Source organism: Streptomyces albidus (ex Kaewkla and Franco 2022) (assembly GCF_013870515.1).
Taxonomy (GTDB): domain Bacteria; phylum Actinomycetota; class Actinomycetes; order Streptomycetales; family Streptomycetaceae; genus Streptomyces; species Streptomyces albidus.
Window position 1 is genome coordinate 1 of sequence record NZ_JACBXA010000025.1, and the last position, 43,334, is coordinate 43,334.

A 43,334-nucleotide genomic window follows, 5' to 3' on the forward strand; every position below is an offset into this window, starting at 1 on the left:
GGGCCCCTCACGTGCGGAGTGGGCCCAGCGTTTCGGTACGGACGAGGCCACCGCACAGGCCATCGTGTGCGCCGCTGTCCGCGAGACGTTCGAGGAGGCTGGCGTCCTGCTGGCCGGCCCGGACCCGTCCAGCGTCGTGGACGACACCACGGGCGAGGACTGGGAGCGCGACCGGGCGGCGCTCGCCGCGCACGAACTGCCCTTCGCCGACTTCCTGGAGCGCCGCGGCCTGGTGCTCCGCAGCGATCTGCTGGGCGGCTGGGCGCACTGGATCACGCCCGAGTTCGAAGAGCGCCGCTACGACACCTGGTTCTTCGTCGCGTCACTGCCCGAGGGCCAGCGCACGCGCAACGCCTCGACGGAGGCCGACCGTACGGTCTGGACGCGTCCCGCCGACGCCGCCGCAGGCTACGACCGGGGCGAGCTGCTGATGATGCCGCCCACCATCGCCATGCTGCGCCAGCTGGAGCCTTACGCCACTGCCGCGGAGGTGCTGCGCGCGAGCTCGCAGCGCGATCTGTCGCCGGTGCTGGCCGAGGCGTGGCTGGAGGGCGAGCAGGTGGTGCTCACCTGGCCGGGACACGACGAGTTCACCAAGCGCGTGGACACCGTCGTCGGCGACCCAGCCGGAGCCGAGACGGGGACCGACGGCAACGCTGGGAACGGGAGCGCGAGCACATGACCGACGCCGCCTCCCTGCCCGGTCAGCCGCGCGGCGGGGTGATCGGCGGCCAGGCCACCGCACGTGCCCACTGCGTCCTGGCTCCCAATCCCTCCCCCATGACCCTCGACGGCACCAACACCTGGATCCTCGCCGAGCCGGACTCCGAACTCGCCGTCGTCGTGGACCCCGGCCCTCTCGACGAGGACCATCTGCGGCATGTCATCGGCACCGCCGAGCGCGCGGGCAAGCGCGTGGGCCTCACGCTCCTCACCCACGGCCATCCCGATCACGCGGAGGGTGCGGCGCGCTTCGCCGAGCTGTCGGGCACTCGCGTACGGGCGCTCGATCCGGCCTTTCGCCTGGGCGAGGAGGGCCTGGCGGCGGGCGACGTCGTCAGCATGGGCGGTCTGGAGGTCCGTGTGGTTCCCACACCGGGCCACACCGCCGACTCGCTCTCCTTCCACCTGCCCGCCGACGGTGCGGTGCTGACGGGCGACACGGTGCTGGGGCGCGGCACCACGATGGTCGCGCACCCGGACGGACGGCTCGGCGACTACCTGGACTCGCTGCGCCTGCTGCGCTCGCTCACGGTCGACGACGGGGTGGGCACGGTGCTCCCGGGGCACGGGCCGGTGCTGGAGGACGCGCAGGGGGCGCTCGATTTCTACCTGGTGCACCGCGCGAAGCGTCTCGCCCAGGTCGAGACGGCCGTGGAGAACGGCTTCCGTACCCCTTCGGGGGTGGTCGAGCACGTCTACGCGGACGTCGACCGCTCCCTGTGGCCGGCAGCCGAGCTGTCCGTACGGGCACAGCTGGAGTATCTGCGGGAGCGCGGAGCGGTCTAGGCCGCACACCGGGCACGTGTAAGGGGCGCCCTCTCTTGAGGACGCCCCTTACACGTGTGTGCTGTACGTCAGCGGCTGCGCTTCGCCAGCCGCTCGATGTCGAGCAGGATCACCGCGCGGGCCTCCAGCCGCAGCCAGCCGCGGCCTGCGAAGTCGGCGAGGGCCTTGTTCACGGTCTCGCGGGAGGCGCCGACCAGCTGGGCCAGCTCTTCCTGCGTGAGGTCGTGAACGACGTGGATGCCCTCTTCCGACTGCACGCCGAAGCGGCGCGAGAGGTCGAGCAGCTGCTTCGCCACCCGGCCGGGGACGTCCGAGAAGACGAGGTCTGACATCGAGTCGTTGGTACGGCGCAGCCTGCGCGCGATGGCCCGCAGCAACGCGGAGGCCACCTCGGGGCGTGCGTTCAGCCAGGGCTGCAGGTCACCGTGTCCGAGACCGAGCAGCTTGACCTCGGTCAGGGCCGAGGCGGTGGCCGTACGCGGACCCGGGTCGAAGAGCGAGAGCTCGCCGATGAGCTCTCCGGGACCCAGCACGGCCAGCATGTTCTCCCGGCCGTCGGGGGAGGTGCGGTGGAGCTTCACCTTTCCCTCGGTCACCACATAGAGACGGTCGCCCGGGTCGCCCTCGTGGAAGAGGGCCTCACTGCGCGCGAGCGTGGTCTCAGACATGGAGGCGCGCAGCTCAGCGGCTTGCTCCTCATCGAGCGCCGCGAAGAGCGGGGCGCGCCGCAGAACGTCGTCCACGAGTTCTCTCCTTGTCGACCTGCCCATTATGGGGGGCTCACCCAGGCCCGCCGGGACCGAGGAGCGGGGCCTCCCCAGCCCGCCGAGGCCGGGGAGTGGGTCTCCGCGACCACGTGGCCGAAGGGACCGTCGAACCCCATGATGCCGGACGGTGAAACAGTGCGATCAGTCACAAGTTTGACGCACGCACCCCGCACTCCCGAAGGCAGGGGGCCGATTGGGCTGTGAATTGCCTTCGTGCGGGGCGGATGTCATCGGCCCCCTCTACTCTGGCCGGGTGTCCATTTCCCCGGTGAGCGCACGCAGAGCGGGGCCGGACGGGTGACCGCGATGGGAGATTCCGCTGTGGGCGAACATGAGCCCGCCACTGGGGCGAGCGAGACAAAGGAGACGAAAGGTGCTGCCGGTGGGAGCGGTGCGAGTGGGGCTGCGAAGTCTGTGAAGCAGGTGAAACCGGCGAAGAAGGCGGCGGCGAAGAAGACGCCCGTGAAGAAGGCCGCCCAGAAGGCCGCCACGGGGAAGGCCGCCACCGGTAAGAAGACTGCAGGCCGGGCCCCCGCCGCGAAGAAGGCGGCCTCCGGGAAGCCCGAGTCCCACCTGGCCAAGGTCCGCCGTGCCCGCCGCATCAACCGTGAGCTCAGCGAGGTGTACTACTACGCCCACCCCGAGCTCGACTTCGAGAACCCCTTCCAGCTCCTCGTCGCGACGGTGCTCTCCGCCCAGACGACGGACCTGCGCGTCAACCAGACCACCCCTGCGGTCTTCGCGGCCTACCCCACACCTGAGGACATGGCGGCGGCCGACCCGGAGAAGCTGGAGGAGATGCTCCGTCCCACGGGCTTCTTCCGGGCCAAGACGAAGTCCGTGCTCGGCCTGTCCGCCGCGCTGCGCGACCGGTTCGACGGCGAGGTGCCCGGCAATATCAAGGACCTGGTGTCGCTGCCCGGCGTCGGCCGCAAGACCGCCTTCGTCGTCCTCGGCAACGCCTTCGGCGTCCCCGGGCTCACGGTCGACACGCACTTCGGCCGTCTCGTGCGCCGCTGGAAGCTCACCGAGCAGACCGACGCGGACAAGGTCGAGGCGGAGATCGCCGAGATCATCCCCAAGAGCGAGTGGACGATGTTCTCGCACCGGACGATCTTCCACGGGCGCCGCATCTGCCACTCCCGCAAGCCCGCCTGCGGCGCCTGCCCCATCGCGGAGCTGTGCCCCTCGTACGGTGAGGGCGAGCTCGACCCGGAGAAGGCGAAGAAGCTGCTGAAGTACGAGATGGGCGGCATGCCCGGCCAGCGGCTCAAGCCGCCGTCGGACTATCCCGGCCGGCCCGCGCCCCCGCTGGGCGGCAACGGGGCGGCCCAGTGAGCAACTCCCGTACAGGCGCGGCCGGTGACGGATCGGTCGACGGCCTGTCCACCCGCCCCGTCGAATTCGACGACCGCGGGCTGCCGGGCTGGCTCGCGCCGGTCGTGCACGCCGCCGGCACGGTCGAGCCGAGGCAGCTGAGCAGATTCCTGCCGCCGGCCGACGGCGGGGGGCGGCCCTCTGCCGTCCTCGTGCTGTTCGGTGAGGGCGCAGACGGGCCCGAACTGCTGCTCATAGAGCGGGCGTCCAGCCTCCGTTCGCACGCGGGTCAGCCTTCCTTCCCCGGCGGTGCCCTCGACCCGGAGGACGGCGACCCCGAGGGCGACGGGCCGCTGCGCGCCGCGCTGCGCGAGGCGGAGGAGGAGACCGGGCTCGACCCGTCCGGGGTCCAGGTCTTCGCGACGCTGCCCGCGCTCTACATCCCGGTGAGCGGCTTCGTCGTCACGCCCGTCCTGGGGTGGTGGCGGCGCCCCACGCCCGTGTCGCCCGTGGACCCCGCGGAGACGGCACGGGTGTTCACGGTCCCGGTCTCCGAGCTTGCCGACCCGGAGAACCGGTCGATGGCTGTGCATCCGTCAGGTCACACGGGAGCGGCCTTCGATGTGGGTTCCGCCCTGGTGTGGGGCTTCACGGCCGGAGTGATCGACCGGATCCTGCACTTCGCGGGCTGGGAGCAGCCCTGGGACCGCGAACGGCGGGTTCCGCTCGACCGGCACGCATGACACCCGGCACGGCACGGCACTCTCCCCATGGCCCGGAGAGACGATGACTGGCTGAACGGACGTGGTGATCCGGTCCCGCGCATGCCACTGCCTGCTCCTGAGAGCAGTGGCATGCCTCTCATGCATCACCCGCCCCGAACGTCCCTCGAGACACTCATGAGACGGTGGCTCCCGTGAACCTGCTGGACTTCGTGCTCCTGCTCGCCGCCGTGTGGTTCGCCGTCATCGGCTACAGGCAGGGCTTCGTCGTCGGGATCCTGTCGGTGACCGGCTTTCTCGGCGGCGGCCTCGTCGCCGTTCTCGTGCTGCCCCCGTTGTGGAACCAACTGACGGACGGAGCTGCACCGGGGCCCTTCGGCGTGGTGGCGGCGGTGATCATCGTCATCGTCTGCGCGTCCGTCGGCCAGGCGTTCACCACTCATCTCGGCAACAAGCTCCGGCAGCACATCACTTGGTCGCCCGCACGGGCCGTGGACGCCACCGGCGGTGCGCTGGTGAACGTCGTGGCGATGCTGCTCGTCGCGTGGCTGATCGGCTCCGCCCTCGCCGGCGCCGCCCTGCCGACGCTGAGCAAGGAGGTACGCAACTCCAGCGTCCTGCTGGGAGTTTCGCGTGTCCTGCCGCCACAGGCCGACAACTGGTTCAACGGTTTCTCCTCGACGCTCGCGCAGAACGGACTTCCGCAGGTCTTCTCGCCGTTCTCCAACGAGCCGATCACCGCGGTGCCCGCGCCCGACCCGAAGCTGGCGCGTAGCCCCGCGGCGGCCAAGGCGCAGCGCAGCATCGTCAAGGTCCTGGGCAACGCCAACGAGTGCGGCAAGGTGCTGGAGGGCACCGGCTTCGTCTACGGCCGCCAGCGGGTGATGACCAACGCCCACGTGGTCGGTGGCGTGGACGAACCCACGGTGCAGGTCGGCGGCGTGGGCAGGGTCTTCAACGCGAAGGTCGTCGTCTACGACTGGAAGCGCGACATCGCCGTCCTGGAGGTGCCCGGTCTCGACGCCCCCGCCCTGGAGTTCGCGAAGAAGGACGCCGGCCGCGGGGACGGTGCGATCGTCGCCGGCTTCCCGGAGAACGGCGCGTTCGACGTCCGCTCCGCGCGTGTACGGGACCGCGTCGACGCGGACGGCCCCGACATCTACCGCCGCGACGAGACCCGCCGCGACATCTACTCTCTCTACACGACGATCCGTCAGGGCAACTCGGGCGGGCCGCTGCTCACCCCCGACGGCCGTGTCTACGGCGTCATCTTCGCCAAGTCGGTGGACAGCCCCAGGACCGGCTACGCGCTCACCGCGGACGAAGTGCAGGGCGACGCCCGTAAGGGACGCGGCGCCGCACGGCAGGTCGACACGCAGGGTTGCGCGATGTGAGGACGCGAGCTGCGGCCCGGCACGGCGGCAGAGCGCGGACAGGCCGCCACCGGCGGCCCGTTGTCTCTCTTGCTGCGCTCCCGGCGTACGCCGGGTCAGTCGCGTGAGTGGCGCAGGCGCGCACCGACCCACCGCGCGCGACGGCGTAGCAAGTGAGGAATTCCCGGTTCGGCGTCCTCGCCGAATCGGTCGGCGCGGAAGCGCCCCATGCGTTGCACAGGGACCAGCCCCCTCAGTGCGCTGCGGTTACGTGCCACGTCACGGTAGTCGTGCGTCCAGCCCATACAGCGCACTCTGCCCCTGGTGCATGGTCAGTAATCGTCTGACGACCCATCAAACAATTATGCGCCCGGCACGTGTTGGGGGAGTGGGGAAAGAGTGCCGACGGGTCAGCGGTCCGGCTCGGGATCCTTGAGCCAGCCGATGAGTTCGGAGGAGAAGGCGGCGGGGTCCTCCTCGTGCGGCCAGTGCCCGAGCCCGTCGAACAGCCGCCAGCGGTACGGAGCTTCCACGTACTGCCCGGAGCCCGCCGAACTCCTCGTCCGCAGCACCGGATCGAGCGAGCCGTGCAGTTGCAGCGTCGGCGTGCGCACCGGCCGCTTCATCCGGCGGTTGAACTGGAAGCCGTCGGGCCGGGCCATCGAGCGGACGAGCCAGCGGTAGGGCTCAACCGAGCAGTGGGCCGTGGAGGGAACGCACATGGCCTGCTGGTAGTTGGCGACGGCCTCATCGACGTCCGGCTGCTCGGAAAGGCGCGGGCCGGCCCAGTCCCGTACGAGCTTGCCGACCAATTCGCCGCCGTTCGCCGTCAGTTGGCGCTCAGGAACCCACGGCCGCTGGAAGCCCCAGATGTACGAACCGGCTGCCGTCTGCCGTACGTCCCCCAGCATCGCCGCCCGCCAGCGGCGCGGATGCGGCATCGAGGAGACGGCCAGACGCCGGATCAGCTTCGGGCGCATCACCGCGGCCGTCCAGGCCAGATAGCCGCCCAGATCGTGTCCGACCAGGGCCGCGTCCGGCTCTCCGAGCGAGCGGATGACGCCGGTGACGTCCAGCGCGAGGTTGGCCGGGTCGTAGCCGCGAGGCGTACGGTCGCTGCCGCCCACCCCGCGCAGGTCCATCGCCACCGCGCGGAAGCCCGCGTCGGCCAGTGCCGTCAACTGGTGCCGCCACGTCCACCAGTACTGCGGGAATCCGTGCAGCAGGAGGACGAGGGGCCCGTCACCGGCCTCCGCGATGTGAAAACGCGCCCCGTTCGCGGCGACATCCCGGTGTGTCCAGGGGCCTTCTGGCCGGATCACGTTGGCTGGGCCTGCGGGGCGGGTCATACCGATGAGCCTGTCACACTTCGGACGGGCCGCACGCCGCGCTCGGTCTGGACCCACCCGCCCCAGCCAGGACCCTTTGCGCTGCGGCAGCCCTCAGCGCACTCGCGCGCCCTGCGGAGAGCCCTCTTCGAGGCTCTTGTGTCCGGCCTGGTCCCCCAGCTGTGCCTGCGACTTGGCGGACACTGCGGCCGGACGCGGATGCGGCTTGGCGCGTGAGAGCACCGCCGCGGTCTCCTTGGCGGAGGCCATCGACTTCTCCGGCGGCTTGATCCGCTTGAACTTCACCATCGCCAGCAGCAGCAGGATCAGCGCCAGCACGATGAACGCGCCGCCCACGATCAAGAACGACCAGGCAAGTCCCAGGCCGAGGTTGTGGATGCCGTAGGCCGCGGCGAAGCTCAACGTGGGCAGCGAGAAGAGCAGCAGCACGCCGGCGGCCGTCGCGGCACCGCCGCCCACGATCCCCCGCTTCACGTCCTGCCGGATCTCGGCCTTGGCCAGCGCGATCTCGTCGTGCACCAGTCCGGACAGCTCAGCGGTGGCCGAGGCGACCAACTGGCCCAGGCTGCGGCCGTCGTCGGCAGAACTCATCAGGTGTCTCCCTCTCTCCATCGAATCGGGCCTACTCGTCGGTCAGATCATGCCGGACCATCGTGCGGCACGTGTGCCCAGGAGGGCACAACGACAAGCGCGCCCGGTTGCGGCGGTGTTGACGAAGCGTACGGCCGGCAGCGCACAGCGGCCGGAACGCGGAGAGGGACACCCGGCCGCGCCGGGTGCCCCTCCCTGAAAAACGGCCGTCCCGGTCAGTCCTCGCTGGCCGCGCTCGGCAGCTTGTTCTGGATCAACTCCATGACGGAGGAGTCGGTCAGGGTGCTCACGTCACCGAGGTCGCGGTTCTCCGCGACGTCACGCAGCAGCCGCCGCATGATCTTGCCGGAACGGGTCTTGGGCAGCTCCGCGACCGGCAGGACCTTCCTGGGCTTGGCGATCGGGCCGAGTTGCTTCGAGACGTGCTGGCGAAGCTCCTCCACGAGCCCCTCGTCCTCCGAGGCCGTGCCGCGCAGGATGACGAAGGCGCAGATGGCCTGTGTCGTCTGCGGGTCCGTCGCACCGACGACCGCCGCCTCGGCGACCTTCGGGTGGGACACGAGCGCCGACTCGACCTCCGTGGTGGAGATGTTGTGGCCCGAGACGAGCATGACGTCGTCGACCCGGCCCAGCAGCCAGATGTCACCGTCGTCGTCCTTCTTCGCACCGTCACCGGCGAAGTACTTGTCCTGGAAGCGCGACCAGTAGGTGTCGATGAACCGCTTGTCGTCGCCCCAGATGGTGCGGAGCATCGACGGCCACGGCTCGGTCAGCACCAGGTAGCCGCCCCCGCCGTCGGGCACCTCGTTGGCCTCGTCGTCCACGACGGTGGCGGAGATGCCCGGCAGCGGCCGCTGCGCCGAGCCCGGCTTGGTCTCGGTGACGCCGGGCAGCGGGCTGACCATGACGCCGCCGGTCTCCGTCTGCCACCAGGTGTCCACGACGGGCGTGCGGTCCCCGCCGATGTGGTGCCGGTACCAGACCCACGCCTCGGGGTTGATGGGTTCGCCGACGGAGCCCAGTACGCGAAGCGAGGACAGGTCGAACTTGGCCGGGATGTCGTCGCCCCACTTCATGCAGGCGCGGATCGCGGTCGGTGCCGTGTAGAGGAGGGTGACGCCGTACTTCTGGACGATCTCCCACCAGCGGCCCTTGTGCGGGGTGTCCGGCGTGCCCTCGTACATGACCTCGGTGGCGCCGTTCGCCAGCGGCCCGTAGACGATGTAGGAGTGGCCGGTCACCCACCCGACGTCGGCCGTGCACCAGTAGACGTCCCGCTCCGGCTTGAGGTCGAAGACGGCGTGGTGGGTGTAGGCGACCTGCGTCAGGTAGCCGCCAGTGGTGTGCAGGATGCCCTTGGGCTTACCGGTGGTGCCCGAGGTGTAGAGGATGAAGAGCGGGTGCTCGGCGTCGAAGTCCTGCGGTGTGTGCTGGTCGCTCTGGCGGTCGACCACGTCGTGCCACCACACGTCGCGCCCGTCGGTCCAGTCGATGTCGTCCTGGCCGGTGCGCCGGACGACGAGGACGTTGCGGACGTTCTCCGTGCCGGGCCTCGTCAGCGCCTCGTCGACGGCCGGCTTGAGCGCGCTCGCTCCGCCCTTGCGGTAGCCGCCGTCGGCGGTGATGACCACGCGTGCGTCGGCGTCCTGGATGCGTGTGGCCAGGGCGTCGGCGGAGAAGCCGCCGAAGACCACCGAGTGCGGGGCGCCGATACGGGCGCACGCCAGCATCGCCACCACCGTCTCCGGGATCATCGGCAGGTAGACGGCGACGCGGTCGCCGGCCTGGACGCCCAGTTCGGTCAGGGCGTTGGCGGCCTTGGAGACCTCGCGCTGGAGTTCGGCGTAGGTGAGGCTGCGGGAGTCGCCCGGCTCGCCCTCGAAGTGGACGGCGACGCGGTCGCCGTTGCCGGCTTCGACGTGCCGGTCCACGCAGTTGTAGGCGACGTTGAGCTTGCCGTCCTTGAACCACTTGGCGAACGGCGGGTTGGACCAGTCGAGCGTCTCGGTCGGCTCCTTGCCCCACGTCAGGCGGCGTGCCTGCTCGGCCCAGAAGCCCAGCCGGTCAGCCTTCGCCTGCTCGTACGCCGCGGCGGTGACGTTGGCTTCGGCAGCCAGTTCGGCGGGCGGCGCGAACCTCCGCTCTTCCTTGAGCAGATTGGCCAGGCTTTCGTTGCTCACGACATCTCCCTTTCCCAGGGTGTCTTCTGCGTCCGTCCCGGTCCGAAGGCCCTGGACCTCGGACCCTTGGCCTAGCTCATCAGCCGTTGCGCCCTTGTGACAAGGGTTCTCGACGAAATTGGTTTAGACCTGTCATGCACGCGTACGCGCTGAGCTCGCAGTCGTACGGCGTCCGGGTGCCGGTGAACAGTGCACTCTTCAACGGGTTTCAAGCACCCGTGTGCCCAAGGCTGTTGCGGCTACGCGCTCTCCCGGCTCTCCGGGTGGACGGGAGAGAAGACCGTCTCGTCCGCTTCGGGCGTCGTCAGCACGTACGCCTGTGCGCGCCCCACGTCGAAATACATGCCGTGCAGTTCGAGAGATCCCTGCCGCATGCGTCGTTCCACGCACTCGTGGGCCCGAAGGTGTTCGAGCTGCTGGAGCACGTTGTTCAGGCTGAGCGCCTCTACGTCGTCGGTCGTGCCGCGGTCGGCAAGCCTGGGTGCACCCGCGCGGCCACGCCTCGCTGCGCGCTCCATGGTCGGCCGCCCATGGCGCAGCCAGCGGGCGAGCGGTGAGTCCTCGCCGGGCGGGCCGGCAGTTGTGGCGGTCGAATGCAGGGCCTGCATCGCGCCGCAACCCGAGTGCCCGCACACCGTGACGGACTCGACCCGGAGCACTTCGACCGCGTACTCGATGGCCGCCGCCACGGACTCGTCGCCTCTCTCCTCCCCCTCGCCGGGGAGTGGGACGAGGTTGCCGACGTTGCGGACGACGAAGAGATCGCCGGGGCCGCTCGAAGTGATCATGCTGGTGACCAGGCGGGAGTCGGCGCAGGCGAGGAAGAGCTGCGAGGGGCGCTGCCCGTCCCTGGCGAGCCTGGCCAGGTCCTCGCGCACGAGCGGGGCGGTGACCTGCTGGAAGCGCCTCACTCCGCCGATGAGTTGACCAAGACCGCTGCCCGGGCCGTCCAACTTCGCCACTCCCCTTCACCTGCGCTGTCGCGTCGGTCCCCGGCGCCCGTCGCGAACACGACACGTGTTCGTCTGGACACTCTCAATGACTGGTAAACGGATCGTAATGCCGAGCAAAGGCTTCGCGAACTGCGGCGTGGCCTGCACGGCGGCCGTTCCTCCCAAGGGGTGAAGAAGTCACCCCAACCCCTCGCCCGAGTTGCCCGATCTGTCGGAGATGTCAGCTTGGAGTCACGTACCGGAGTTGTTCCGTTACGGAGCGACAAGGACGAGGATGAGGTGATCCGATGACAGCCGCTCGACAGTGGCTCGTGGGCATATCAGCGGGAATGGCTCTCGTTGTCATGAGTGGCTGCTCCGGCAGCACCACGGGAACCCCCGAACGCCAGGGCAAGTCCGCACCCGAGGAGAAGGCGGAGCAGCAGACCCGCGTGATCGGGGACGGCTCCACAGCGCTCACCGGCCGGCAGCCGAACCAGCCGGCATCCAGGAAGCTCGCCCATGGCGAGAAGCCCCCGCAGTTCGTGGTCTTCTCCTGGGACGGCGCCGGCGAGGACGGCAAGAAGCTGTTCTCCCGCTTCCGTAAGGCAGGAAAGCGGTACGGCGCCGCGCAGTCGTTCTTCCTGAGCGGCGTCTACGCCCTCCCGGAGAGCGAGTCGAAGCGCTACAAGCCCCCGGGCCACGCGACAGGCGCCTCCGACATCGGCTACCTCAAGGACCGGAACATACGTGCCACGCTGAAGGAGATACGCAAGGCGTGGCTCGACGGAAACGAGATAGGCACCCACTTCAACGGGCACTTCTGCGGTCCGAACGGTGTCGACAGTTGGTCGACCGACCAGTGGAAGAGCGAGATAAACCAGGCCAAGTGGTTCGTGGAGAACTGGAAGACGACCACTGGCTGGAAGGGCGACGCCCCCCTTCCCTTCGACTACGACAGGGAACTGATCGGCGGGCGCACCCCTTGTCTCCAGGGCCAGGAGAACCTGCTGCGAGCGGCGAAGCAGATGGGCTTCCGCTACGACTCCAGCGGCAACGGGACCCAGGTCTGGCCCAAGAAGAAGAACGGCCTCTGGGACGTCCCCCTGCAGGAAGTCCCCATGCCCGGCCGGAAGTTCGAGACCCTCTCGATGGACTACAACTTCCTGGCGAACCAGTCGGGAACCGTCCACGGCCCCGTCGCGAAGCACGCCTCCTACGGTCGGCAGATGCGCGACGGTCTGATGAAGGGCTTCGACCGCGCCTACAACGGCAACCGCGCACCGATGGTCGTCGGCAACCACTTCGAGGACTGGAACGGCGGGGTGTACATGGACGCCGTCGAGGACGTCATGAAGACGGTGTGCAAGAAGCGCGAGGTCCGCTGCGTCTCCTTCAAGCAGCTGGTCGACTGGCTCGACGAGCAGGACCCCGCGGCGCTCGACAAGTTCCGCGCGCTCTCCGTGGGTGAGAAGCCCAAGGGCGGCTGGAACAAGTATCTGGGCGGGCCGCGGACGAGGCTCCTCTCCCGCTGACGCCCCTGCTCCGAAGGCCCCGGCTGCGGGTCGCCGATCCGGCGGCGTCGCGGCCGGGGCCCTGGGGTGCTCGGTCCCCGCGCTGAGAAGGCGGGGCCGGCGTCATCCTCTCCGCCGGTTCACGCGGGCTGCGGCGAGGGCTGTTCCCGGAGTACGAACCCGGGGTCGACCTGGGTGGTCAGGTCGGTGCCCGTCTTGTCGTTGCCCCAGCTCTCGGCGTTGCGCAGGTGGAAGTGCACCATCTGGCGTGTGTAGCGCTCCCAGTCGCGCTGCTCGTACGCGCTGTCCGCGGTCCGGTGAAGTACGTGCAGGGCCTCGCGGTTGGCCGTCTCCAACTCGGCGAACGCACGCGGGCGGCCCTTCTCCATGGCGCGCACCCAGTCCGAGTGGCCGAACGTGACGAGGAGGTCGTCGCCGGCCTCCTCGCGCAGGAAGTCCAGATCGTCCTCGCCGTGGACCTTGTTGCCCACGACGCGCAGCGGAACGCCGAAGTCCCGCGCGTACTCCTTGTACTGCCGGTACACGGAGACACCCTTCCTGGTGGGCTCCACGACGAGGAATGTCATGTCGAAGCGCGTGAACATCCCGGAGGCGAAGGAATCGCTGCCCGCGGTCATGTCGACGACCGCGAACTCCTCGCGCCCGTCGACGAGATGGTTCAGGCAGAGCTCCACCGCGCCGGTCTTGGAGTGGTAGCAGGCCACGCCCAGATCGGCTTCGGTGAAGGGGCCCGTGGCCAGAAGCCGCACGTCGCCGCCCTCGAGCGGCACCGTGCGGGCGCAGGCGTCGAAGACGGGGTTGTCCTCGGTGATCCGCAGCAGATGCGAACCCTCGCCCGGCGGGGTCGTCTTGATCATCGTCTCGGCGGAGTCGATCCGCGGGTTCGAGCCGCGCAGATAGTCCTTGATGAGAGGGAGTTGCGCGCCCATGGCGGGGAGCGCCGCAGCCTCCGACTCGTCCATGCCCAGCGCGACGCCCAGGTGCTGATTGATGTCCGCGTCCACGGCCACCACCGGGTGACGGCCGACGGCGAGATGACGGATGAACAGGGAGGACAGCGTCGTCTTGCCGCTGCCGCCCTTGCCAACGAAAGCGATTTTCATGAACAAGAGCGTAGATCTGCGGCGAGAGCTGATACCCCGAGGCTGTCAGGAAGACCACTCGATCGTGGGGTGTGAGTTGCAACGAGGCCTGCGCGTAAGGTCGTACGCATGAGTAGCTCCGCTGATCCCCTGTCGGCTCTGGTCGCGTTGCCGGGCGTACAGGACGCCGTGGACTCGGTACGGAAGTCCGTCGACCGGATCTACGGCCACCGCGTCATGCGCCGCCGCAGCAGTGAGGTCACCGCGGAGGCCGCTCTGCGCGGCGCCCGGGGTTCGGCTGCGCTCGAGGATGCCGACTGGGCGCTGGAGGAGATGCGGCGGCGCACCGACTTCGGAGCCGACGGTGAGCCCCGGACGGTCGGCGCCGCCCTCCGGGCGACCGCCGAATCCGGCCAACTCCTCGACGTATGGCGGCAGTCACCCCTTCGAGTGCTGGCACGCCTGCACCTCGTGGTCGCCGGAGGAGGAGCATCGGACGAGACGGTGGGGCGCCCGCGGCTCGACGGCGAGCCGGTCACCGGACCCGGCTTGCGGCCCGAGCCGTCGGCGGAGGCGAGCGAGGTCGCCGTACGACTGGACGGGCTCGCTCAGATCGTGGTCGAGGGAACCGGGGCGCCCGCGCTGGTCCTGGCCTCAGTGGTGCACGGAGAGCTGGCCACGCTGCAGCCCTTCGGCTCGTACAACGGGCTCGTGGCGCGCGCCGCCGAGCGCATCGTCCTGGTCGGCAGCGGTCTCGACCCCAAGTCCATCTGCCCCGCTGAGGCCGGGCACGCGGAACTGGGGCGCGAAGCCTACGAGCTGGCGCTGGCCGGCTACGCCACCGGAACGCCCGAGGGTGTGGCGGCCTGGATCGCACACTGCGGAAGCGCCGTCGGGCTGGGAGCACGCGAGACGACGGCGGTGTGTGAAGCGCTTCAGCGCGGGGCGGCCTAGAACTCGGGCAGTCCCGGCAGACGGCCCCCGGGATGTGGCGGTCCCTGGAAACGGAATTGCGGCGGCACCGCCTGGGCGGTGCCGCCGCTGGCATGGAAACCGGGTTACCAGTGCGTGCTCTTCTCGTGCCCGTCAGGTCGGGACTTTCCCCGTCACCTGGTGAGCGAGCCCGTTACGCGGGCTTGGCGTCGCGTGGGTGCCCGATATTCATGCATACGGTCCGTGGGGCCTTCATGCGTGAAACGGAATCCTCTCGGATGCCGCTGGTCTCGCGGGCCGTCAATTCCTTTGTACTGCGCGCCACCTAGATGTGGAAGCCCTGGCCACTGATCTTTACCTTTGTACTCAAAGCCGTTCGAACCGGGCACGCCGCTGACTCGTGTACCAGACCAGCCCCGCCGTGGCCGCCGCCGCCCCCACAGCCGCCGCCGTGATGGCGAGCGCCGGCCGCGAAGGCATGGACAGGCTGGGGATGCGCTGCTTGAGGCGGACCGGTCGGGAGAAGGAGAGCACCGGCCACTCACGGGCCAGGGCCTCCCTGCGCAGCGCGCGGTCCGGGTTGACCGCGTAGGGGTTGCCGACCGCTTCGAGCATGGGGACGTCGGTGATGGAATCGCTGTAGGCGTAACACCGGCTCAGGTCGTACCCCTCGGACTCGGCGAGACCGGCGATCGCCTCCGCCTTGTTGGGTCCGTAGGCGTAGTACTCGATCTCGCCCGAGTAGCAGCCGTCTTCGACGACCATGCGAGTCGCCACGACGCGGTCCGCACCGATCAACTCCCCGATGGGCTCGACCACTTCGGCGCCCGATGTCGAGACGATGACGACATCACGACCTGCGAGGTGGTGCTCCTCGATGAGGGAGGCGGCCTCGTCGTAGATGATCGGGTCGATGAGGTCATGGATCGTCTCCGCGACGATCTCCTTCACCTGCTCGACGTTCCAGCCCCGGCACAGGGCGGAGAGATACTCGCGCATCCGCTCCATCTGGTCGTGGTCGGCTCCGCCGAGGAGATATACGAACTGGGCGTAGGCAGTGCGGAGTACGGCACGGCGATTGATCAGGCCACCCTGGTAGAAGGATCTGCCGAAGGTGAGCGTGCTCGACTTCGCAATGACCGTCTTGTCCAGATCGAAGAACGCGGCTGTGCGGCGCATCGCAAGGTTTTCCACGAAGGCGAGCATAGGCGCCAACCATTCGGCGTAAGCTGGGGCGCGTGGGTTTGCCTGAGAAGGCTCTCGGGTACACCATGGAAGTCACGGATCGTTCGCGACCGTGCTAACCCGGCCCGACTCCTCCCCCCCCGAGTCGGCCCTGGGGACGACCCCCGCTCTCCCCCCCGGCGGGGGTCGTCGCATGTCCGGGGGCCTTTCGCTGACACACCGTTGGTTCTCCCCTCCTCGGCTGGGCGTCAGCGAGCCGTGGGCCACCACCTCGACTTCGTCACTTAGTGTAATCGAAGCACTGCTCTCCGGAAGTCGCTGGTTTGGGTGAGGGAGTTATTCACAACTCCAGGCATGTCCACAGTTTTGGACCATGATCACCAACCTTTTCGCGTTCCCAGCACAGTGATTCCCAACGGCCCCCGCAACTGTTTGCGGAAGTGAGGCTGTGAACTGTGAAGGGGGCCTGGAACGTGGCCGAAACCATTCTGATTGTCACCGAGGACGAAGAACTCCTCGATGATCTGCTGCGCCTGTGTGCAGCTGCCGGGGCAGAAGCGGAAGTTGTGCACGGTGCGCCCCGGAGCCGAGTGGGCTGGGTCGGCTGGAGCGGTGCGAAAGCCTGGGAGAAGGCACCTTTGGTGCTCGTCGGCGACGACTGCGCCGGTGCCGCGGGATTCGGCGCTTCAGGCGAAGAGGCCGGAGTGGTGCGCCGGTCCGGTGTGCTGCTCGTCGGCAGGGATCTGGACGACTCAGGTGTCTGGGAGCGCGGTGCGCGCATCGGAGCCGAAGGCGTCGTGATGTTGCCCGACGCCGAGAGCTGGCTTGCGGGGCGCATCGCCGACGCGGCCGAGTGCGTGGGCAGGCCGGCTCTGACTGTCGGCGTGCTCGGCGGTCGGGGCGGTGCGGGTGCTTCGACGCTCGCGTGCGCTCTCGCTGTCACAGCCGCTCGGAACGGTCAGCGCACGATGCTCGTCGACGGCGACGCGCTCGGAGGCGGCCTCGACGTGCTGCTCGGCGGAGAACGGACGGAGGGACTTCGATGGCCGGCTTTCGCGGAGTCGCGGGGGCGGGTCCACGGCGGTGCGCTCGCGGAATCGCTGCCGAAGCTGCACGACTTGAACGTGCTCAGCTGGGACCGGGAGGACTCCGTGCTGATCCCCGCGGACGCGATGAAGTCCGTGCTCTCCGCCGCGCGGCGTCGCGGTGGCGTGGTCGTCGTCGACCTGCCGCGGCGCGTGGACGAGACGGTGGCCGAGGCCCTCGCCCAGACAGACCTCGGGCTCCTGCTCGTCCCGGCCGAGCTGCGGGCCGTGGCGGCGGCCCACCGGGTGGCCTCGCGTACGCAGATGGTGTTGAGGGACCTGAGGGTCGTGGTGCGCACGCCGGGCGGTCCTGGCGGAGGGCGTGGCTATGGCCCGGGGCTCGGCGAGGAAGAGGTCGCACGGCTGTTGCGGCTGCCCCTCGCCGGTGAACTGCCTTGGGAGCCGGGGCTGTTGGAGGCTGCGGAGCGGGGGGTGCCGCCCGGGTCCAGGACGAGCGGGATGCTGGCCCGCTTCTGCCGCGACTTCTGGGCGCAGGCACTCAGCGACGGCGTGAGCGGCGGGGGAGTGGCCGTATGAGCGCCGGAAGCGGGCTGGGCGAGCAGCCGGGCAGGGTGGGACCGCTGAGCGGCGTGAGCCTCGCGGGCCGCCCTTCGGGCCGGGATGCGGGCCGTGACGCTGAGCCCTCGCCCGTGCCTGAGGAGACACTTCTCGACGCCGTGCGCAGGAGGCTCGCGGAGACCGAGGCCGAGCCGACCCCCGCCAGGGTGGCGGCTGCCCTGCGAGCGCAAGGGCGGCTTCTCGGCGACAGCGCCGTGCTGGACGTGGTGGAGGCGCTGCGTTCGGAAATGGTGGGGACGGGCCCTCTGGAGCCGCTGCTGGCCGACCCCGAAGTCACCGACGTGCTGGTCACTCGGCCCGACCAGGTGTGGGTCGACCGTGGCCGGGGTCTGGAGCGTACGGATGTGAGCTTCCGGGACGCTCCTTCTGTACGGCGCCTCGCGCAGCGCCTCGCGACGTCTGCCGGCCGTCGGTTGGACGACGCGAGGCCGTGGGTCGACGCGCGGCTGCCGGACGGCACGAGGCTCCACGCCGTGCTCCCGCCGGTGGCCGTCGGATCGACGTGCCTGTCGCTGCGGGTCGTGCGCCACAGGGCGTTCCGCCTGGACGAGCTCGTGGCAGCCGGCACGGTGCCGCCCGGAGGGGAACGGCTCCTCCGTGCCGTGCTGGACGCGAGACGCTCCTTTCTTATCAGCGGAGGTACGGGCTCCGGGAAGACGACGCTGCTGAGCTCGCTGCTGGGGCTGGTGGGTCCGGAAGAGCGGATCGTCCTCGCAGAGGATTCAGCCGAGTTGCGGCCCGAGCACCCCCATGTCGTTCGTCTTGAGGCGCGGCCCGCGAATCAGGAAGGAGTCGGCCGAGTGGGCCTCGACGACCTGGTGCGGCAGGCCCTCCGGATGCGGCCGGACCGGCTTGTCGTCGGAGAGGTCCGCGGGGCGGAGGTGACCGTTCTGCTGGCCGCCCTGAACACCGGCCACGAGGGCGGCTGCGGCACGGTCCATGCCAACGCCGCAGCAGACGTTCCCGCTCGTCTGGAAGCCCTGGCGACGACGGCCGGGCTGGACAGGGCAGCGCTGCACAGCCAGTTGGCCGCGGCCCTCGACGTGCTCGTGCACCTCGTGCGCGACCGTGCCGGGAAGCGGCGGATCGCAGAGATCCATGTGCTCGACCGGGACCGTGACGGGCTGGTCACGACGGTGCCCGCAGTGGTGTGGGGAGACCGAGGGTTCGTGGAGGAGCGCGGGGCGCGGCAGCTGTGGAGGCTCTGCGGGCGCGGGAAGCGGCGCCCGGGGGACGGGGGCGCTGAGTTGCGCGGGCTCGGACTGGCCGGTGGAGCCGGCGAGTTCGCACGCGAGGGGGGAGCACGCTGATGGGAGGCAGCGGGCATGCAGTCCCGGGCGTGGAGGCAGCTCTCATGTACGCGGCGATGGTGTGTGCGGGGGCGGCGGCCTGGCTGATGGCCGGGCGGGACGACGGGATGAGGCGAGCGCGGCTCCTGCTCGCCGGCACAGGGCGGGCGGCGGAGCCTCGCCCTCAACTGCACCCGAGGATTGCCCAGTTCCTCGCCTTCCTGCGCGACTGGGCAGGAGGCCCGACCGCCGCGCACGCGTGGTGGTGTCTTGCGGGCGGAGCGGTGCTGGGGCTGCTCGGGGAGTCATGGATCCCGGTCCTCGGCGGGGTGGTCGGGATCCCCCTGGCACGGCGCTGGCTGCACAAACGGGAGCGGGGCAAGGCGGCCGAGCGTCGGGCGGCCGCGGTGGTGGAGCTGTGCGGAGCGGTTTCGGGAGAGCTGCGTGCCGGGCGGCAGCCCGACCGGGCGCTGCTTTCGGCAGGCGGCATGGCAGTCCGTGAGTTGGGCGAGGACGGCGCTGCTGTGCTGGCAGCGGCACGCTTCGGAGGAGACGTCCCAGCCGCGCTGAGGGAGGCGTCTCAGAAGTCGGGTGCCGAGGGCCTGCGCGGCGTGGCCGCCTGTTGGCAGGTCGCCGTCGAAGGTGGCGCAGGCCTGGCAGAGGGGCTGGACAGGATCTCGGGTGGATTGAGGGCGGAGCGAAACCAACGCGAGGAACTGCAGGCGCTGTTGGCGGGGCCGCGCTCCACCGCTGTGGTGCTCGCGCTGCTGCCCGCCTTCGGACTGCTCCTGGGAGCGGGGATGGGGGCGGACCCTGCGCGGGTGCTTCTGCACAGTCCGGCCGGGCTCGTCTGCCTCGGCATCGGGGCGGTGTTGGAGTGGGCCGGCCTCACTTGGGTGGCGCGGCTCGTCCGGACAGCGGAAGGGCCCGGAGGCGTTCGGGGTGGTGGCACGCCATGAACGAGTGGGATGCAGGTCTTCTCACCGATGGGCTGGTGTGGGTATCGCTGCTGACCGGAGCCGGGTGCATCACCGGTTCGGTGTGCGGCCTGTGGCGTGACCGGAGAATGCGGCACCGGATTCAGGCGCTGCTCGGCATACATGAGGGCGGGCCCACCACAGGACATCGGCCGGCATCACAGGGCCGAAGTGCCCTGACAGGAGCCCTCGAAGAGCGCAGGAAGCGCCTCGAGCAGTGGGTGGTGCGTCGGTCGATACGGGAAGGCGCGGCGGCGCTGGGTGCGGGGGCGTTCGCGGTGACCCTGATCGGAGGGATCACCGGTTGGATGATCGCCGGAGTGGCGGCTGCCGGGGTCTGGCGGTGGATGCGCGAACGGCAGGCGCGTTCGGGCAGCACGGGTCAGCAGAGCGCGGTCCGTGCCGCGGCGGAACAGCTCCCGCTCGCAGCCGAGTTGATGGCCGCCTGCCTGGCGGCAGGGTCGAGCCCCGCGCAGGCGGCGGACGCAGTCGGCCGGTCTTTGGGCGGGCCGCTTGGGATGCGGTTGATCCGTGTCGCGACAGAGCTGCGGCTTGGAGCGGAGCCTGCCTCTGTATGGGGGCGGTTCAAGTCGCTGCCGGGAGCCGGCGGGTTCGCCCAGTGCATGGAACGTGCTGGGACGACGGGTGTCCCGGCTGTGGAGCCGGTTGCCCGTCTCGCCTCCGAACTCCGTGCTCAGCAGGGGCGAGCGGCCTCCGCCCGCGCTCGTCGGGCGGCAGTTCTGGTGACTGGGCCGCTCGGGCTGTGCTTCTTGCCCGCTTTCCTCGCGGTCGGCGTGGCACCGGTGGTCATGGGCCTGGCGAGGTCGCTGCTGTGAGCCCTGACCTGCTTGTCGCGGCACCCGTGATGAGCAGCAAGGACAAAGAACGAGGAAGAGAAGGACAAGGGGGAACCGTGTTCGGGAAGTTCGATCACACCGTGCGCACCACGAGCCGTCGATGGGGGAGGGCCGGCATCCGCCGACTCCGCCTCATCAAGGGGGAGTTGGGTTCCGACACCGGTATGAGCACCGCGGAGTACGCAGTGGGGACCATTGCGGCCTGCGGCTTCGCAGCCGTGCTCTACAAGATCGTGACGAGTGGCTCGGTCAGCGCGGAGATGCAGCAACTGATCGAGAGGGCCCTCAGTGCCCAGTTCTGACGACGGTTACGTGACGGCGGAGACAGCCGTGGTCGTCCCGGCGCTGGTGCTCCTGTTCGGGATGCTCCTGTGGGGAGTGATGGCCGCCGCACAGCACATCCAGTGTGTGGACGGAGCACGAGCAGGCGCACGGGCAGCGGCGCGCGGCGAGAAGGAGACAGCGGTGCGGAGCGCCGCCCTGTCGGCGGCACCCGGGGGAGCTGCCGTGGAGACGGAAACGGAGGGGAACCTCGTCCGCGTTCGCGTACGGGCACAGTCCACCGGCCCCGGCCCGCTGAGGCTCGGACTGAGTTCCGAGGCGGTGGCCATGTCCGAGGAGGATGTGGGGGTGCCTGCTCGTGCTGAGCGATGACAGGGGTTCCGCGACGGTCTGGGCAGCCCTGAGCGGTGTCGTCCTGTGCGGCGTCGTGGCAGTGCTGCTCGGGCTCGGGCAGGTCGTCTCCGCCCGCCACCGTGCGGGAGGTGCCGCCGACCTCTCGGCGCTGGCTGCTGCCGACCGTGCCCTCGAAGGAGCGGACCGTGCCTGTGCCGCCGCACGTCGGGTGGCCGAGGCCCAGGGGGCCCGGCTGGTTCGTTGCGACGTGACCGGCGAGATCGCCGACGTCTCGGCCCAGGTGCGGCTCGGTCCCTATGCGCCGACGGTGCGGTCCCGCGCAGGCCCTCCCGGGCCGGTGCCGATGCTGGGAAGAGCAGAGCAACTATCCAGCAGAACTGAGCAGTTGGGTCAGCAGCCGGACAGCTCCGCGCTTGTGCAGAGGGTCGTTGCCGTTGCCGCACTTGGGCGACTGGATGCACGAGGGGCAGCCCGCTTCACAGTCGCAGGCGGCGATGGCGTCGCGTGTGGCGGTCAGCCAGTCGGCGGCGGTGCGGAAGGCGCGTTCGGCGAAGCCTGCGCCTCCCGGCTGCCCGTCGTAGACGAAGACGGTGGGCAGGAGCGTGTCCGGGTGCAGCGGGATCGAGACTCCGCCGATGTCCCAGCGGTCGCAGGTGGCGAACAGCGGCAGCAGTCCGATTGCTGCGTGCTCGGCCGCGTGCAGAGCGCCGGGAAGGATCTCGGGGCCGATCCTTGCCGCGTCGAGTTGGTCCTCGGTGACCGTCCACCAGACGGCCCGGGTGCGCAGCGTCCGAGGGGGGAGGTCGAGCTTCGTCTCGCCCATCACCTCACCCGTGATGAGGCGACGGCGGAGATAGGAGACGACCTGATTGGTGACCTCCACGGTGCCGTAGCACAGTCGCGCGTCCCCCCAGGGCACCTCCGCCTCGGTTTCGAGGACGGACACGGCGGTGGTGTCCCGCGCCATCGTGGTCCAGGGAGGGTTGGCCTCCTCGACCAGCGCCGCGGAGTCCTCCAGGTCCAGGTGCCGCACCACATAGGTACGCCCCTGGTGCAGGTGCACAGCTCCGTCGTGAACGGTGCTGTGCGCCGCCCCGGCGTCGACCGTCCCCAGCAGACGGCCGGTGTCCGCCTCGACTACCTGGACGGGCGTGCCTCCCGAGCCACGGATGTCGGCGAGATCGGCGGCCCGCTCCTTCCGCGTCCAGTACCAGGAGCCTCCACGGCGGCGCAGCAGCTTGCTCTCCTCGAGCTGACGCAGGAGGTCGGGATAGCCGGGACCGAAGAGCGGAGCATCGGCCTCGGTGAGCGGGATCTCAGAAGCGGCCGCGCACAGATGTGGCGCGAGGACATACGGGTTGTCCGGATCGAGGACGGTCGACTCGACCGGCGCTCGGAAAAGGGAATCGGGGTGATGAACGAGATAGGTGTCGAGAGGGTCGTCGCGGGCGACGAGGATGGCGAGCGCACCCTCTCCCGTACGCCCGGCGCGTCCGGCCTGCTGCCATACGGAGGCCCGCGTCCCCGGATAGCCGGTGATGAGCACGGCGTCGAGGCCTGAGACGTCGACGCCCAGCTCGAGGGCGTTGGTCGCGGCCAGACCGAGCAGGTCGCCGGTGTGCAGGTTGTGTTCGAGGGCCCGGCGCTCCTCGGGCAGATAGCCGCCTCGGTACGCGGCGACACGGGAGGGAAGCGCGCGGTCCACGGCGGCGAGGCGGTCCTGGGCGATGAGCGAGATGAGTTCGGCACCTCGCCGTGAGCGCACGAAGGCGACGGTTCGTACGCCCTGCACCGCGAGGTCCGTCAGCAGCTCGGCGGACTCGGCCGTTGCGGTCCGCCGGACCGGGGCCCCGCGCTCGCCCTCAAGCTCCGTGAGAGGCGGCTCCCAGAGCGCGAAGACCAATTCACCACGAGGGGAGGTGTCGTCGGTGACCGCGGTGACGGGCACACCGGTGAGGCGGGTGGCCGCCTCGGCGGGATCGGCCGCGGTGGCCGATGCCAGGAGGAAGACGGGGTCGGAGCCGTAGCGGGCGCACACCCTTCGCAGCCGTCGGATGATCTGAGCCACGTGGGAGCCGAAGACTCCGCGGTAGGTGTGGCACTCGTCGATGACGACGTAGCGCAGCGAACGGAGGAAGGAGGCCCAGCGTGCGTGCGCCGGCAGGATGCCGCGGTGCAGCATGTCGGGGTTGGTGAGTACGTAGTTCGAGAACAGGCGTACCCACTCCCGTTCTTCGACCGGGGTGTCCCCGTCGAAGACGGCGGGGCGAATGAACGTGCCGAGGGGAGCGGCGAGTTCGGTGATGGCGCGACGCTGGTCGGCCGCGAGTGCCTTGGTCGGTGCCAGATACAGAGCGGTGCTCCCGCGTCCGCCCTGACGTCCCGCCCCACCCTGCTGTCCCGGCACACCCTGAGGTTTTGCTCCGTCAGCCCGGCTGGCCGCGAGCCCGCGTTCGCTCTCTGCTGAAGGATCCGCGCCGTCGAGGAGCGTGCTCAGTGTCGGTATGAGATAGGAGAGGGACTTGCCGGAAGCGGTCCCTGTGGCAATGATCACTGACTCGCCGCGCAGAGCGAGCTCGGCCGCGTGCGCCTGATGCGTCCAGAGCCGTTCGATTCCCGACTCCCTTACGCAGTCGGCCACTTCGGGCCGGATCCGCTCCGGCCAGGGCGCATGGCGACCGGGCCGTGGGGGCAAGTGCTCCGTATGGGTGATACGAGCAGCTCTACCTTCCCCGGCGGTGAGTTGGGCGAGCACCGTTCGGGGGTCGCTGTCGGAGACCTTGCGAGAGGGCACAGCAGGTGAGCGTACGCTCGTGGCGACCAGATGAGGTCGGCCGGCCGTGGACACCGAGGGTGTCACCGGCACGACGCACAATGACCGCAAGGCGTCGTGCGTGCAGGCCGGTAGGTGATTGAATGCTTCTGCGGCTGCCGATCCGCCCGCTGTCCTGGCCTGTCCTCGGCCGGGAGACCTCAGTGTGTGGACGACTCGATAGCAAGGTGCTGGAGGATCCGTGGACCTGTCCCTGTCGACCCGGACCGTAGGCGATCGGACGATCGTCGAGGTCGGTGGCGAGATTGATGTATACACCGCGCCCAAGTTGCGTGAGCAGCTGGTCGAGCTTGTGAACGACGGCAGCTACCACCTGGTCGTGGACATGGAAGGCGTTGACTTCCTGGACTCCACCGGCCTCGGTGTGCTCGTCGGCGGGCTCAAGCGGGTGCGTGCCCACGAGGGCTCGCTGCGACTGGTTTGCAACCAGGAGCGCATTCTCAAGATCTTCCGTATCACCGGTCTGACCAAGGTGTTCCCCATCCACAGCTCTGTGGACGAGGCCGTCGCGGCGACCGACTGACGTTCGCCGAGGCGGACCTGATAGCGGAACGACGTCGGAGGTACCGGGCTCATGGAGCCCGGTACCCGGGAATGTGACATTGCAAGTTCGAGGGGGATGGCATGGCCATCGTGGAACTCCGCTTCAGCGCGTTGCCCGAGCATGTGCGTACGGCCAGGCTGGTTGCAGCCGCCGTGGCGCGGCGGGCAGGGGTGGACGAGGCTGTGCTCGACGAGGTGCGGCTCGCAGTCGGTGAGGCGTGCTCGCGCGCTGTCGGGTTGCACATGAGCCACGACCTCGACACCCCCGTGCGGGTGGCGCTGATCGAGGAGGAGAAGAAGTTCTCCATCGAGGTCGGCGACGCCGCCCCCACGGCCAGCGCTTCCGCGCACAATTCTTCGGGCTCAGCCGCTCCGGCCGCCAAGTCCGACGAGGACGAGGCCGAGGGGGAGATGGGTCTCGCGGTGATCAGCGGGCTCGTCGACGACGTCGAGGTCACCGCCGACGACAAGGGCGGCCTGATCCGTATGAGCTGGCCGGTGATTCCGGAGCCGGTCCTGCCCTGACCTCCGGTCTCTGAGGCCTTCGGTGAGGTCGCCGCCGCCGGATGGCCGTGACAAGTTATGGGATCTTCATAAACGCGCTCGTGCCAGGTCTCGAGGCATCGCAGCCGACTCCGCCGCGCCACTTCGTCTCCACAGCTGCCCCTGACCGAAGCCGGTCCAGGGGCAGATTTTTGAGTCGGTTCCATGTGAAAAGCGAGGTTTGTGGGACCCTGTCGACGCGATCATTTTTACAGCGTCAGCATTTTTGTAAGCCTCCCTCGTGCGAGCGAATTCCCCACACGAACTCCATTTGATCTCCGCTGTTGTAGGCGGATTGCCGATTCGGCGCACTGTTTTGATCCAGCGCTGATCCCTACAATCCGTCCACATCTTTGCAAGCAGGAGCCGGCCACCGAACCGCGCGCCCCTGCGCCAAGCGTCAAGGAGGACGAATGGCGGGGCACCTCACCCCTCAGTACCACCAGCACCTGGCTGATGCCGTGTTGACCACCGGAAATCGCAGTCTCGTCATCGTGATCGCGGTAGTCGCTCTGGCAGCTCTCGGCCTTGCCGTCGTGCTGGTCCGTCAAGTTCTCGCTGCGAGCGAGGGCACCGACAACATGAAGAAGATCGCTGCAGCTGTGCAGGAAGGCGCAAACGCCTACCTGGCCCGCCAGATGCGCACGCTCGGCATTTTCGCCGTCGTGGTGTTCTTCCTGCTGTTCCTGTTGCCCGCCGATGACATGGGCCAGCGCGTAGGACGCTCGCTGTTCTTCCTCGTCGGCGCGGCTTTCTCCGCGGCCACCGGCTACATCGGCATGTGGCTCGCGGTGCGCAGCAACGTGCGTGTGGCTGCCGCCGCACGCGAGGCGACCCCCGAAGGGGGAGGGCCTGTTGCGGACCTGACCGCCGTTTCGCACAAGGCCATGAAGATCGCCTTCCGTACGGGCGGCGTCGTCGGCATGTTCACAGTTGGCCTTGGCCTGCTGGGTGCAGCCTGCGTCGTGCTCGTCTACGCGGCTGATGCGCCCAAGGTGCTCGAGGGCTTCGGCCTCGGCGCCGCGCTGATCGCGATGTTCATGCGTGTCGGTGGTGGCATCTTCACCAAGGCCGCGGACGTCGGTGCCGACCTCGTCGGCAAGGTCGAGCAGGGAATCCCCGAGGACGACCCCCGCAACGCCGCGACCATCGCGGACAACGTGGGCGACAACGTCGGTGACTGCGCCGGTATGGCGGCCGACCTGTTCGAGTCCTACGCCGTGACCCTGGTCGCCGCGCTCATCCTGGGCACGGCCGTCTTCGGCAACGACGGTCTCGCGTTCCCGCTGCTGGTTCCGGCCATCGGCGTGCTCACGGCCATGATCGGCGTCTTCGCTGTGGCACCGCGCACGAAGGACCGCAGCGGCATGACCGCGATCAACCGCGGCTTCTTCATCTCCGCGGTGATCTCCCTGGTCATGGTCGCCATCGCGGCGTTCGTGTACCTCCCCTCCAGCTACGCCGACCTGAAGGGCGTCTCCGGGAGCGATGCGCCGGAGATCCTCGGTCACTCCGGTGACCCGCGGATTCTGGCGGTCGTCGCGGTGGCCATCGGTATCGTGCTCGCCGCTGTGATCCAGCAGCTGACGGGCTACTTCACCGAGACCACCCGCAAGCCCGTACGGGACATCGGCCGGACCTCGCTCACCGGCCCGGCCACGGTCATCCTTTCCGGTATCTCCATCGGTCTGGAGTCGGCCGTCTACACGGCCCTGCTGATCGGGCTGAGCGTCTACGGCGCCTTCCTCCTCGGCGGCGGCACCGTGATGCTGGCGCTGTTCGCCGTCGCGCTCGCCGGCACCGGTCTGCTCACCACGGTCGGCGTCATCGTCGCCATGGACACCTTCGGGCCGGTCTCCGACAACGCCCAGGGCATCGCCGAGATGTCGGGCGACGTCGAGGGCGCCGGCGCCCAGGTCCTCACCGACCTGGACGCGGTGGGCAACACCACCAAGGCGATCACCAAGGGCATCGCCATCGCCACGGCCGTCCTGGCGGCCGCCGCGCTCTTCGGCTCGTACCGCACCGAGCTCGTCTCGGCGCTCGACGAGGCCGGCGAGAGCGGCAGCAAGATGATGCAGCTTCTCGACATCGCCCAGCCCAGCACGCTGGTCGGGCTGATGCTCGGTGCCGCGGTCGTCTTCCTCTTCTCGGGGCTGGCGATCAACGCGGTCTCGCGTTCCGCCGGCGCCGTGGTCTACGAGGTCCGGCGGCAGTTCCGCGAGAAGCCCGGGATCATGGACTACACGGAGCAGCCGGAATACGGCCGCGTCGTGGACATCTGCACCAAGGACGCGCTGCGTGAGCTGACGACGCCGGGTCTCCTGGCGGTGCTGTCCCCGATCCTGGTGGGCTTCACCTTCGGAGCCGGCGCCCTCGCGGCGTTCCTCGCGGGTGCGATCGGCTGCGGCACGCTGATGGCCGTCTTCCTGGCCAACTCCGGCGGTGCTTGGGACAACGCCAAGAAGCTCGTCGAGGACGGGCACCACGGCGGCAAGGGCAGCGAGGCCCACGAGGCCACCATCATCGGCGACACCGTCGGCGACCCGTTCAAGGACACCGCGGGCCCGGCGATCAACCCGTTGCTGAAGGTGATGAACCTGGTGGCGCTGCTCATCGCGCCGGCCGTGGTCAAGTTCTCCTACGGTGACGACGCGAACGTGGGCCTTCGCGCCCTGGTCGCGCTGGTCTCCGCGGGGATCGTCGTCGGCGCCGTCTGGGTGTCGAAGCGTCGTGGCATCGCCATGAGCGACGACACCGAGTCCGAGAACGGAAGCGCCAGCAAGGACAACGACGCGAAGCGGGAGGCGAAGCCGACCGATCCGGTTGCGGCTTCCTGACGCCGGAGCAGATGATTGCTTCAACAGCCGGGCGGGCAAGGGGCGTTGGCTCCTTGTCCGCCCGGCTGTCGTGTGTGCGACAGCACACCGGCCAACTGAGTGGTGCAAATGGCTACAATACGGGGCAGAGCTCTCGCCCGACTCGCCGCCGACAACCGATGGGCGTGTATGTTCCGGGCCGAACAGCCACGGAAGGGACCGATCCGGTGAAGAAGAAACTGGCGGCTGCAGTGTGCGGCGGTGCGGTTCTCGCACTCACGCTGACTGGTTGCAGTGACGACAGCGGCGCGCAGACCGACGCGTGGGCCAAGAAGGTCTGCGACGACGTGCAGCCTCAGGTGAAGAAGATCCAGGAGGCCAACACCTCCATCAACGACGCCTCCAAGGAGAAGAACTCCTCGAAGGAGGTCAAGGAGACCGACGCCGCCGCGTTCCAGAAGATCTCGGGTGCGTACAAGTCCCTTGCGGACTCGGTCGACAAGGCCGGCCCGCCGCCCGTCGACGACGGCGAGACGCTCCACAAGGACGCCGTGAGTGAGCTGCGCGGCATCTCCACGAAGTACGCCGACCTGCGTAAGACGGTCGACGGCCTGGACACCAAGGACCAGGCGAAGTTCGCCGAGGGCCTGCAGGGCGTGGCGACCAAGCTGGACACGCTCGGGAAGAGCGGCGACAAGGCTCTGAGCAAGCTGCAGTCCGGCGACGTCGGCAAGGCCATGGCCAACCAGAAGGGCTGCAAGCGTCCGGGCAACAACCCGAACGTATAGAGCCGCCGCGCCCCCGGGACGGCACAGGCGAGAGCAGGGACGCCACAATGGGGGACGTGAGTACGAGCGAACGCCTCCCCGAAGCGGACCCTGACCGCACCAGCCGACTGCGGGAGGCGCTGCGCGCCGCCAACTTCACCGCCGACGGACTCCTCGACCTGCTCGGCGGGCCGGCCTACTCCGCCCTCGCCCGCAGTGAATCCGTGCCCGCGCTGCGGGCCACCCGCGGGAAGAGCCCCCTCGAGACGCTGGTCCGCCTCTTCCTGCTGCAGCGGAGCGTTTCCCGCGAGCAGGCGCGGGCCGCGCTGCACGTGGAGGAGGCGCTTCAGGACGGCTGGCTGGTCCCGGCGCAGGACGCCGGCTCGGGCGAGGAGTTCGTACGGGCGACGGTCGACGTCAGGCCGTACGGCGGTCCCGAGGGACAGGACTGGTGGATCGTCGCGGACCTCGGCTGCGCGGTGGGCGGTGCCGGCGGAGTCGGCGGGTCTGACAACGCGCGCTCGGAGGACGTCGTCCTGGGAGTCGGCGGAGCGTCGACGACGCTGGCCGGCATCACCGTGCGCAAGTCCGTCGCCCGCGCCCTGGACATCGGCACGGGTTCCGGTCTGCAGGCGCTGCACGCCGCCCAGCACGCGACCCGCGTGACCGCGACCGACGTCAATCCGCGCGCGCTGGAGTGTGCCCGGCTCACCCTCGCCCTGTCCGGCGAGTCCGGGGTCGATCTGCGGGAGGGCCCGCTCTTCGAGCCGGTCGCCGACGACGAGCCGTACGACCTCATCGTCTCCAACCCGCCCTTCGTGATCTCGCCGGGAGCCCGGCTGACGTACAGGGACGGCGGGATGACCGGCGACGACCTGTGCCGCACCCTCGCGCTCCACTCCGCGGACTGGCTCGCCGAGGGCGGCTACTGCCAGCTGCTCGCCAACTGGGAGCACCGTGACGGCGAGGACTGGCACGAGCGGCTGCGCTCGTGGGTGCCGCTCGGTTGCGACGCGTGGATCGTGCAGCGCGAGGTGCAGGACGTCACGCAGTACGCGGAGTTGTGGCTGCGGGACGCGGGGGATCACCGTTCGGGGGACGCCGAGTACGCGGCCCGGTACGACGACTGGCTGGACGAGTTCGAGCGGCGGGGCACGAACGCCGTCGGGTTCGGCTGGATCACGCTGCGCAAGAGCGGGGCCGAGGAGCCGGACGTCCTCGTCGAGGAGTGGCCGCATCCCGTCGAGCAGCCGCTCGGCGAGGAGGTCGTGGAGCACTTCCGGCGGCGGGACTTCCTGCGCGTCACGGACGACGCCGCCTTGCTCGACTGTCACTTCGAGCTGGCGGACGGCGTCGTCCAGGAGCAGGTCGGGATGCCCGGCGCCGAGGACCCCGAGCATGTGGTGCTGCGTCAGCAGCGAGGGATGCGCCGGGCCACCAAGGTGGACACGATCGGGGCGGGTTTCGCGGGGGTCTGCGACGGCTCGTTGCCTGCGTGGCGGATTCTCGACGCCATCGCGCAGCTCGTCGGCGAGGATCCGGTGCTTCTGCGGGACCGGACGCCGCAGGCGATCCGGCTGCTGGTCGAGCAGGGCTTCCTGCTGCCCGTGGGCCCGAAGGGGTAGTCCGAAGCCTCCCCGTGCGCCCGGATGCGGACCGTCCGCTCAAGGCCGGACCCGTGGTTCACCCGCCGTTCGTATGGGCGTTGACTTGCGGTGTCAGGGTGCGCGCCATGCAAAGCGGCATGGAAAGTGGACCGGCGCTGTTCGCCGGGGTGACCCTGGCCCTGTTCGGGGCGGGGCTCGTGGTGTGGACCTCGGTGCGGCTGCGCTCGCACCAGCCCGTGGCGGAGGGTGTTCCGGCCGTCGCCGGAGCGGCGGTGGCTCTTCTTTTCGGCGTGATTTCGCTCCTCGCAGGCGGCTGGGTGCTGTCCTCGGGCTGAGGATCGGGGCCGTATCGGGCGGCAGGAACAACGGGTGTCGGGTTACCGTTCGAGTTGCGTTGCCGAGTTTTCCCGTTTGACACAGAGGCGGGAGGTACCGTCACACTCCGCAGCGTCACCGATGCCTTACGCCGACCGGAGAGAAGAGCGAGAGTTGTCCCCCACCCGCGAGCCCGCAAACGGCGGGCAGCGACTCGTGATCGTCGAGTCGCCAGCCAAGGCCAAAACCATCAAGGGCTACCTCGGCCCTGGCTACGTGGTCGAGGCCAGCGTGGGGCACGTACGCGACCTTCCCAACGGGGCCGCCGAGGTCCCCGCCAAGTACAAGGGCGAGTCCTGGGCGCGGCTCGGTGTGAACGTCAACCATGACTTCGAGCCGCTCTACGTGGTCAACACGGACAAGAAGGAGCAGGTCAAGAAGCTCAAGCAGCTTCTCGCCGAATCCGACGAACTCCTGCTCGCCACCGATGAGGACCGCGAGGGCGAGGCCATCGCCTGGCACCTGCGGGAGGTGCTCAAGCCCAAGGTTCCGGTCCGCCGGATGGTCTTCCACGAGATCACCAAGGACGCCATCCAGGACGCCGTGCGCAACCCGCGCGACCTCAACCAGCGCCTGGTCGACGCCCAGGAGACCCGCCGCATCCTCGACCGGCTCTACGGCTACGAGGTCTCGCCCGTGCTGTGGAAGAAGGTCATGCCGCGGCTGTCGGCCGGCCGTGTCCAGTCGGTGGCGACGCGGCTCGTGGTCGAGCGGGAGCGCGAGCGCATGGCGTTCCGCTCCGCCGAGTACTGGGACCTGACCGCCACCTTCGCGACGGGCAGACGTGACGGTGCCGCGGAACCGGGCACGTTCGGTGCCAGGCTCAACGCCGTCGACGGGCGGCGCGTCGCCCAGGGCCGTGACTTCGGCTCCGACGGGCAGCTGAAGAACCCCGACCAGGTGCTGCACCTGGACGAGGAGAACGCCCGTGCGCTCGCCACGGCGCTGGAGGACACGCAGTTCTCCGTGCGCTCGGTCGAGTCCAAGCCGTACCGCCGCTCGCCGTACGCCCCGTTCCGTACGACCACGCTGCAGCAGGAGGCGAGCCGCAAGCTCGGCTTCGGTGCCAAGATGACGATGCAGGTGGCGCAGAAGCTGTACGAGAACGGCTTCATCACCTACATGCGTACGGACTCCACGACGCTCTCCGACACCGCGATCAACGCCGCACGCGCCCAGGTGACCCAGCTCTACGGCTCGGAGTACCTGCCGGACAAGCCGCGCGTCTACACGGGCAAGGTCAAGAACGCGCAGGAGGCGCACGAGGCGATCCGTCCCTCGGGCGACCGCTTCCGCACCCCCGCCGAGACGGGTCTGACCGGCGACCAGTTCCGGCTGTACGAGCTGATCTGGAAGCGCACCGTCGCCTCGCAGATGAAGGACGCCACGGGCCAGTCGGTGACTGTCCGGGTCGGCGGCCGCGCGAGTGACGGCCGGGACGCCGAGTTCAGCGCGACCGGAAAGATCATCAACTTCCACGGCTTCCTCAAGGCGTACGTCGAGGGTTCCGACGACCCGAACGCGGAGCTGGACGACCGTGAGCGGCGCCTGCCGCAGGTCACCGAGGGCGACGAGCTGACGGCGGACGATCTGTCGGTCGACGGGCACGCCACCAAGCCGCCCGCCCGCTACACCGAGGCGACGCTCGTGAAGGAGCTGGAGGAGCGGGAGATCGGCCGCCCCTCCACGTACGCCTCGATCATCAGCACCATCCTCGACCGGCGATACGTCTTCAAGAAGGGGACGGCCCTGGTGCCCTCCTTCCTGAGCTTCGCCGTGGTGGGGCTGCTGGAGAAGCACTTCGGACGTCTCGTCGACTACGACTTCACCGCCAAGATGGAGGACGACCTCGACCGGATCGCCGCGGGCACGGCGGAGTCCGTCCCGTGGCTGCGCCGCTTCTACTTCGGCGAGGAGGTCGGCGCGGGCGACGGCGAGGCAGGCTCGGCCGCCGACTCAGGCAACGGTGACGGCGATCACCTGGGCGGTCTGAAGGAGCTCGTCTCCGACCTGGGCGCGATCGACGCCAAGGGCGTCTCGTCCTTCCCGGTGGGGGAGGACGGCATCATGCTCCGCGTCGGACGGTACGGCCCGTACGTCGAGGGCCCGCCCCCGTCACCCGACGAGCCCGGCCAGCGCGCCGACGTGCCGGACGACCTGCCGCCGGACGAGCTGACCGTCGAGCTGGCCCTGGAGCTTCTGGCCAAGCCGAGCGGGGACTTCGAGCTGGGCATCGACCCGGCGACGGGCCGGCCGGTCGTCGCCAGGGACGGGCGCTACGGTCCGTACGTCACGGAGGTCCTCCCGGAGGGCACCCCGAAGACCGGTAAGAACGCCGTCAAGCCGCGCACAGCCTCGCTGCTGAAGTCGATGTCGCTGGACACGGTGACTCTGGAGCAGGCGCTGAAGCTGCTGGCTCTGCCCCGCGTCGTCGGCACGGATCCGGGGACGGGCGAGGAGATCACCGCGCAGAACGGCCGGTACGGGCCGTACATGAGGCGGGGCACCGACTCGCGCTCCCTGGAGACCGAGGAGCAGATCTTCACGATCACCCTCGACGAGGCCCTGGTCATCTACGCCCAGCCCAAGCAGCGGGGCCGCGCTGCGGCCAAGCCGCCGCTGAAGGAGCTGGGTACCGACCCGCAGACCGAGCGGCCTGTGGTGGTCAAGGACGGCCGCTTCGGCCCGTACGTCACCGACGGCGAGACGAACGCCACGCTGCGCCGGGACGACGACGTCGAGACGATCACCGCCGAGCGCGGGTTCGAACTGCTCGCGGAGAAGCGGGCGAAGGGCCCCGCGAAGAAGTCGACGACCAAGAAGGCGGCTGCCAAGAAGGCCACTGCCAAGAAGACGACGGCGAAGAAGTCCCCGGCGAAGAAGTCGGCGGCCAAGAAGGCCACGGCGAAGAAGTCGACGACCAAGAAGGCGTCCGCCGAACAGTAAAGCCCTGGTCCCGCGCGTTTGTTCGGGTGGGGACGCACGGCGTCGGCAGCGACCTATACCCTGACCGCCATGACGCGAGCAGATCAGCCAACGGGCGTGAACCCCACCTCTGACGCCCCCGACGACGCGCTCGCCGCGGAGTCTCGCGAGCGCGCCGTGGGCGCGCTGTTGCGATTCGGTCCGTTGCGGCGGCTGTGGAGCGCGCAGCTGACTGGTGGGATCGGTGACGCGCTTGCCCTGCTGGTGCTGTTGCTGCTGGCACTTCAGGCAGCGACTGTGCAGGCGGCGGGCGGCGAAGCAGTCTTCGGCGGCGGCTACCGCGGGATGGCCTTGGTGATCACGGCCGTCTTCGGTGCGCGGCTGCTGGCCACGCTGCTGTTCGGCGCGGTGCTTCTCGGGCCGCTCTCGGCGCTGGTCGCGCCCGGCAAGGGCGTACTCGACCGGCGCTGGACCATGTTCGGTGCGGACGTGCTGCGTGCGCTGGCCCTCATCGTCGCGCCGATGTGGGTCGACTGGATGCCGGCCAACGCCTTCGCGCTCGTACTGATCACGGTCTTCGTGCTCGGTGTCGCCGAGCGGTTCTGGACGGTCGCCAAGGACAGCGCCGCCCCGGCTCTGCTGCCCGCCCCGCCGCCCGAAGGTGCCGCGGTGCGGCCCCTGCCCGACCACCAGGACGCGCTGCGCAGGCTCTGGCTCCGCAGCACTTTCCTGGCACTCCCGGCCGCCGCCATGGCGCTGGTCGTGGTCACGCTCGTCAGCAACGTGCTGAGCTCGGCGTTCGCCTGGTTCGACTCGCACCAGGCGGCCCTGGGCTCCTACGTCGCGGCCGGGCTGTTCGCGGCCGCGGTCTCGATCGTGTACTTCCTGGAGCTGCCCGACAACGAGACGCCGCGCCCGCGCTCTCCGCTCGAGGGGCTTCGCCGCCCGCGCAGCGCCTCCACTTCCGGCTCGGACAAGAGCGGCGCCGACAAGGGCCGTACCGGTGCGATCCCGCTGCTGGTGCTGGCCGGTTCGGCGACCGCGTGGGCCATCGCCTGCGCCGTCGGGCTCGCCGCGCTCCAGGCCGCCGATCTCGGGGGCGGCCCCATCAGCTTCGGGCTCCAGGTCTTCGTGCTCGCCGGCGGTACGGCGGCGGGCATCCGCATCGCTCCTCGCCTGCTGCCCGGCTTCTCCCGCCGCCGGCTCCTGGCGCTCGCCATCGGTCTCACCGGCGTCGCGCTGCTCGTCGCCGGGCTGGTGACGGACGCCACGACCGGGCTCGTGCTCATGGCGATCACGGGGCTCTCGGCGGGAGTCGCCGCCCAGTCCGCGCACGTGCTGCTGGACCTGGAGACGGAGGACGTCCGTCCGGCGGCGATGTCCGGGCTGAGCCATCGCGCACGCATGACCGAGCACCTGCAGACGATCGTGCGCATCGCTGTCGCAGTGGGCGCACTGGTCGCGCCGGTGGCCGCCGGGTTCATCGGCCCGCACCGCGTCGGCACCGGTGACTTCGTCTTCGACCACGGCGGCGCTGCGTTCACGCTCATGCTCGTCGGCGCGCTGCTGCTGCCCGTCGCGGCTCTCGTCCTCGGCCGTACGGACGACCGGCAGGGCATCACGCTGCGCCGGGACCTGATCGAGGCGCTCGGCGGCGGTCACCCGAAGGAGGGACCTGCCGCCGACGGCTTCTTCATCGCCCTCGAAGGCGGAGACGGCGCCGGCAAGACCACACAGGTCGAGGTCCTGGCCGAGTGGATCCGGGCCAAGGGCCACGAGGTCGTGGTCACGAAGGAGCCCGGATCGACGCCCGTGGGCAAGCGGCTCCGGTCGATACTGCTGGACGTCTCGGCGGCTGGTCTGTCGCACCGTTCGGAGGCACTGCTGTACGCGGCCGACCGGGCCGAGCACGTCGACACCGTGGTGCGGCCCGCGCTGGAGCGCGGCGCCATCGTCATCTCCGACCGCTACATCGACTCGTCCGTCGCCTACCAGGGCGCCGGGCGTGACCTCTCGCCGACCGAGATCGCCCGTATCTCGCGCTGGGCGACGGGCGGCCTCGTCCCGCATCTGACCGTGCTGCTCGACGTCTCCCCGGAGACCGCGCGTGAGCGGTTCACCGAGGCGCCCGACCGGTTGGAGTCTGAGCCCGTCGAGTTCCACGACAAGGTCCGCGGCGGTTTCCTCACCCTGGCCGCGGCCGACCCCGCGCGCTACCTCGTCGTCGACGCGGCGCAGACGCCGGACGCGATCACGACGGTCGTACGCCACCGCCTCGACCAGGTGCTGCCCCTCTCCGAGGCCGAGGTGAAGGCCGGAGCGGAGGCCCGTCAGGCCGCCGAGGAGGAAGCCCGCCGCAAGGCCGAGGCTGAGGCCGCGCGGAAGGCCGAGGAAGAACGCCGAGAGCGCGAACGGCAAGAGCAGATGGACCGGTTGCGCGCGGAGGAAGAGGAGCGCAAGAAGACCGAGGCGGAGCTGGAACGTCAGCGCGCCGAGGCCCGTCGCGCGGAGGAAGCCAGGAAGCGTGCCGAGGAGGCGCGCAGGATCGCCCAGGAGGAGCGTCAGCGGCGCGAGGCCGAGGAGCGTACCCGGGCAGAGGAGATCGCGCGTCAGCGAAGGCTCGCCGAGGAGGAGGCCCGGCTGCGGGCTCAGGCCGAGGAGCGCCGCCTGGAGAAGCAGCGCAAGGCGGAGGAAGCGCTGCAGCGCGCCGAGCAGGCCCGGTCCCGGCGGCCCGGTTCGGACCCGGACGGCTCCGACGGGAACACCGCCAAGCTTCCGCAGCCGGACGGGGAGACGGACACCGCGGAGTCGGAGGCCGAGCGCACGCACGTACTGCCGCAGGCCCGGCAGAAGAAGGCGGACCGTCAGCCTCAGCAGGACGAGGAGACGACGATGCTGCCCCGCGTCTCCCCCGAGGGGGAGGGCCGCACCCGCGAGATCCCGTATCCCGAATCGGAGTCAGGACGGCCCGCACGCCCGCGTCCCGACTGGGCCGAGGAGACGCCGCTCGACGACGTCCCTTCTCTCGCCGACGAACTGCTGGGCACCGGTGAGGACGACGACGAGGACAGCGGCAGGAAGCGGCGCCGCGGCAAGTGACGGGCCGCGCAAGCGAGTCGACGAGGACGTGCCCCGGGCGTGCAGACGGCCCGGGGCACGTCCTCGTTCACCTCGCTCCGTGAACAGGCTGTCGGTGCCGTGCACCACAATGGACCGACGGCGTTGAGGCGGGCGGCACAAGAGCCGCGCAGCGCCGCAGGCACAGGGAAGGGCGGCAGCGATGGCGGTCTGGGACGACGTGGTCGGGCAGGAACGGGTGACGGCGCAGCTGAGCGCCGCGGCTCGTGACGCCGACGCCTTCGTCACCGCCGAGGCGGCCGACAAGGGCTCGGCGGAGCTTTCGGGTTCGTCCATGACGCACGCCTGGCTCTTCACCGGCCCGCCCGGTTCCGGCCGTTCCACCGCGGCGCGAGCCTTCGCGGCCGCGCTGCAGTGCGTCAGCCCCGACCGTGCGCTCGGCGGTGCGCCCGGCTGCGGCTTCTGCGACGGCTGCCACACGGCATTGGTCGGCACCCACGCCGACGTCGAGGTCATCCGCACCGACCTGCTCAGCATCGGCGTCAAGGACACGCGAGAGCAGGTGCGCAGAGCTCAGATGTCGCCGGCGGGCGGACGCTGGCAGGTGATCGTCCTGGAGGACGCCGACCGCCTGACCGAGGGCGCGGGCAACGTGCTGCTCAAGGCGGTCGAGGAGCCCGCCCCCCGCACGGTCTGGCTTCTGTGTGCGCCCTCGACGGAGGACGTGCTGCCCACGATCCGATCGCGCTGCCGTCATCTCACGCTGCGCACACCCCCGGTGGACGCCGTCGCCGATCTGCTGATGCGGCGGGACGGCATCGAACCGGAGATGGCGGCGTACGCGGCACGGGCGACCCAGGGCCACATCGGGCGCGCCAGGCGGCTCGCCACTGACGAGCGCGCACGCAGGCGCAGGGCCACGGTCTTGAGACTGCCTCAGCGCGTGGCCGACGTGGGCGGTGCGCTGCAGGCGGCCCAGGAGCTGATCGACGCGGCGACCGAGGACGCAAAGGAGGTCGCGGAGGAGCTCGACGAGCGGGAGACCGAGGAGCTGCGGACCGCTCTCGGGGCCTCCGAAGGCAAGGGCGGACGGCTGCCGCGCGGCACGGCCGGAGTGATGAAGGACCTGCAGGACAAGCAGAAGCGGCGCGCCACCCGTACCCAGCGCGACTCGCTCGACCTGGCGCTGAGCGACCTCACCGGTTTCTACCGGGACGTGCTGGCACGGCAGTTGGGCTCATCAGTGGCCCTGGCGAACGAGGAGGTCGGGGAAGCCGTCACCCAACTCGCCTCCGTCTCCAGGCCCGAGCAGACGCTGCGCCGGATCGAGGCGGTGCTGGAGTGCCGAGGCGCGCTCGACCGCAACGTCGCGCCGCTGCTGGCGGTCGAGGCGATGGCCATGACGTTGCGAGCGGGCTGAAGCCGTCCTGAGCTCCGTCTCACGCCGCCGATGGGCGTGCCCGTGGGCTGACTGCCCTGCCCGGTCACCCGTACGAGGAGGAGCAACCTGTGCGGGAACTCGCGCGGTCCGGGCACACGGATACGCTCCCCCTCATGCCCGGGTCTGCTGCATCCGGCCGCCGTGACCGACGCGAAACAAGGGATGGTTCATGGACACCAGGCGCCTGCTGAGCACCACTTCCGCCGTACTCGCGACGGCCGTACTGCTGACGATGTCCGGCTGCTCGTCCGACTCGACGGGCTCGGGAGAACCGGAAGGCGCCCCGTCCTCCGCCAGCAGCGACCGCGCGAACGGCCTCGACAGCGCCAAGCCCCTCGAGCCGCTGCCCGCTGCCGTGCCGGCCGACCTGAAGCGGTACTACGAGCAGAAGCTGTCCTGGCGCGACTGCGGGGAGGGCGGTTTCCAGTGCGCCAAGATGAAGGCGCCGCTCGACTACGCCCACCCCGACGCCGACGAGGACCTCGACCTCGCCGTCGCCCGTAAGAAGGCCGGAGGCAACGGCAAGGCCATCGGCTCGTTGCAGGTCAACCCGGGCGGGCCCGGCGGCTCCGCGATCGAATACGTGCAGCAGGCCGCCGGCGTGGGGTATCCCGCCCCGGTACGGGCCAAGTACGACATCGTCGGCATGGACCCGCGCGGAGTCGCGAGCAGCGAACCCGTCAGGTGCCTGACCGACAAGCAGATGGACTCCTTCACCCAGACCGACCAGACGCCGGACGACCAGCAGGAGACCGGCCGGCTCGTCAGCGCCTACAAGAAGTTCGCGGCCGGCTGCGAGAAGCGCTCCGGGGAACTGCTCGGCCACATCTCCACCGTCGACGCCGCCCGCGACATGGACGTGCTGCGCGCGCTCCTCGGTGACAAGAAGCTGAACTACGTGGGCGCCTCGTACGGCACCTACCTGGGCGCCTTCTACGCGGGGCTGTTCCCGCAGCGCTCCGGCAGGCTCGTACTCGACGGTGCCATGGACCCGTCGCTGTCGATGCTTCAGCTCAACCGCGACCAGACCGGCGGGTTCGAGACCGCCTTCAAGGCGTTCGCCCAGGACTGCGTCGGCAAGCCGGACTGCCCGCTCGGCACGAAGAGCGCCAAGGACGCGAGCCGCAGGCTCAGCGCCTTCTTCAAGAAGGTGGACCGCAAGCCCCTGCCGACCGGTGAGTCGCGGAAGCTGACGGAGTCCCTCGCCACCACCGGCGTGATCCGCGCGATGTACGACGAGAGCTCCTGGCCTCAGCTGCGTGCAGCGCTGAGCGCCGCCAACAAGGGGGACGGCGCCCAACTCCTCGCCATGGCCGACGAGTACTTCGAGCGCGACCCCGACGGCCACTACGGCAACATCATGTACGCCAACCCGGCCGTCAACTGTCTCGATCTGCCCGCGGCGTTCTCGTCCCCGGATGCGGTGAAGAAGCAGCTGTCCTCATTCGAGAAGACCTCACCCGTCTTCGGCCGCGGCTTCGCCTGGGCGGCCCTCAACTGCGGCTACTGGCCGGAGAAGTCCACCGGGGAGCCCCGCCGCATCGCGGCCAAGGGCGCCGAGCCGATCCTCGTCGTCGGTACGACCCGCGACCCGGCGACCCCCTACGCCTGGGCCCAGGGCCTGGCCGGCCAGCTCGACTCCGCCCGTCTGCTGACGTACGAGGGCGACGGCCACACCGCCTACCTGCGCGGCGGCGCGTGCATCAACGACACGGTCGACACGTACCTGCTCAAGGGGAAGGCGCCGAAGGACGGCAAGAAGTGCTCGTGACGCCGCGGCCTCGCGGGGTACGGAACCGGAGGGTCCGGGGCGCCGGGCCCCGGGCCCGTACCCCGTACGGAGCACACCCGGAAACTGTGTAAACTTGTCCGCGCTGCGCCCGCACACCGCGTGGACAGCTTGCCGCCTTAGCTCAGTTGGCCAGAGCGACGCACTCGTAATGCGTAGGTCGGGGGTTCGACTCCCCCAGGCGGCTCACAGATGAGAGGCCCCTTCCGGCGACGGTAGGGGCCTCTTTGGATCTTGGTTGCTGATTTGGCTGCTGCTTCGAGGGCCCAGACACGGCTCGCCGTAGGCCTCGCGGGCCTTCCCGATGGCCTGCTCGATCAAGGGAAGCGGCTACGCAGAGTGGTCGGAATTGGCAGGTGCCCGTCCTGCATCCGTAATCGGCATGGTCGACGCGCTTCTACTGCGAGGCGCGACCCCGTCGTCCCTCCCGCAAAGGCCGGGGCCGGTCGGCTCCCCTGACGCGAGTCTGCATCTCCTCAGGAGTGCCAGAGGCCAGTTCGAGCAGTTGAGGTGCGGTGCGCCCTTGGCTATCCGCTCTCGCATCGGGCGTCGCTGGAGGGCATCGATTGCCTCGTTGGCAAATCGGCTCAAAGGGACGGCCCCTCCAGTCACGGTCTACGACCGTATGATCGGCCCTGTGAAGGTGATCTCTGTGGGGTTTCGAACCGATCTGATGCTGCGGAAGATGGCCGGCTCACTCATCACCGACTCTGCAGCCCATGTGGTCGTGCGGACACCGGCCAACCCAGGTTTCTGGTGGGGGAACTTCCTGCTGTTCAACGCCCCAGCACAGCAGGGCGACGCGGCACGGTGGCAAGCGCTGTTCAGCGACGAGTTTCCCGAGGCTCCCCACCTTGCCTTGGGAGTCGACGGCATTGACGGCGACGCCGGAGACGCCTCCGTACTCGCCGAGCTCGGCGTGACCACCGAGGTGAACTCCGTACTGACCGCGACACGGTTGGTGCCTCCCACCCGGCAAGGCGCGAAGATCACCGTCCGTCCGCTGACCAGCGACGGCGACTGGGCACAAGCAATGGACCTACGCTTCGCTTGCCATGATGACGGGACAGGATCCGCTGGCTACCGGCAGTTCGTCGAGAGAAAACTGGCCGAAGACCGCAAGCTCTGCGATGCAGGCCATGGCACCTGGTTCGGCGCGTTCATCGACGGCGGGATGCGCTCCGCCGGCGGTCTGTTCCACGATGGCAGTGGGATAGCGCGTTTCCAGACTGTCGAGACTCATCCCGGCTACCGACGGCGAGGGCTCGCTTCGTCCCTCGTCCATCACATCGGGTCCTGGGGGCTGCACAAGATGGGCGCCCGGACCCTTGTCATCGTCGCTGAACCCGACTACCACGCCATCCGCATCTACCGTGCGCTCGGCTTCGCCGACGCCGAGCGGCAAGTCCAACTGCACCGCGCACCCCAGTCCGGAGACAGCAGGGACTGAGCTCGCCCGACTTGCCGCCCTCGGCCTCAACCGGCCTGCGGGGGAGGCGAGTTCGCGTCGCAGAGTGAACGGCCCCTCGAATGAGGGGCCGTTTCCATGACCGCAGGTACTCCTCGACCCGGAGCCGTGCAGGAACTGTTCCATCGCGGCCGTCCCTTGCCCCGCTGCCTGACGCTCGGCCCGCTCAGGCCGCAGGTCGGCGACGAGCTCGGCCATCGTGGTCGCCAGGTCAGCGTGCAGCTGGCGTTCGGCCTCGCGTCGTCGCCTATGCGCCGTCCAGCGCAGCCAGTTCATCCTCGGTGAGGATGGTGGATGCGCCCACCACGGCCTGCTCGACCTGTTTGACGCTGCTGGCTCCGACGATCGGGGTCAGCGCCGGGCTCCCGGAGGCCAGCCACGCGAGCGCCACCTGGCCCGGTCGGAGTCCGCGCGCAGTGGCGACGCGGGTCAGCGCCGCCAGCCGGCGTTCGGTGCCGGGGTGGCGGTACTCGCCCTCCAGCGGGCGGTCGTTTCGGTCGTATCGGCCCTGGAGGGTGGCGGTGTAGACCCAGCCGTCGAACGACGGGTTGCGTCGCAGGAAGTCGAGGCCGTCCGGTGACAGCATTCCCAGCGGGATCGGCTGGCCCTCCACGGCCATGCCGCCGGCGGGCTGGAGGTAGGAGTAGCGCTGCTGGTACGCGCTTGGTTGCGGGTGCCCGGCGTGTTCGGCGGTGGCCCGGATCCGCTCGAGCAGCCAGGACGGGTGGTTTGACAGGCCCCAGCGAGCGGTCAGGCCGTCACGGACCAGGCCGCCGAAGGTCTCGACCAGGTTCTCCACCGGAACGGTCGGGTCTTCGACGTGCGCCCAGTACAGGTCCACACCGTCCACGCCCAGCCGCTCCAGGCTCTTTGCCATGGCTCCGCGAACGACGTCCTCGCGTAACCCTTCGAGGTGGTCGGGAAACCCGCCGACCCGCGTGGGCTGGGCGCCGACCTTGGTACTGAGGCGGACGCGGACCCCGGGGTTGGACGCCAGCCAGCGGCCCAGCAGCGCCTCGCTCTGGCCGCCGAAGCCGGTCTCGGAGGTCCAGAAGCTGTAGTTGTCGGAGGTGTCGATGAAGGCTCCGCCCAGTTCGGCGTACCGGTCGAGGATCGAGAAGGCGGACCGTTCGTCCACCCTGGTGCCGAAGTACATCGCCCCCAGGGCCATCGCGGGTGTGTTCATGACACCACTCTCGTTGCTGGAGCGCGCTCCAGGTCAAGCCGCGAGTTGGGGGTTCCGCAGCGACCGCAGGCGATCTGGGAGCCTCTGGCGATGGGATTGCTGCGGCGGCTGACAGATCGAGCGCCTGCGGTCCGTTCCGGCGAGAACCACGAGGTCAGCGACGCAGGCGAGTTCAGCCACCTCGCTCGTAACGCGGAGGTCGGGGGTTCAGGGTGTCAGCGGATGCGTCGGCGCCGCCGGGCCCGTCCTGCGCGGCTCTCCCTGGTCTCAGTTCTGGTCTCACTTGCGGGCTTCGCTCAGGGCAGGCACTCGCGTGCCGAGCACAACCCTTCGGGCAGGGCGCAGGGCAGCCGCGCTCGTAGTGCTCTGTGAACCGAGCAGGGATCAGCGCACGGGTCTTGTCGCGGGCCAGGACGGGCAGTTGGGGGTGGCGGCCCTGCGATACCGTGTCGCGGGTGAGCGTGCGACGCACATGGTGGACCTGGACGGCCGGGCGCCGGCGGAGAGCCAGGAGTTCCACCGGCTCGGTTGGGAGCCCGTGATCGACCTCGGCTGGATCGTGATCTCGGCCGACCCCGCATTGCCCGGGGTCGAGTTCAGCCTGAAGAGCCACGACGAGTCCGCCTCCTTGCTGTCGGCCGCGTCCGTCGAGGTCGACGACGTGGACGCTCACGTGCCCTGCTTCCTCTTCGGCCGCGACCGGGACGGGAACGTCGTCAACGTGGGGGGCCTGCCGTGAGCAGCGACCTGGTGGTCGTCGGTGCCGGCATCGTCGGCGCCTCGGTTGCCTATCACGCCGCCCGGGCCGGTGCCGTCGTGACCCTCGTCGACGCGGGGCGACCGGGCGCCGGTGTGACGGCGGGCTCCTTCGCCTGGATCGGAGCGTCCGGCGTACGCACCGGTCCGGCCGCCGCCCTGCGGGCGACCGCGACGGAGGAGTACCACCGACTGGAGGCGGAGCTGCCGGGACTCCCGGTCACATGGTCCGGCTCTCTGTCCTGGGGCACGGCGGCCAACGCGCCGGAGGCGGGGCCCGGGCAGGAGATCGTGGACGCGGCCACC

At 69.8% G+C, this 43,334-nt stretch carries 34 protein-coding genes, 1 tRNA gene and 2 pseudogenes; 28 read left to right on the forward strand and 9 right to left on the reverse strand.

What is annotated here, in order from left to right:
- Positions 1-682: NUDIX hydrolase (locus H5J26_RS06900; protein WP_181764823.1), on the forward strand; the 682-nt coding region annotated here is incomplete at its 5' end.
- Positions 679-1,509: an MBL fold metallo-hydrolase gene (locus tag H5J26_RS06905; protein WP_181764824.1), complete on the forward strand. Its 831-nt coding sequence runs from the start codon at positions 679-681 to the stop codon at positions 1,507-1,509. The genes H5J26_RS06900 and H5J26_RS06905, both read left to right, overlap by 4 nt.
- Positions 1,510-1,577: 68 nt before the next feature.
- Here the strand turns inward: H5J26_RS06905 and H5J26_RS06910 are convergent, their stop codons facing one another.
- Positions 1,578-2,252, reverse strand: a complete 675-nt coding sequence (locus tag H5J26_RS06910; RefSeq protein ID WP_028430706.1) for a Crp/Fnr family transcriptional regulator — start codon at positions 2,250-2,252, stop codon at positions 1,578-1,580.
- 330 nt (positions 2,253-2,582) lie between these two features.
- Here H5J26_RS06910 and nth point away from each other — a divergent pair, with 330 nt between their 5' ends.
- The 3 genes from nth to H5J26_RS06925 all read left to right on the forward strand — a co-directional run bounded on the left by nth (position 2,583) and on the right by H5J26_RS06925 (position 5,709).
- Positions 2,583-3,614 (forward strand): endonuclease III, encoded by a 1,032-nt coding sequence (gene nth, locus H5J26_RS06915; protein WP_181764825.1) that lies wholly within the window; start codon positions 2,583-2,585, stop codon positions 3,612-3,614.
- A 44-nt stretch (positions 3,615-3,658) separates the two neighbouring features.
- Entirely contained in the window at positions 3,659-4,336 is a 678-nt protein-coding gene (locus tag H5J26_RS06920) for an NUDIX hydrolase (RefSeq protein WP_210771080.1), read from the forward strand.
- Positions 4,337-4,509: 173 nt separating this feature from the next.
- On the forward strand, positions 4,510-5,709 hold the full coding sequence (locus tag H5J26_RS06925) for a MarP family serine protease (protein ID WP_181764827.1): 1,200 nt from the start codon (positions 4,510-4,512) through the stop codon (positions 5,707-5,709).
- A gap of 389 nt (positions 5,710-6,098) precedes the next feature.
- Here H5J26_RS06925 and H5J26_RS06930 read toward each other — a convergent pair whose 3' ends face one another.
- From H5J26_RS06930 to H5J26_RS06945, 4 genes and pseudogenes are all read right to left on the reverse strand, one after another.
- Positions 6,099-7,037 carry an alpha/beta fold hydrolase gene (locus H5J26_RS06930; RefSeq protein ID WP_181764828.1) on the reverse strand — a complete coding sequence of 313 codons (939 nt, stop codon included), beginning with the start codon at positions 7,035-7,037 and terminating at the stop codon, positions 6,099-6,101.
- 93 nt (positions 7,038-7,130) lie between these two features.
- On the reverse strand, positions 7,131-7,628 hold the full coding sequence (locus tag H5J26_RS06935) for a phage holin family protein (RefSeq protein ID WP_181764829.1): 498 nt from the start codon (positions 7,626-7,628) through the stop codon (positions 7,131-7,133).
- Positions 7,629-7,843: 215 nt separating this feature from the next.
- The gene (gene acs, locus H5J26_RS06940) at positions 7,844-9,808 is read right to left on the reverse strand and encodes an acetate--CoA ligase (RefSeq protein ID WP_181764830.1); all 1,965 of its coding nucleotides are present in this window, start codon (positions 9,806-9,808) and stop codon (positions 7,844-7,846) included.
- A 239-nt stretch (positions 9,809-10,047) separates the two neighbouring features.
- Positions 10,048-10,743 (reverse strand): annotated as a pseudogene (locus tag H5J26_RS06945) (carbonic anhydrase); the annotation flags it as partial.
- Positions 10,744-11,048: 305 nt separating this feature from the next.
- Between H5J26_RS06945 and H5J26_RS06950 the strand changes: the two are divergent.
- Positions 11,049-12,275 (forward strand): hypothetical protein, encoded by a 1,227-nt coding sequence (locus H5J26_RS06950; protein ID WP_235980456.1) that lies wholly within the window; start codon positions 11,049-11,051, stop codon positions 12,273-12,275.
- 119 nt (positions 12,276-12,394) lie between these two features.
- Here the strand turns inward: H5J26_RS06950 and H5J26_RS06955 are convergent, their stop codons facing one another.
- A complete protein-coding gene (locus H5J26_RS06955; RefSeq protein ID WP_181764832.1) occupies positions 12,395-13,378 on the reverse strand; it encodes an ATP-binding protein in 984 nt (327 codons plus the stop codon).
- 108 nt (positions 13,379-13,486) lie between these two features.
- Here H5J26_RS06955 and H5J26_RS06960 point away from each other — a divergent pair, with 108 nt between their 5' ends.
- The gene (locus H5J26_RS06960; protein WP_181764833.1) at positions 13,487-14,311 is read left to right on the forward strand and encodes an oxidoreductase; all 825 of its coding nucleotides are present in this window, start codon (positions 13,487-13,489) and stop codon (positions 14,309-14,311) included.
- Positions 14,312-14,656: 345 nt separating this feature from the next.
- On the opposite strand, the gene H5J26_RS06965 is transcribed toward H5J26_RS06960, so the two are convergent.
- Complete coding sequence (locus tag H5J26_RS06965) at positions 14,657-15,496, reverse strand: HAD family hydrolase (protein ID WP_181764850.1); 840 nt, start codon at positions 15,494-15,496, stop codon at positions 14,657-14,659.
- Positions 15,497-15,948: 452 nt separating this feature from the next.
- Here H5J26_RS06965 and ssd point away from each other — a divergent pair, with 452 nt between their 5' ends.
- From ssd to H5J26_RS07000, 7 genes and pseudogenes are all read left to right on the forward strand, one after another.
- On the forward strand, positions 15,949-17,097 hold the full coding sequence (ssd, locus tag H5J26_RS06970) for a septum site-determining protein Ssd (RefSeq protein ID WP_181764834.1): 1,149 nt from the start codon (positions 15,949-15,951) through the stop codon (positions 17,095-17,097).
- Positions 17,094-18,449, forward strand: coding sequence for a TadA family conjugal transfer-associated ATPase (locus tag H5J26_RS06975; protein ID WP_181764835.1), 1,356 nt, complete (start codon positions 17,094-17,096; stop codon positions 18,447-18,449). Before ssd ends, H5J26_RS06975 begins: the two co-directional genes overlap by 4 nt.
- Complete coding sequence (locus H5J26_RS06980; protein WP_419183759.1) at positions 18,449-19,387, forward strand: type II secretion system F family protein; 939 nt, start codon at positions 18,449-18,451, stop codon at positions 19,385-19,387. Before H5J26_RS06975 ends, H5J26_RS06980 begins: the two co-directional genes overlap by 1 nt.
- Positions 19,384-20,241 (forward strand): type II secretion system F family protein, encoded by an 858-nt coding sequence (locus H5J26_RS06985; RefSeq protein ID WP_181764836.1) that lies wholly within the window; start codon positions 19,384-19,386, stop codon positions 20,239-20,241. Before H5J26_RS06980 ends, H5J26_RS06985 begins: the two co-directional genes overlap by 4 nt.
- Positions 20,242-20,318: 77 nt before the next feature.
- Entirely contained in the window at positions 20,319-20,564 is a 246-nt protein-coding gene (locus tag H5J26_RS31325; protein ID WP_419183760.1) for a DUF4244 domain-containing protein, read from the forward strand.
- Positions 20,551-20,916 carry a TadE family type IV pilus minor pilin gene (locus H5J26_RS06995; RefSeq protein ID WP_309237810.1) on the forward strand — a complete coding sequence of 122 codons (366 nt, stop codon included), beginning with the start codon at positions 20,551-20,553 and terminating at the stop codon, positions 20,914-20,916. The genes H5J26_RS31325 and H5J26_RS06995 overlap by 14 nt, the downstream gene beginning before the upstream one ends.
- Positions 20,885-21,214, forward strand: a pseudogene (locus H5J26_RS07000) (Rv3654c family TadE-like protein); the annotation flags it as partial. The gene H5J26_RS06995 and the pseudogene H5J26_RS07000, both read left to right, overlap by 32 nt.
- A gap of 48 nt (positions 21,215-21,262) precedes the next feature.
- On the opposite strand, the gene H5J26_RS07005 reads toward H5J26_RS07000, so the two are convergent.
- Positions 21,263-23,692, reverse strand: a complete 2,430-nt coding sequence (locus tag H5J26_RS07005) for a DEAD/DEAH box helicase (protein WP_419183761.1) — start codon at positions 23,690-23,692, stop codon at positions 21,263-21,265.
- Between the two features lie 220 nt (positions 23,693-23,912).
- Between H5J26_RS07005 and bldG the strand changes: the two genes are divergently transcribed.
- The 12 genes from bldG (at position 23,913) to H5J26_RS07065 (ending at position 41,068) form a co-directional block, all read left to right on the forward strand.
- Positions 23,913-24,254, forward strand: coding sequence for an anti-sigma factor antagonist BldG (gene bldG / locus H5J26_RS07010; RefSeq protein ID WP_016473000.1), 342 nt, complete (start codon positions 23,913-23,915; stop codon positions 24,252-24,254).
- Positions 24,255-24,355: 101 nt separating this feature from the next.
- Entirely contained in the window at positions 24,356-24,799 is a 444-nt protein-coding gene (locus tag H5J26_RS07015) for an ATP-binding protein (protein ID WP_181764838.1), read from the forward strand.
- Positions 24,800-25,230: 431 nt separating this feature from the next.
- Positions 25,231-27,657 (forward strand): sodium-translocating pyrophosphatase, encoded by a 2,427-nt coding sequence (locus tag H5J26_RS07020; protein ID WP_235980457.1) that lies wholly within the window; start codon positions 25,231-25,233, stop codon positions 27,655-27,657.
- A gap of 206 nt (positions 27,658-27,863) precedes the next feature.
- Positions 27,864-28,424, forward strand: a complete 561-nt coding sequence (locus H5J26_RS07025) for a small secreted protein (protein ID WP_309237812.1) — start codon at positions 27,864-27,866, stop codon at positions 28,422-28,424.
- A 47-nt stretch (positions 28,425-28,471) separates the two neighbouring features.
- On the forward strand, positions 28,472-30,028 hold the full coding sequence (locus H5J26_RS07030) for a DUF7059 domain-containing protein (protein WP_181764840.1): 1,557 nt from the start codon (positions 28,472-28,474) through the stop codon (positions 30,026-30,028).
- A 119-nt stretch (positions 30,029-30,147) separates the two neighbouring features.
- A complete protein-coding gene (locus H5J26_RS07035; protein ID WP_181764841.1) occupies positions 30,148-30,345 on the forward strand; it encodes a hypothetical protein in 198 nt (65 codons plus the stop codon).
- 154 nt (positions 30,346-30,499) lie between these two features.
- Entirely contained in the window at positions 30,500-33,331 is a 2,832-nt protein-coding gene (topA, locus tag H5J26_RS07040) for a type I DNA topoisomerase (protein WP_181764842.1), read from the forward strand.
- A 69-nt stretch (positions 33,332-33,400) separates the two neighbouring features.
- A complete protein-coding gene (gene tmk / locus H5J26_RS07045; protein ID WP_181764843.1) occupies positions 33,401-36,409 on the forward strand; it encodes a dTMP kinase in 3,009 nt (1,002 codons plus the stop codon).
- Between the two features lie 181 nt (positions 36,410-36,590).
- Positions 36,591-37,808 carry a DNA polymerase III subunit delta' gene (locus H5J26_RS07050; RefSeq protein ID WP_181764844.1) on the forward strand — a complete coding sequence of 406 codons (1,218 nt, stop codon included), beginning with the start codon at positions 36,591-36,593 and terminating at the stop codon, positions 37,806-37,808.
- Between the two features lie 190 nt (positions 37,809-37,998).
- Positions 37,999-39,600, forward strand: a complete 1,602-nt coding sequence (locus H5J26_RS07055) for an alpha/beta hydrolase (RefSeq protein ID WP_181764845.1) — start codon at positions 37,999-38,001, stop codon at positions 39,598-39,600.
- A 131-nt stretch (positions 39,601-39,731) separates the two neighbouring features.
- A tRNA-Thr gene (locus tag H5J26_RS07060) sits at positions 39,732-39,805 on the forward strand.
- Between the two features lie 450 nt (positions 39,806-40,255).
- The gene (locus tag H5J26_RS07065) at positions 40,256-41,068 is read left to right on the forward strand and encodes a GNAT family N-acetyltransferase (RefSeq protein WP_181764846.1); all 813 of its coding nucleotides are present in this window, start codon (positions 40,256-40,258) and stop codon (positions 41,066-41,068) included.
- A 265-nt stretch (positions 41,069-41,333) separates the two neighbouring features.
- On the opposite strand, the gene H5J26_RS07070 is transcribed toward H5J26_RS07065, so the two are convergent.
- Positions 41,334-42,272 (reverse strand): aldo/keto reductase, encoded by a 939-nt coding sequence (locus H5J26_RS07070; protein ID WP_181764847.1) that lies wholly within the window; start codon positions 42,270-42,272, stop codon positions 41,334-41,336.
- 313 nt (positions 42,273-42,585) lie between these two features.
- Here H5J26_RS07070 and H5J26_RS30985 point away from each other — a divergent pair, with 313 nt between their 5' ends.
- A complete protein-coding gene (locus H5J26_RS30985) occupies positions 42,586-43,011 on the forward strand; it encodes a hypothetical protein (protein ID WP_210771088.1) in 426 nt (141 codons plus the stop codon).
- Positions 43,008-43,334: FAD-dependent oxidoreductase (locus tag H5J26_RS07080; protein ID WP_181764848.1), on the forward strand; the 327-nt coding region annotated here is incomplete at its 3' end. The genes H5J26_RS30985 and H5J26_RS07080, both read left to right, overlap by 4 nt.

What these genes read in the sequence shown, in the direction of transcription:
- H5J26_RS06905 (WP_181764824.1), top strand. Translation starts at nt 679, where the DNA reads ATGACCGACGCCGCCTCCCTGCCCGGTCAGCCGCGCGGCGGGGTGATC.
- nth (WP_181764825.1), top strand. Translation starts at nt 2,583, where the DNA reads ATGGGAGATTCCGCTGTGGGCGAACATGAGCCCGCCACTGGGGCGAGC.
- H5J26_RS06930 (WP_181764828.1), bottom strand. Translation starts at nt 7,037, where the DNA reads ATGACCCGCCCCGCAGGCCCAGCCAACGTGATCCGGCCAGAAGGCCCC.
- H5J26_RS06935 (WP_181764829.1), bottom strand. Translation starts at nt 7,628, where the DNA reads ATGAGTTCTGCCGACGACGGCCGCAGCCTGGGCCAGTTGGTCGCCTCG.
- H5J26_RS06950 (WP_235980456.1), top strand. Translation starts at nt 11,049, where the DNA reads ATGACAGCCGCTCGACAGTGGCTCGTGGGCATATCAGCGGGAATGGCT.
- H5J26_RS06955 (WP_181764832.1), bottom strand. Translation starts at nt 13,378, where the DNA reads ATGAAAATCGCTTTCGTTGGCAAGGGCGGCAGCGGCAAGACGACGCTG.
- H5J26_RS06960 (WP_181764833.1), top strand. Translation starts at nt 13,487, where the DNA reads ATGAGTAGCTCCGCTGATCCCCTGTCGGCTCTGGTCGCGTTGCCGGGC.
- H5J26_RS06965 (WP_181764850.1), bottom strand. Translation starts at nt 15,496, where the DNA reads ATGCTCGCCTTCGTGGAAAACCTTGCGATGCGCCGCACAGCCGCGTTC.
- H5J26_RS06975 (WP_181764835.1), top strand. Translation starts at nt 17,094, where the DNA reads ATGAGCGCCGGAAGCGGGCTGGGCGAGCAGCCGGGCAGGGTGGGACCG.
- H5J26_RS06980 (WP_419183759.1), top strand. Translation starts at nt 18,449, where the DNA reads ATGGGAGGCAGCGGGCATGCAGTCCCGGGCGTGGAGGCAGCTCTCATG.
- H5J26_RS06985 (WP_181764836.1), top strand. Translation starts at nt 19,384, where the DNA reads ATGAACGAGTGGGATGCAGGTCTTCTCACCGATGGGCTGGTGTGGGTA.
- H5J26_RS07015 (WP_181764838.1), top strand. Translation starts at nt 24,356, where the DNA reads ATGGCCATCGTGGAACTCCGCTTCAGCGCGTTGCCCGAGCATGTGCGT.
- H5J26_RS07020 (WP_235980457.1), top strand. Translation starts at nt 25,231, where the DNA reads ATGGCGGGGCACCTCACCCCTCAGTACCACCAGCACCTGGCTGATGCC.
- H5J26_RS07030 (WP_181764840.1), top strand. Translation starts at nt 28,472, where the DNA reads ATGGGGGACGTGAGTACGAGCGAACGCCTCCCCGAAGCGGACCCTGAC.
- H5J26_RS07035 (WP_181764841.1), top strand. Translation starts at nt 30,148, where the DNA reads ATGGAAAGTGGACCGGCGCTGTTCGCCGGGGTGACCCTGGCCCTGTTC.
- tmk (WP_181764843.1), top strand. Translation starts at nt 33,401, where the DNA reads ATGACGCGAGCAGATCAGCCAACGGGCGTGAACCCCACCTCTGACGCC.
- H5J26_RS07050 (WP_181764844.1), top strand. Translation starts at nt 36,591, where the DNA reads ATGGCGGTCTGGGACGACGTGGTCGGGCAGGAACGGGTGACGGCGCAG.
- H5J26_RS07055 (WP_181764845.1), top strand. Translation starts at nt 37,999, where the DNA reads ATGGACACCAGGCGCCTGCTGAGCACCACTTCCGCCGTACTCGCGACG.
- H5J26_RS07070 (WP_181764847.1), bottom strand. Translation starts at nt 42,272, where the DNA reads ATGAACACACCCGCGATGGCCCTGGGGGCGATGTACTTCGGCACCAGG.